This window comes from Ehrlichia ruminantium (assembly GCF_009728835.1).
In the GTDB taxonomy this organism is placed as follows: Bacteria; Pseudomonadota; Alphaproteobacteria; order Rickettsiales; family Anaplasmataceae; genus Ehrlichia; species Ehrlichia ruminantium_B.
In genome coordinates this window covers 1305891-1363561 of the sequence record NZ_CP033455.1, presented here as the reverse complement: position 1 = coordinate 1363561, position 57671 = coordinate 1305891, and the positions used below count along the sequence as shown (strand labels likewise).

General features: G+C 29.4%; 39 protein-coding genes (1 of these 39 only partly in view). 20 read left to right on the top strand and 19 right to left on the bottom strand.

Translation table 11 applies throughout. The annotated features are described in order from the left end of the window. Nucleotides 1–881: 881 nt before the first annotated feature. The 6 genes from EDL80_RS04655 to rseP form a co-directional block, all read right to left on the bottom strand. Nucleotides 882–1133, bottom strand: coding sequence for a hypothetical protein (locus EDL80_RS04655; protein WP_269144138.1), 252 nt, complete (start codon nt 1131–1133; stop codon nt 882–884). Nucleotides 1134–1254: 121 nt separating this feature from the next. Next, nucleotides 1255–2769, bottom strand: coding sequence for a bifunctional phosphoribosylaminoimidazolecarboxamide formyltransferase/IMP cyclohydrolase (gene purH, locus EDL80_RS04650; RefSeq protein ID WP_158407010.1), 1515 nt, complete (start codon nt 2767–2769; stop codon nt 1255–1257). Nucleotides 2770–2809: 40 nt separating this feature from the next. Continuing rightward, nucleotides 2810–3247, bottom strand: coding sequence for a 3-hydroxyacyl-ACP dehydratase FabZ (gene fabZ, locus EDL80_RS04645; RefSeq protein WP_158407009.1), 438 nt, complete (start codon nt 3245–3247; stop codon nt 2810–2812). A gap of 9 nt (nt 3248–3256) precedes the next feature. After that, a complete protein-coding gene (locus EDL80_RS04640) occupies nt 3257–3805 on the bottom strand; it encodes an OmpH family outer membrane protein (protein ID WP_158407008.1) in 549 nt (182 codons plus the stop codon). An 11-nt stretch (nt 3806–3816) separates the two neighbouring features. Further along, nucleotides 3817–6132, bottom strand: coding sequence for an outer membrane protein assembly factor BamA (gene bamA / locus EDL80_RS04635; RefSeq protein WP_158407007.1), 2316 nt, complete (start codon nt 6130–6132; stop codon nt 3817–3819). 4 nt (nt 6133–6136) lie between these two features. Then, nucleotides 6137–7279, bottom strand: coding sequence for an RIP metalloprotease RseP (gene rseP / locus EDL80_RS04630; protein ID WP_158407006.1), 1143 nt, complete (start codon nt 7277–7279; stop codon nt 6137–6139). A 119-nt stretch (nt 7280–7398) separates the two neighbouring features. Between rseP and EDL80_RS04625 the strand changes: the two genes are divergently transcribed. Together EDL80_RS04625 and EDL80_RS04620 are read left to right on the top strand one after the other, a co-directional pair. Then, entirely contained in the window at nt 7399–7680 is a 282-nt protein-coding gene (locus EDL80_RS04625; protein WP_158407005.1) for a succinate dehydrogenase assembly factor 2, read from the top strand. Nucleotides 7681–8258: 578 nt separating this feature from the next. Next, a complete protein-coding gene (locus tag EDL80_RS04620) occupies nt 8259–9482 on the top strand; it encodes a protein-disulfide reductase DsbD family protein (RefSeq protein ID WP_230957203.1) in 1224 nt (407 codons plus the stop codon). A 497-nt stretch (nt 9483–9979) separates the two neighbouring features. Here the strand turns inward: EDL80_RS04620 and EDL80_RS04615 are convergent, their stop codons facing one another. Continuing rightward, complete coding sequence (locus EDL80_RS04615) at nt 9980–11116, bottom strand: D-alanyl-D-alanine carboxypeptidase family protein (protein WP_196492735.1); 1137 nt, start codon at nt 11114–11116, stop codon at nt 9980–9982. A gap of 968 nt (nt 11117–12084) precedes the next feature. Here EDL80_RS04615 and EDL80_RS04610 point away from each other — a divergent pair. From EDL80_RS04610 to EDL80_RS04600, 3 genes are all read left to right on the top strand, one after another. Further along, on the top strand, nt 12085–12600 hold the full coding sequence (locus EDL80_RS04610; protein ID WP_158407003.1) for a gamma carbonic anhydrase family protein: 516 nt from the start codon (nt 12085–12087) through the stop codon (nt 12598–12600). A gap of 688 nt (nt 12601–13288) precedes the next feature. After that, complete coding sequence (gene odhB / locus EDL80_RS04605) at nt 13289–14494, top strand: 2-oxoglutarate dehydrogenase complex dihydrolipoyllysine-residue succinyltransferase (RefSeq protein WP_158407002.1); 1206 nt, start codon at nt 13289–13291, stop codon at nt 14492–14494. A gap of 1409 nt (nt 14495–15903) precedes the next feature. Further along, nucleotides 15904–17547, top strand: coding sequence for a hypothetical protein (locus EDL80_RS04600; protein WP_158407001.1), 1644 nt, complete (start codon nt 15904–15906; stop codon nt 17545–17547). Nucleotides 17548–19176: 1629 nt separating this feature from the next. Here the strand turns inward: EDL80_RS04600 and EDL80_RS04595 are convergent. Next, nucleotides 19177–19413: a hypothetical protein gene (locus EDL80_RS04595; RefSeq protein ID WP_158407000.1), complete on the bottom strand. Its 237-nt coding sequence runs from the start codon at nt 19411–19413 to the stop codon at nt 19177–19179. A gap of 284 nt (nt 19414–19697) precedes the next feature. Here EDL80_RS04595 and EDL80_RS04590 point away from each other — a divergent pair, with 284 nt between their 5' ends. The 4 genes from EDL80_RS04590 (at nt 19698) to prmC (ending at nt 25203) form a co-directional block, all read left to right on the top strand. Then, the gene (locus EDL80_RS04590) at nt 19698–21302 is read left to right on the top strand and encodes a hypothetical protein (RefSeq protein WP_158406999.1); all 1605 of its coding nucleotides are present in this window, start codon (nt 19698–19700) and stop codon (nt 21300–21302) included. A 1008-nt stretch (nt 21303–22310) separates the two neighbouring features. Next, the gene (locus EDL80_RS04585; protein WP_158406998.1) at nt 22311–22532 is read left to right on the top strand and encodes a hypothetical protein; all 222 of its coding nucleotides are present in this window, start codon (nt 22311–22313) and stop codon (nt 22530–22532) included. A 1021-nt stretch (nt 22533–23553) separates the two neighbouring features. Then, the gene (map, locus tag EDL80_RS04580; protein WP_158406997.1) at nt 23554–24354 is read left to right on the top strand and encodes a type I methionyl aminopeptidase; all 801 of its coding nucleotides are present in this window, start codon (nt 23554–23556) and stop codon (nt 24352–24354) included. 6 nt (nt 24355–24360) lie between these two features. Further along, nucleotides 24361–25203 (top strand): peptide chain release factor N(5)-glutamine methyltransferase, encoded by an 843-nt coding sequence (gene prmC, locus EDL80_RS04575; RefSeq protein ID WP_158406996.1) that lies wholly within the window; start codon nt 24361–24363, stop codon nt 25201–25203. A gap of 687 nt (nt 25204–25890) precedes the next feature. On the opposite strand, the gene grxC is transcribed toward prmC, so the two are convergent. Next, nucleotides 25891–26145: a glutaredoxin 3 gene (gene grxC, locus EDL80_RS04570; RefSeq protein WP_196492755.1), complete on the bottom strand. Its 255-nt coding sequence runs from the start codon at nt 26143–26145 to the stop codon at nt 25891–25893. A gap of 73 nt (nt 26146–26218) precedes the next feature. Here grxC and EDL80_RS04565 point away from each other — a divergent pair, with 73 nt between their 5' ends. Continuing rightward, nucleotides 26219–27139, top strand: a complete 921-nt coding sequence (locus EDL80_RS04565; protein ID WP_158406994.1) for a bifunctional riboflavin kinase/FAD synthetase — start codon at nt 26219–26221, stop codon at nt 27137–27139. Next, a complete protein-coding gene (gene lspA / locus EDL80_RS04560) occupies nt 27136–27591 on the top strand; it encodes a signal peptidase II (protein WP_158406993.1) in 456 nt (151 codons plus the stop codon). Before EDL80_RS04565 ends, lspA begins: the two co-directional genes overlap by 4 nt. Nucleotides 27592–27863: 272 nt before the next feature. Here lspA and EDL80_RS04555 read toward each other — a convergent pair whose 3' ends face one another. From EDL80_RS04555 to hflK, 9 genes are all read right to left on the bottom strand, one after another. Then, nucleotides 27864–28520 carry a hypothetical protein gene (locus EDL80_RS04555; protein WP_158406992.1) on the bottom strand — a complete coding sequence of 219 codons (657 nt, stop codon included), beginning with the start codon at nt 28518–28520 and terminating at the stop codon, nt 27864–27866. Nucleotides 28521–29965: 1445 nt separating this feature from the next. Next, nucleotides 29966–31333 (bottom strand): M16 family metallopeptidase, encoded by a 1368-nt coding sequence (locus EDL80_RS04550; RefSeq protein WP_158406991.1) that lies wholly within the window; start codon nt 31331–31333, stop codon nt 29966–29968. Nucleotides 31334–31335: 2 nt separating this feature from the next. Further along, nucleotides 31336–32652 (bottom strand): M16 family metallopeptidase, encoded by a 1317-nt coding sequence (locus EDL80_RS04545; protein WP_158406990.1) that lies wholly within the window; start codon nt 32650–32652, stop codon nt 31336–31338. Nucleotides 32653–33192: 540 nt separating this feature from the next. Beyond that, on the bottom strand, nt 33193–33726 hold the full coding sequence (locus EDL80_RS04540; protein WP_158406989.1) for a cytochrome c oxidase assembly protein: 534 nt from the start codon (nt 33724–33726) through the stop codon (nt 33193–33195). After that, the gene (rnc, locus tag EDL80_RS04535) at nt 33723–34409 is read right to left on the bottom strand and encodes a ribonuclease III (protein ID WP_158406988.1); all 687 of its coding nucleotides are present in this window, start codon (nt 34407–34409) and stop codon (nt 33723–33725) included. Before rnc ends, EDL80_RS04540 begins: the two co-directional genes overlap by 4 nt. Then, nucleotides 34410–35018: a LolA family protein gene (locus EDL80_RS04530; RefSeq protein ID WP_158406987.1), complete on the bottom strand. Its 609-nt coding sequence runs from the start codon at nt 35016–35018 to the stop codon at nt 34410–34412. Nucleotides 35019–35020: 2 nt separating this feature from the next. Continuing rightward, a complete protein-coding gene (locus EDL80_RS04525) occupies nt 35021–36451 on the bottom strand; it encodes a Do family serine endopeptidase (protein ID WP_158406986.1) in 1431 nt (476 codons plus the stop codon). Next, nucleotides 36451–37323, bottom strand: a complete 873-nt coding sequence (hflC, locus tag EDL80_RS04520; protein ID WP_158406985.1) for a protease modulator HflC — start codon at nt 37321–37323, stop codon at nt 36451–36453. Before hflC ends, EDL80_RS04525 begins: the two co-directional genes overlap by 1 nt. A 4-nt stretch (nt 37324–37327) precedes the next feature. Next, a complete protein-coding gene (gene hflK, locus EDL80_RS04515) occupies nt 37328–38404 on the bottom strand; it encodes an FtsH protease activity modulator HflK (RefSeq protein WP_158406984.1) in 1077 nt (358 codons plus the stop codon). An 855-nt stretch (nt 38405–39259) separates the two neighbouring features. Between hflK and EDL80_RS04510 the strand changes: the two genes are divergently transcribed. After that, entirely contained in the window at nt 39260–39625 is a 366-nt protein-coding gene (locus EDL80_RS04510) for a TrbC/VirB2 family protein (protein WP_158406983.1), read from the top strand. A 295-nt stretch (nt 39626–39920) separates the two neighbouring features. Here the strand turns inward: EDL80_RS04510 and EDL80_RS04505 are convergent, their stop codons facing one another. Beyond that, on the bottom strand, nt 39921–40307 hold the full coding sequence (locus tag EDL80_RS04505; RefSeq protein WP_158406982.1) for a TrbC/VirB2 family protein: 387 nt from the start codon (nt 40305–40307) through the stop codon (nt 39921–39923). Nucleotides 40308–41489: 1182 nt separating this feature from the next. Between EDL80_RS04505 and EDL80_RS04500 the strand changes: the two genes are divergently transcribed. From EDL80_RS04500 to EDL80_RS04465, 8 genes are all read left to right on the top strand, one after another. After that, a complete protein-coding gene (locus tag EDL80_RS04500; RefSeq protein WP_158406981.1) occupies nt 41490–41867 on the top strand; it encodes a TrbC/VirB2 family protein in 378 nt (125 codons plus the stop codon). 163 nt (nt 41868–42030) lie between these two features. Further along, nucleotides 42031–42411 carry a TrbC/VirB2 family protein gene (locus EDL80_RS04495; protein ID WP_158406980.1) on the top strand — a complete coding sequence of 127 codons (381 nt, stop codon included), beginning with the start codon at nt 42031–42033 and terminating at the stop codon, nt 42409–42411. A 311-nt stretch (nt 42412–42722) separates the two neighbouring features. Then, the gene (locus tag EDL80_RS04490) at nt 42723–43112 is read left to right on the top strand and encodes a TrbC/VirB2 family protein (protein ID WP_158406979.1); all 390 of its coding nucleotides are present in this window, start codon (nt 42723–42725) and stop codon (nt 43110–43112) included. Between the two features lie 241 nt (nt 43113–43353). After that, complete coding sequence (locus EDL80_RS04485; protein WP_410521732.1) at nt 43354–43773, top strand: TrbC/VirB2 family protein; 420 nt, start codon at nt 43354–43356, stop codon at nt 43771–43773. Nucleotides 43774–44070: 297 nt separating this feature from the next. Next, on the top strand, nt 44071–44385 hold the full coding sequence (locus EDL80_RS04480) for a TrbC/VirB2 family protein (protein ID WP_158406978.1): 315 nt from the start codon (nt 44071–44073) through the stop codon (nt 44383–44385). 1301 nt (nt 44386–45686) lie between these two features. Further along, entirely contained in the window at nt 45687–48059 is a 2373-nt protein-coding gene (locus tag EDL80_RS04475) for a hypothetical protein (protein WP_158406977.1), read from the top strand. Nucleotides 48060–49765: 1706 nt separating this feature from the next. Then, nucleotides 49766–54925, top strand: coding sequence for a hypothetical protein (locus tag EDL80_RS04470; protein ID WP_158406976.1), 5160 nt, complete (start codon nt 49766–49768; stop codon nt 54923–54925). A 2152-nt stretch (nt 54926–57077) separates the two neighbouring features. Next, nucleotides 57078–57671, top strand: partial view of a hypothetical protein gene (locus tag EDL80_RS04465; protein ID WP_158406975.1) — the beginning only. The gene runs 3243 nt beyond the window's last position; the window shows 594 of its 3837 coding nt (coding positions 1–594); it begins with the start codon at nt 57078–57080; its stop codon lies beyond the right edge, outside the window.

Here is a 57671-nt window from a genome sequence, read left to right as displayed (position 1 = left end):
CAAATTTTTGGTGTTAGTATGCCTGTAGTGTTTTTTTAAAGTGTCTTTGCTGTATGACTTGTTGATTTAATATGTAATGCCTTAACTTTGTGATATTTATCAATTTTATGTACAAATAAAGATGTTGTGTTTACTGCTATCTGATAAATTGGTGATTACTATAAATAATACTGGTTATTTATTATTAAAGAGTCAAAAAGGTTTTTTGTAACATATCCGAGTGTTTTGACTATCTTTGTACTATGTTACTTGTTAATTCAAATGTGATTGGTTTTGTTATATTTAATCAATTGTAGTTAGAAATAATGATATTGTATTTGCTAGGTGGATTGGTGATTACTATAAATAATACTGGTTATTTATTATTAAATAATCAAAAAGGTTTTTGTAACATATCCTGAGTGTTTTGACTATCTTTGTACTATGTTACTTGTTAATTCAAATGTGATTGGTTTTGTTATATTTAATCGATTGTAATTAGAAATAATGATATTGTGTTTGCTGGATGGATTAGTGATTACTGTAAATAATACTGATTATTTATCATTAAATAATCAAAGAGGTTTCTAATATTAATATATCCTGTAGGTATTTTTTACTGTCTTTATACTGTATTACTTGTTAATTTGAGTGTACTGAGTTTGGTTATATTTAATCAATCCTGAGTAAAAATAGCAATGTTGTGTTCGTCCTTTATCCACTTAGTAAATTAGTTGTTACTATAATGTATTTTTAATGATTTTATCTCTGTTATGCTAAAATGTACAATTCCTCACTAGAATACAAAGTAGTGTAAGTAGAGTTATGTATTTTTATAATGCTATAAATAAAACTTTTAGGGTAAAAAGTATGAGTATTTTGTGATTACTTTTATACTTAAGCTACCTGACATTGGTGGATATAACATCGATTTTACAAATTTTTGTTGAAAATAAGTAATAATATTCTGGGAAGTCATTAAACAATCTTTGTGCTAGTGTTATTGCGTCACGTGCTGAAGTTGTTTGGTTGTTGTGTCGTACTACTGTAACGTTAGTAAGGTGTGAAGCTGTGAGATGTAGTTTTGTTGCCATTTGGTTCATTTCTTTAACAAAATTTTCTTGGGAACCGGATATACCTTCTGCAAGGGTAATCGATTACTATATAATTTTCTTATCTAAATAAATTGTAGTACACAGAACTACATGACATAAATGCTTTAAAAGTATTGAAGAAGTAGTAATGTTATAGATCTACCTAATAAGCTTGTGATTATTAATGGTAGAAATTTCTAATATTAGTAAAGAACATTGCTATTTTTTGATTGTTTGCTTCTTCTATTACCTCTTGATCACGTAATGACCCTCCAGGTTGAATTATTGCACTTATTTTTGCAGATGCACTGAGTAGTATACTATCTGTAAATGGGAAAAATGCATCAGATGCTAAAACAGCCCCTGTGCAATCTTTGGATTTTTTTATTGCAATTTCCAAGCTATCTACACGACTCATTTGTCCAGCTCCAACTCCAATTGCACGATGGTCTCGTGCAATAACTATTGCATTAGACTTTACATGCTTACATATTTTCCATGCAAATAGCAAATTAGAAATTATATCAGGTGATACTGGGAAATTTGTAACTTGTATTAAATCTTTTTCTGATAATCTATTTGTGTTACTTTCCTGCAACAAAAATCCCCCACTAACATTCTTAATAGTATATTTTGGCAGATTGTATTCTGTAGATAAAATGATCCTTACATTTTTCTTCTTTTGTATTATTTCTATTGCTTTATCTGTAATAGATGGTCCTACTACTACTTCAATGAAAATTTGATTAATTTTTTCTGCTATCTCTTCATTTATTTCCCTATTAAGAGCAACAATACCACCAAAACTACTTTTTGGATCACATGCAAAAGCTTTATTATAAGCACTTGTGATATCATCAGCAGTTGCTGCTCCACAAGGATTACTATGCTTTATAATTACTGCAGCTGGTTCTGTAAATTCTGCTACTATGTTAATGGCAGCTTCTATATCAACTATGTTATTATAACTTAACTGTTTACCATGTAATTGTTTTAATGGATACTTATCTGTTAAAGTGCTGTAAAATGCACCTTTTTGATGAGGATTTTCTCCGCATCTGAGATCTTGTACTTTATTTCCATGAATAATAAATGTGTTTGGTAAAATATCTTGAGGATTATTGTTTAGCCAATTGTGTATAGCACTGTCATAAGTTGATGTAATAGCAAATGCCTTTGCTGCTAGATATTTTCTATATGATAATGTTGTTCCATTGTTATTATTGGTCATTTCTGTTTGTAATGTATTATAATCGTTTATATCTGAGATTACAGCTACATTATTAAAATTTTTTGCACCAGATCTAAGTAAAGTTATCCCACCTATATCTATTTGTTCTATTATTTGATCATCAGTTGAAGTTTTGATACTAGCGACCTGAGAAAAAGGGTATAGGTTTACTATGACTAAATCTATATTTTGTATGTCAAACTTTTTACTTTCTTCAGTATGACTATTACGGTTACTCAATATTCCACCGTGAACTTTTGGGTGTAATGTTTTAACCCTACCATCCATTATTTCTGGAAATTTAGTGTAGTCAGATATTTCTATAGCTTGTAATCCCGCATCTACTAAGGTTTTATAAGTACTGCTTGTTGCAATAATTTCAACCTTTTGTTCTACTAGGAATTTTGCAAGGTCAATAATGTTTGTCTTATTATATACTGATATAATTGCTCTGTTAATTTTCATAGTTTTTTATATAGATAATATATACGTTAAAATATTTATACTAATTTTTTTTAATCATTGCTAAGATCTGTGCTTCAGAAGCTAACGCTTCTTCTACACGTGCAAAGCATTGAAATCTGCAAGTGTCCTTCCTTTTGTGTATTACATTTGTTTCAATAGTCAATACATCACCTGGAATAACAGGCTTACGGAATTTTGCTAGTTCTATTGACATAAAATATACAGAATAATTTTCAAAGTTGCACTGAAAATTACTCATTATGCATACCAGACATGCTTGTGCCATAGCTTCCACAATAAGTACACCCGGCATAACAGGATTACTAGGGAAATGTCCAGTAAAAAAGGGTTCATTGAAAGTTACATTTTTTACTGCTATTGCAGATTCATTGGGAACACATGCAGTTACTTTATCAAGTAATAGAAATGGATAAGAATGTGGTAACATTCTAATAATGTCTTGAATATTAAACTGCATGTATATAACCTATTTCTTTATTTCTACATTTGGTAATTCCTTATTTAATCTTTCTAATACTTGATTAGAAAAATCTATGCCATCAGCTGCGTAGAATACCTGATTCTTTTTTACTAGAAAAAGTACTACACTGATGTTATTTTCTTTAGCTATTTTTGCTGATATGTTTTTTATTTTATTGTACACTATCTCCATAGCATTCATGTACATGTTTTCCAATTCTGATCCTTTACTTGAAATCTCTTGTTGTAAATCTGATACCTTTGCTTTAAAATCATTCACCTTTTTATCAAAAGCTTCAGGGCTTAAAAGCGATTTCTGTTTACTTAATTCTTCTTCCAATTTATGTAGTTCTTCTTCTCTTGCTGCAAAGTCTTTCTGTAGTTCTGTTCTTTTATCATCTAATTGTGTCCGAATACTTTTTACTGATAATGCATCGGATATGATGACATCACGATCAATAAAAGCTAGAGGAATAACCTGATCACTTTTTGCTACAGCTTGGAAATTAATTCCAAAAAGTACTAAAAGGGTGGTTAGAAATAATTTTAATTGCATAAAAACCTCTTTTATTGCATTGAAAACCTTATTATGTCTACAACATCATGGTCTTCCTTTAATATAGGGAAACCAAAGTCTAGTCTCATTGGCCCAAATGGGGACCGCCAAGAAAATCCAAACCCAGCTGAAAGTCTTAGAGCTTTACTTTCATAATACTCTTTATTAGTATAGTCAAGCCCAAATAAAGTTGCTGCGTCAATAAAAACAGAACCTTTAATTCCTAGGTCTTCTGGTAACCCTATTGGGAAATCTACTTGATTTATTATACTAAAGTAAAATTTTCCACCTAATGCATCTAAACTTTTTTTATCTCGTGGTCCTATACCTGATTGATGAAAACCTCTAATCTCGTTACTACCAATTATGAATCTTTGACTAATTTTTACATTTTCATCACTTTTATATGAAAACACATATCCCATTGATGCTTTAGCGGTAAAAAGTATATCATGGCTTAACTTTGATAGTAATTCTTTACTGTAATATACTGATCCTTCAGTTTTTATATAATGTAAAGTCCCACCAATACCGGAAAAGTTTTGGCGAAGCTTCAGTAAATATCCATCATGTATTTTAGATACATTGTCAAATTTACGGAATTGTAAAGAATAACCTAATGATGAATCTATGTTTTCACCTGCTTGTTCTTTTATTATTTCAGAAGCAGTAGGCTTGACGTTGAATATGTTTATATGCTTATAAGAATAATTTAACGAAAGTCCCAAGTCATCTGTAATGTTATGTGATGTATGCAGCATAAAACCAGCACTGCTACTACTGAATGCAGCATCTGAATTGTTTTTGATTATATCAATGAAGCTACTATTGATCTTTTCCATACTTGGTTTATTTTGATGTGAATAAAATAATCCAAAACCTACTGATGAATCAGTGTCTAGAAAGTTTGGTACTGCAAAGTCTATACTGCTGGATAATGAGGAAGATGATTTTTCTAGATGTAGAGATAAAATTTTACCAGTTCCAAATAAATTTCTTTCTTGTATGTTTACCTTACCTACAAGCCCAGTAATGGAAGAAAAACCTGCTGCTATATCAAATGATCCAGTACCTTTTTCTTTGACTTGAAAATTTAAGTCAACTAAGCTGTCATTTATTTTATGGTTTTGTACATTTACAGATTCAAAAAAACCTAAACCTAAAATATTTTTATAAGATCTGTTGATTACACTAGCATTATATATATCGCCTTCAGAAATATTAAGTTTTTGTCTAATTACTTTATCTATAGTGTTCTGGTTATTTGTAATATTGATATTATTTATGTAAACCTTATTACCTGTATAGATAATATAATCTACATCAACCATACCATCTCTTGTATGATATTCGTGCTTTACATCTGAAAAGAAATTACCATTATTACTTAAATGCCATGTTATTTTTTCAACAGAACTGTTTACAATTTCTGGGTTAAATGTATCTTCACTTTTTGACAGTATAAGTTTTGTGAGTTCGTCTTTTAAATGAGTATTGTCAGTTTGTTTGTCTATAACTATGTTGCTATTACCAAATTTGTATTGTATTCCTTCTTCAATAGAAAAAATTAGATTGATGTTTTTATCACTAGTTATTTCTGGAATTGCAGACTTGACTTTAAAATCTATAAAGCCTTTAGATGCATAAAAGTTGTACAATGCAGCTTGATCAAGCATTAGTCTTTCAGGTGCAAATTTTGTGTTACTGTTGAATATTTTATATGGATAATACTCTGTTGATAATATAGTTTTCTTTAATGTTGTGCTGGGGAAGAATTTATTTCCTACAAACTTGATATTTTTTATTCTTGATGTTGGTCCCTCATTTATTCTTAAAATGATATTAACTTTGTTATTATCTAATGCTTGTATCTCATGAGAAATTGTGACTCCTAGTTTACCTTTGGTCTGGTACAGCAGCACTAAATCTGAAATATCACGTTGTAACTTTGATTTTGTAAAAACAGCGAGTTTCTTTAATTTTAGTATGTCGTTTTGTAAAGTTTTGTTATTGAATTCTTTATTGCCGTAAAAAAATATATCATTAACTATAGGATTTTCTTTTACATTGATTATTAAGTAATTGTCCTTGTTAACATATACTTCAACATCTGAAAATAGTTGAGTGGAGTATAAATTTTTTATGATCTGATTTATAGTACTTTCTTTAATATTATCTTGTAAGTTAATTTTTGAGTAAAAATATATAGTTTTATAATCTAACCTGTGATTACCATTAATTTGAACTTGTTTTACCTTAGTGTCGGTAGCTTCTGCATAAACACAAGAAGAAAATAATAACATTAAAACAACGATAACATACTGCATAAAACTACTTAAAAATATTCCTTACATCATTAAACGTGACAAAAATCATCAAAGATAGCAACAGCATTAATCCAATAGTAGCTGCATATCTTTGATATTTAGGGTTAACTTCCTTACGTCGTAATATCGCCTGAATTAGATATTGAAAAATATGTCCTCCATCTAACATTGGAATAGGAAGTAAGTTCATTATACCTAAATTAATAGAGATCATAGCCATACATAGTAACACTTGGTTCTGTTTTACTGATTCACCTGAATATTGAGCTATACGTATGGGTCCACCTAATTCAGTAAGGCTGCGCTTTCCAGTTAATATCTGTCCCAATACTTGAAAAATTGATTTAGATAGTAAATAGGTATAATTTATTGATTGGACAAAAGATTTACCCAGGGCTAGCTTTTGTAATTTATAGTTACTAGGAAGATTGCTCATTACTACACCTAGGAAAGGTTTTGCTTTAATTTTACCTGCATTCCCTTCTGTCTCTCTTAATGTTGGTCTTACCTTAACAACATGTATACTTCCGTTGTGTGAATACTTGATAGTTAATTCTTGGTTATCTTTTGCATATTTTTCTATATATTCCTTAATTTGTTCGAACCATTTAATTTCATGATTGTTAATTTCAAGGATAATGTCTCCTGTTACTAGGCCAGCACGTGCTGCTGCACTGTTTTCTATAACATCACCTATTGTTGCATTATGGCGTAAAACACCCTGTACATTAAACAATACTGTAAGTAATACTAAACTAAATATTATGTTTGCAAATGGACCAGCAAATGCAATAAGAGATTTCTGTAACAAAGATTTCTCACAAAATGCATATTGTTTTTTATCTTCTGATAAACTACTAGAATTTCCAGTAGTGCTTGATGGATCATCGTCTCCCAGCATTTTGACATATCCACCTAATGGTATTAAACTGAATTTCCACCTGGTTCCTGATTTATCATTAATGCCAAATAGCTCAGGACCAAACCCTATAGAAAAGACTTCAATTTTAACACTACACAACTTTGCTACAATATAATGGCCGTACTCATGTACAAAGACTATTACAGACATTATCGCAAGAAATGACAGTAAATAAAAAGAACTACTGTTTAATATGTTATATAAACCATTAATACTACTTATCATAGTAAAATTACTAGCATGTAATAAAAGAAGCTATTGGGATGATATAGTATATTTATATAATTGACAATATAATATGTAATAATTTTAATGAGGTCAATATAGTGTATGAGATGAGAGGTATGGATACTTTATTGGAAAAGCGTAAGCGATTACTATATAGGAGTTTACATAGGGGATGTAAGGAAATGGATATAATTCTAGGTAATTTTGCTTTGCATCATATTTATTTGTTATCTAATGAAGATGTTGATGAATATGAAAAGGTTGTTAATACCAGTGACTACCAGCTTTATAAGTATATCACAGGAGAAGAATTAATTCCGGAATGTTTGGATCGTAATCTCGTAAGAAATATTGTGGATTTTAATGAATCTATTGTGAAATTAAAGTTTTCAAAATAAAATCTATATTCTAATAATATTCTAATAAGTTAAGACTTATAGTAAGAAATCTTTTATATTTTTATTATACCAAGCTATATAGTATTCAATAAATTGAAGAACTTATATTATCTAGTTATCCTATGTTAATTTTTGTGAGATATGAAATTTTTTAGTCTAGTATATATGTTAATGTGTTTATGTATTGTTTTATACATTTAGGTTGTAAATTATCGGATATAAGGTTTATCTATGGTTTATTGAATATTCATAACATAGTGTTTGTCAGTTAGAGTAGTGTTTTGAATTTGCATAGTTACTTTCTTGATATTAAAAGGTTTAAGTTATTGCTAAATATATGGCTTTTAATAAGGTTTGTTAATTATTAACTTTGATGTATAATGGTAAGAAATATAGTTTAATGGGTTTAGCTCTTACCTCTATAGTTCTAGATAAATTTATTGAGTTTATACTTATTTATTTAAAGATCAATTTTTAAATTTCTAGTATTAATGGTTTATTAAGTATACAAACTTATAGTTGTTAAAATTGGAAGATTGATAAAGTGTGATATAGTTACTTTTAACTTTAGTATAGTAATGTTTTTTTTAAATATGGATTTAGTGTACGTTTTAGCATGTTCTTTAATTGGGGGGATAATCCTCAATTGTATGCCATGCGTATTTCCTGTGTTGTCATTAAAAATAATGTCAATAGTTAAAAATGTGCAACATTCAAAAAAGTCATTAATAAGAGTTGATGGTATAGCATATACATGTGGAGTCATGGTGAGTATGCTTGCGTTGTCTGTGATATTACTAATATTTCGTTATTTTGGATATGTAATAGGATGGGGATATCATATGCAATCTCCAATATTGATTACAGGGTTAATGTATATTATGTTCCTTATGGGATTATCATTTTCAGGTTTCTATCATTTACCGTTTATTTTTCCCAATATTACTAGTAGTAACGCTGAAAAGGAAGGAATAATAGGTAGTTTTATTGTGGGGATGATATCTACATTGGTTGCAACTCCATGTACTGCTCCATTTATGGTATCTGCTATAGTATATGCTTTAAATCAACCATGGTTATATTCATTGTTGATTTTTCAAGCTCTTGGTTTTGGGATAGCATTGCCTTATCTGGTGTTATCATTTTTTCCGCAGTTATTAAGTGTACTTCCTAAGCCAGGTGAGTGGATGAAAATTTTACAACAATTTTTAGCATTTCCTCTTTACTTTTCAGCAACTTGGTTACTTTGTGTATTAATTAAGCAGAAGGGCATAGAATTACTCTTCCCTGTTTTGTCTAGTGTTATATTATTTGTAATGGGGATATGGGTTATGAAATTAATTAATAATAGAAAACTTATAAGTAAGATTCTAATTTGTTTAGTTATAGTCACACTTGCAATTTCTCCTTTGTATTTTCATAAGGTGAAAGAATTGATTACTCAGGGTAAAACTACTGATATGGAGGTATTAGAATTTTCTCAGGCGACACTAACTAAACTTCTTGAGGAGAAGAAAACAATATTATTGTCTTTAGGTGCTGACTGGTGCTTAACATGTAGAGTTAATGAAAGAATTTTTCAATTGGATACTATAAAAGCACTGTTTGCGAAAAAAGGAGTTATTTATATGAAAGGTGATCTAACTAGTGAAAATTCTGAGATTACCTCGTATATTAATAAACTTGATAAAGAAGGTGTTCCACTTTATGTATTGTATGTAAATGGAGAGAAGGTTAAAACTTTGCCACAAATGTTAACTGAGAAGATAGTGATTGATACAGTAAATAAGTATGTGAAGTGATGTGATGTTTGTATTGTATAAACCTTGCTGTTTTATTACATGTAATGGTGTTGTGTTTAGATTATTGTACTTTAATTCCTGATATGTCTATAGTGATAAGCTTATCATTAAAGAACTGAGCTTATTTTTTAGTTTAGTCAAGCTCGTGTTGTAAGTTTGATGTCTTTTTTAGAAATTCCTAATAAGTTTAATATAAAAGTTATGTTAAATGTGAATTTTTCAAAAGGTATGTTAATCTTGTGATGTATTGACTTTACAAAGAATTGCAAGTGTAAATTGCTTTAAATATGCTGTGGTAACTAGAGAACATTCATTATGTAAACCTAGTTACTTCATTTGTAGATAATCTTGAAGTTTACAGTAATATATAGGTTATTTTGAAATAGATGCATTTTCAAAACTAGAAGCTACTTGTTTGATTTTAAAACATGAGCTGCCTTTATGAATGTAACTATTAGTTTTAGTGAACCTAATCATTATATGTGTGTATACAGTTTTTAATTCTCTTTATTTTTAAAAGGAAGCATATCTAGCATTTTCACAAAAAAATTGGTGTTAGATATGCATTCCATTGCATATACAGGAATAGTTTTTTCTGTAAGACCTGGTATTTGAATATGCAGTTTACCTACTTCCTGTCCTTTTTTTACTGGAATAGATACTGCTTCATTATTGTGTGAAACAAAAATCTTAATGTTGTGATATGAGTCTTTAGGATATGAAATAGTGACATTGTCTTTTACAGTTACCCCTATAGTTTTTCCACCGTTAACCATTATTTCTTCAATTTTATTTCCTTTTTCAAATATAGTCTTTGTACTAAAATTATCATAAACATGATTAACTAACATTTGTGCTTCTGATAAAAGTTCTTCTTGGCTTTTTAGTCCATTAACTAATATGAAAACTCTTTTACCGTGTTTTTGTATTGATATGATAGCTCCATAATTACCTTTTTCAATACTTCCTACTATCATACCATCAATATTCATATTGCTGTCTAGTAATGTATTGGTACTTTGCTGATATATATTATTGAATTTTAAATTTTTTGTTGAGAATAAGTAATAATATTCTGGGAAATCATTAAACAATCTTTGTGCTAGTGTTATTGCGTCACGTGCTGAAGTTGTTTGGTTGTTGTGTGGTAGTCCTGTAACGTTAGTAAAGTGTGAAGCTGTAAGATGTAGTTTTGTTGCCATTTGGTTCATTTCTTTAACAAAATTTTCTTGGGAACCGGATATACCTTCTGCGAGGGTAATCGATGCATCATTTGCAGATAGTGCAATAATTCCGTCAAGTAAGTCACGTACCACTACTGGTTGTCCTGCTCTTAGGAAAATAGAAGCACCACCTTTCTGCCATGCTTCCTTACTTGCTATGTATTTGTCTTCCATTCTTACAAAACCTGGTTTCATGTATGAAAATGCAATATATAGCTCCATAAGGTTATTCATAAGAGATAGGTTGATTTTTTTATCTATGTTATGCTCAAATAACATTATATGTGAAGAAAGGTCAAATATTGCTACCTCGGATGCTTTAGTTTGTATGTCTGTTGCATAACTATTGCTTATAGGTGATAAAATGAAAGTAAAAATATATAAAAATACAATAACAAAATTGCGTAACATTATAAATATCTTGATAGAGAAATATTTATAGTATATGTCATGACGCTACTTATATCAATTTATTTATTAATACATCTGAATAATAAAAGTATATATTACCTTATAAACTATTAAAGTTTGTATCTTTAGTTTTAGTAAGATAAATGTGTTTTTTAATTCTATGTCTTAATTGTTTTGTTATGTAATGGATATTTTGAAAAATCAAAAGACTTCTTCTCTGTTATACATATGATGAAATTCTTAATGGAAATACTAGGTGGTAGTTTTATCTATAAAAATACTATAATAGTAGCTTATATATTTTAGAGTTGTTTAAAATTCCGATAAGATAGTGTTTTTATATTTAGTAATAATGAACATTCTATACTTTCTATACTTTTTGTAAGTCTTGTATAATTAAGTATATATTGTTTATGTTTATGATACTGTGAAAAGGTATATTTAGATTATGTGATAGTAATTATTGGCTAGAATAATACAACATTATAAGTTGTAGTGTATATAATATTATGGGGGATATTATTATGTTATAAATAAGGTTTTTGTAGTAGTTATTTGCAACTGCATTCTGAAAATAACAAACACGAACTTTATGGGTCATAAGGAATATATACTTTTATTATTCAGATGTATTAATAAATAAATAAATTGATATAAGTAGCGTCATGACATATGCTGCAAATATTTTATATCAAGCTTAATATTGAAATGGGAACTTTGGGATATATAGTATCTATTAGCTTTAAATATCCTACCATACCGTACAATTTGAATATTTTACTGTGATAAATTTATTTGATAATTAATCTTAAGATTAATGTGTTACTTTAAAGAACAAAAATGTTACATAATAGGAAGTGTCTTTTGATTTGTAACAAGATTATGTAGATTAGTATTTTTAACTAGATTGATAATAAGTGTTGTATCAAATGTATTATGTATCGTTAATCAAATGAAATGAGTTAGCTATGAATATATTCAATTATAAATGTATAGTTCCTAATATAAGTAGTGAAGTATTTGTTGCATCTACTGCTGTAATTATAGGTGATGTTCATATAAGTATGAGGTGTAGTATATGGTATAACTCAGTATTACGTGGAGATGTGGGTAGAATTGTTATTGGTATGGGTACTAATATACAAGATAATACGGTAATACATGTCGATAGAAATCATGGTGATACAAACATTGGCAGTATGGTAACAGTTGGACATGGCTGTATATTGCATGCTTGCGAAATTCATGATTATGTATTTGTTGGAATGGGATCTATTATTATGGATAATGTTGTAATTGAAAAGAATGCAATGATAGCTGCAGGATCGTTAGTTACAAAAGGTAAAATTGTGAAAACTGGTGAATTATGGGCTGGTAGACCTGCAAAATTTTTCAGGATGTTATCTAATGAAGAAATTGAAGAAATTAGTAAATCTGCTGATAACTATATCGAACTCGCTCGTGATTATCTAGTTTGTAAGTAAATTAAAATTAAACATATTTATCTTTGACTGTTAAATGATATATAGTGCAATAAGAGTCCATAACAATATTGTTGTGTTTTTTATGAGTAGGATGAGATCTGTATTTTCAATTGATGTTTAATAACTATATGAAGTAATGCATGATTGTTTGTGTGATAAGTAAGTGAATTAAAACGTATTTATTTTTTGTGAATATGTCAGTTTAGTTAAAGTCTGTAAGTAGTATTGTTGTATCTAATGTAAGTTAAACAAGATTTATGTTTTCAATTTACATTATATGATTATTTGTAATAGAGGAAATGATATTTGGCTATAATTATTTTCAATCTATTTGCAAAATAAATTATGAAGCCATATGTAATGTGCTAAAATATATTACTTCAAGTGTGTGAAGTGTTAACTAGAGTTTTTTGTCAATTTTCCTAGATATTTTAATTAGTCTGTTAGTTTGATGTGTATTGTTATAGTGATAGTTATTACTGATTTATTGTATTTAGTTAAATTAATGATATGTAATTGTAAGTCAAATAATGTGCTAATTTATTGACAATGGGAATTTCTATGATTTATGCTATGGGGTGTACATCATCTTTTGATGCTGGATTTATATGTACTATGGGTATAATTAAATAGTACATAGGTGGTTTTTTGTATTAAGTATAATCTTGGAATTTTTTGTGGTACAGTTATGAGTGAAATACAGGTAAGGGCTGAGAATCTTGGTGGTGAGTCAATATTAGAAGCTCCGATTCGAGTGTTAGTTAATATTGGTGATGATGTTAAGCAAGGTAATGTATTGTTTATCATTGAAACTGATAAAACTTCTCTTGAAATTATATCTCCTGTAGATGGCATTGTTAATCAAGTGTTTGTAGTAGATGAAGATGTTATAGGACGTGATCACCTTCTATGTACAATCAATACTGCTAAATTGTCAGGTGTAATTCAACCTCAAGCTCAGGGTTCTAAGCCAGATAGTAGTAATGTTGTTAATGATGATATCCAAGCATTTATACAGAAAAAAGATGCTCCTTCTGCAGTAAAAATGATGGCAGAAAATTCAATTGATCGCAGTCAAATCAGTGGTTCTAGTGTCGGAGGGAGAATTACAAAGTCTGATGTTTTAGATCATATTAATGTAACTTCGCAGGGTAATACTCTTTCTAGTCAATCTTCTGTTATTTCTCAGGAGAAAAGGGAAGAACGTGTCAAGATGAGTAAAATTAGACAAGTGATTGCTGCAAGGCTTAAGGAATCTCAAAATACTGCTGCAATATTAACTACATTTAATGAAGTGGATATGAAGAATGTTATGGATCTTCGTGTGCAATATAGAGAAACCTTTGAAAAGAAATATGGGATCAAACTTGGATTTATGTCTTTTTTCATAAGGGCTGTAGTATTGGCATTAAAAGAGTTACCAGTAATTAACGCGGAAATCTCTGGTAATGAGATTATATATAAACATTATTATGATATAGGTATTGCTGTAGGAACAGATAAAGGTTTAGTTGTTCCAGTAATACGTGATGCTGATAAAATGTCTTTTGCTGAGCTTGAATTAACTTTAGCTTCTTTAGGGAAAAAAGCTAGGGAAGGGAAATTAGAGGTTTCAGATATGGCTGGTGCTACTTTTACTATTACTAATGGTGGGGTATATGGGTCCTTATTATCTACTCCTATAATTAATCCTCCTCAGTCCGGTATTTTAGGAATGCATTCGATACAAAAACGTCCAGTTGTAGTTAATGACAATTCTATAGAAATTAGGCCTATGATGTATATTGCTCTGTCTTATGATCATAGAATTGTTGATGGACAGGGTGCTGTGACATTTTTAGTAAGAGTTAAGCAATATATAGAAGATCCAAGTAGAATGTTTTTAGAAGTGTAGAAAATATCAGTGTTTTATTAATTATACTAGTTGTATGATATTTTTGAAAATTTATATATGTTCATACAATAGTTTTAATAGGTAAATTCTAGATAATATAAGGGTCACCCTTTTCCTGATTACTAAAATAAATGCTTTATTGTACTTATATTATTACTGGTTTTTTTATCTATATAATTATGACTTAAATGTTTGTATTGTATCAAGGATATATAAAGAAGTTATGTACGTTGTATAAAAGAAGTAATTAGTTATTATTTTTGATACTAAAATTATATTAAAATCTTTATGTAAGTGTTTTCATGTCATGTTATTGATTTATGTTAAGTTACAAGCTATGTTGTGAAAAATATAAGCCACGTGTTTTTTGTTACAATGTTAGATAGAGATAATATTAATCACGTGTTATACAGGTGTATTTTATAGGTATCTAGGGAGTACTAACTATTTTGCTTTCTTATACTTAATAATGTGGAAATATAAGATAAGTTTTTTATTGAAAGCTATAATTAGGCTAAGGTTAGTGTAATTTGTTAAACTTGTGTATTGTACCACTATTAAAGTTGCTCAAATTTTTCGTTGACTAGTGTGTTGATTTCTAAATATTGACAAGGTCTATGAACTATGAATACTGTGATGTAATGGGTGATTTCTAATTAAATAACAAATAAATGTGATGTAAATCAAAATTACTAGAATTATATTCATTTCCTCGTATTTCAGATGTAAACTTCTATATAATGATGGCTTACGCTTTTCTAATAAAGTCTCTATATTACTAATCTTATAAACTGTATTGACCTCATTAAAATTATTACTATTGTATAAATATACTTAAATCATTCCAGTCACTTCTTTTATTACATGCTAGTAAATTTTGCTATTGATTGATGATATGTTGTTTTGTTATTAAGTAAGTAGTAAAAATTATGTATTTTGTGGTTTTCAACACATGTCAACTATTGTTGTATAGTGGATAATGTGAGTATGGTATACAGAAATCTTTATCATTGATTAAAGAGATTTAAATTAAATATTTTAAATTCTATACACCATAGTGTTTGTAACAGTTTTAATAGATAGCTATGTTTGTGATATCGTATAGATCTACTAATGTGATGTAATGATTTGAATTCTTCACTGTTCGAAAAGATAAAATTCACATCTTATTTTGATTCAGAGATTTAGGATAAACTTCTGGATTTTTTTATACCTTGTTATACAAGCATTATTGCTAAATTACCGTTCTTTCCTATTCCTAAAATGGAAAGTGTACATTTTTTTTGTTTAAATAATACTAGATGTTTTATTATTTTTAACCTGGTGAAATTTTATACAATTTAAAAAAATTTAAAAGTTATTAATCTTATATTACACTTATTGGTACAGTGTGTTAATAGGTTTCTTATATGTTATTTAGTGAAGATAAAGAAAAAGATAAAAAAAATAATAATGATCAGGAAAATGGTGATTTACAAGGTGATAAAAAACAGGGGGCATGTAATACTGATGATGAGTCTGACAGCAAAAATCAGACAGTAGGTACAGGTGTAGGAGAAGAAGAAGAAGGTGTACCTGCAAGCAGTGTAACTGGTGCTGAAGGAGGTGCTGAGGAAGGTACTGAAATCAGCGGTGTTGCTGTACCAGTAAGTCAGCCAAGTGGTGTAGTTGAGAATGTATATGTAATGCAAGGTGCTAGACCAAAAACTAAAGTAAAAACTAGAGGTACAAAGCCAGTAACAGTAACTCAACCAAGTAGTGCAGTTGAGGACGTATATATAACGCAGGGAGCTAAACCAAAAGCTAAAATAAAAGCTAAAGGTGCAAAATCAGGTAAGAAAGGTGTAGATCGTTATGTTAGCAAGGGTGAGGAAAGATTGTCTATTGAATCTTCTGTAGTCCAAGATCAAGCTGTATCTGTAGATCATGTAACTTCTGAGATTGAAAAGTTGGATATTACTGACCCTGTTAGTAGTCGACGTGGTCCTAGTATTGTTGTTGAAGATGCTTTTATTCCTGAGGATATTGATATAATTGATGCTAGCCTCTTGGATCCTATAAATCGTGATATTTCTGGATATTTTAGTAGAAGAAAAAGTAACTCTGCTGAACTAAGATACCTACAATGTAATTTTGTATGTAATATGTTACTGTCATTGTATCATATTAGTACTGCAGGACATCTTGCTTTAAGAAGTAAAGTGATTAGTGTGTTGGGATCGTATACTTCATGTCCTGGAATTATAGAACCTTTGATGAATATGATTATTATGTCAATGTTTTTTAATGCGTTTGGTTATGGTAATCCAGGTCAGTATATTGTATATTATCGTATGAATTCACTTGATTTTAAAGCAGTACAGGATATGTTGCGTTGCATTTTTAATATGCTATGTAAGCGTACACATACTACTCATCGTGTTATAGATTCACTTTTGTGTAATTATCCGGATTCTATACAGGGCACATGTTTTCCTTATTCTGCAAATTATTATAAAGCAATACTGCAATTGTTTCGTAATTTAGTACGCGAACTCAGGAAATGTAGAGAGTTTAAATATAGCGAAAAACAAATGGTAAATCTTTTGCTAGTTTACATATGTATACAATTTTATGGATTATCTCAATATGTGAAACCTATAGTTAATCCTGGAGGATGTGTTTTTATGCAAATGTTGAGTCACATTAATTATGTAATGATGAGGATGTATTATAAGAGGCTACATGACCCAGTAGTAATTGGTCATCTTACCTTGACAGAATCCATATTAGCATTTTGTTCTCCTAGAACTATACAAATGTTGCCTAAACTTGTTGAGAGTAGACAGTTTACATTTGATACCATAGTTCATGAGATAGTACAAGTTATCATGATGTATGCTACAGATGAAGCTATTGGTATACTTGAAGATTTGGTGGAGAGGTATGGGATATTTGAAGCTTGTGATTTCAGTATACTTACTGAGGGTGGATACCAAGCAACAATACCAGAAGAAGATGATGATGACTATGAAGAACATGGTCATCATCATGATGGAGGATATAGTAGATAATTTGTTGTGTCGTTGATACACAATAAGTGATATTTGGGCATGATATTGAGTATGATTATGAAAGCTATGTGTAATGGTATATTAGAGATAAAAAGTAATCATAACATACTGTTAATTATAGTTTTATCTATAACTTAACTAGTATTTGTAGGTATAATTTTTGCTATTTTATAATATTATGATCTCTATTAACTGAATATTATAAAGAGTACAATAGTTTAAAGTGTTAGTACAATATAAAATGGGTTATGGGAAAGAAACGATAGTAGTGACTGTATTTAGAGTGAATTAAATACGTGATATGTAACTTTATTTGAGAATTTTACTTTAAATAGTAGATTAACAACTCAATCTACTAATGTTTCGATACTAACCATCTAAATGTGATAGTAACATATATGTTTAAAATATCACTGTCTTTAGAAAGTGAATCATCTGATATTTTGTAAATATATGACAGAAATTCTTCAAAGTGCAAGTAGGTTTTAGGTATCTTATACACCCTAATGAGCAGGAATTGCTCCAACATTGGTGATGCAGTTGTGATATAGATTATTTAATCTTTTAAAGGTAGGTCATATGAGATTCCAAACATGTGAAATTCTGTGGCATACAACTAATTCTTCAAAATACAAATAGAATTTGATTCTCTATGGTCAAATGGAGTAGGAATTGTTACGGTATTGATGGTGGAATTGTAGTACAGATCATTCAATCTTTTAAAGATAAATTATGTGCAATTCTATGGTATACAGCATAATTCTTTTACGTACAAATAGAGTTTTGTTCTCTATAATCAAATGGAATAGGAATTATTCTGCTATTAATGATGGAATTGTAGCACAGATCATTTAATCTTTTAATAGGTAGGTCATGTGAAATTCCAGACATGTGAAATTCTATGGCATACAACAAAATTCTTTGAAATACAAATAGGTTTCAGATGTCTTATACGCCCTGATGAGCAGGAATTGCTCCAACATTGGTAATGCGGTTGTGACATAGATCATTTAATCTTTTAAAGATAAATTATGTGAAATTCTATGGCATACAACAAAATTCTTTGAAATACAAATAGGTTTCAGATGTCTTATACGCCCTGATGAGCAAGAATTGCTCCAACATTGGTAATGCGGTTGTGACATAGATCATTCAATCTTTTAAAGATAAGTCATGTGAAATTCTGTGGCATACAACTAATTGGTCAAATGGAATAGGAATTATTCTGCTATTAATGATGGAATTGTAGCACAGATCATTTAATCTTTTAAAGATAAATTATGTGAAATTCTATGGTATACAACAAAATTCTTCGAAGTACAAATAGATTTCAGATGTCTTATACGCCCTGATGAGCAGTAATTGCTCCAACATTGATAATGCGGTTGTGATGTAGATCATTTAGTCTTTTAAAGATAAATTATGTGAAATTCTATAGCATACAACAAAACTCTTTGAAGTACAAATAGGTTTTAGGTGTCTTATACACCCTAATGAGCAAGAATTGCTCCAACATTGGTGATGCGGTTGTGACGTAGATCATTTAATCTTTTGAAGGTAGGTCATATGAGATTCCAGACGTGTAAAATTCTATGGCATACAACGTAATTCTTCGAAATATGATAGATTTCAGATGTTTGCTGTTGAAAATAAGTCATGTGGAGTTTCATGACACATAACAGAATTTTTTGCAATACAAATAGAATTTGATCCTCTATAGCTGTATGGAATTAAAGTTACTATGGTATTGATAGTAAAATTGTGATGTACGTAATTCAGTTTATTAGTGAAATTCCAAACTGTAAGTATAGTAATCAAAATTTTCAGCTTTTCTTTTTCATTATGTAAAGATAATAAGCATTTCATTTTGGATGTATTAGTACAAGGATAGAATTTTTTATCAGAGGGTAGGTATATTGAAGATGAATGTTTGCAGTTGCTGGATTTTTTATATCTTAATTGTACGAGTTTTATTAGTAAATTACCGTTCTTTCCTATTTCTAAAGTAGAAAGTGTACATTTCTTATTTAAATAATACTGGATACTTTATCCTTTTAATCTATTAAAAATTTATACATATTTAAAAAAGAATTTAGAAATTATTATGTTTATGTTACACTTATTAGTATAGTGTGTTAATGGGTTTATATATGTTATTTAGTGCAGATAAAGAAAAAAAGAAGCAAAATAATAATAATGAAGGAAATGGTGATCAACGAGATGTGCAGGAGAGAGGAGCCTGTGGTGCTAGTGATGAGTCTGATAATAAGGATCAAACGGGCAATACGGGTATAGAAGACAGTACACCTACAAGTGATGTAACTGGTGCTGAAGGAGGTACTGAAGTCAGTAATGTTGATGTAGCAGCAATTCAACCAGGTGGTGCAGTTGAGGATGTATATATAAGGCAAGGTGCTAGACCAAAAACTAAACGAAAAACTAGAAGTGTAAAGCAAGTATCAAAAAGTAAAACAAGTCCTGTAGTTGGAGGTGTACATATAACGCAAGGTGCTAGGCCAAAAACTAAACAAAGAGCTGAAGGTAAGGAATATGTCATCCTTCGTATTAGCAAGGATGAGACAAGATTACCTATTGAATGTCCTATAACCCAAGATCAAGATTTACCTGTAGGTAAGATGACTTCTGAGCTTGAAAAGTTGGATATTGCTGGTTCTATCAGTAGTACTAAACGTAGTCCTAGTATTGTTGTTCAAGATGCTTTTATTCCTCAAGATCCAAGTAGGGTTAACCCGGAATTCTTACCTTCTATTACACATGATATTTCTGGATATTTTTTTAAGAAAAAACATGTACTAGCTGGCTTGATGCGTATGCAACGTAAATATGTGTGTCGTATTCTAAAGGAATTATTTATTGTTCAAGATGGCAAATTGTGTTTAAAAAATGAGGCTTATTGTGTTTTATCATTGTGTACTTCTTGTCCTGGAATGATACAACCTTTTGTGAATAATATAATAATGTCAATGTTACTGAACTCATTTAATTATGCTAACGCAGCTAGATGTGTAATCTTATATCGTATGAGTTCAATTGATTTTAAAGCAGTTGAGGATATATTACGTCAATCTCATGCTATTGTAAGCAGTTCCTTATTGTCTTGTTCTCTAGATTTAGAGACGATGTTTTGTCATTTTCCAGGGCATATTTCTGGTGAAATGCGTATTCCTTATGGTGTGAATTATTATAAGGCAATACTAGAATTACTATGTAATTTGATTCGTGTAAAATTGGGTGATCAATCCTTAAATATAAATACAAAAGTAAAAACATTAGTAGAGAGTATGATCTTAGGCATAGTTATGCAATTTAGTGAGTTGGCTCGACATGTACGACTTCCTCATAGTACTTATCATCAGCGGAGGCTGATTGCACAAACAAATCTGGTTAAGTATGCACTTGCATATATGAGTTACCTAAAAATACATGAAGTGGTAAGGATAGGAAATATAAAACTTACGCGTGCTTTGATGCAATGTTGCTCTCCTGAGTTTATTTTAAAAGTAGCTAATTTGTCTGTGGTAGAGACAGTAACATTTGATATGTTCGTCGAGAACATGGTGGACGAGCTATTAATGTGTACTTCTAATGATGCTATAAATGTTTTTAGTTTCATGGTAGAGGAATATGAGAAGCTTCTAGCAACACAATCAGAGTTGTTTGTTGAGGGTGGAGATATTGAAGAATCAGAAGCAGTGCCAGAACAAAGAGGAGATGGTCAAGGATATCATAGATAGATTGTTATTTAGTTGGAGTATGATAAGTGATATTTTGAACATGATATTAATCCTATATATAGGGTTGTATGTGCAATTTACAATTATATACTTAGACAAAAAGTTAATATATTGTATGATGTCATTAATGTTTATAGGTACAAATTTTTTTATTTTTACTATTTTATGATGTTATTGTGTTCTGATTGGTCAACTATATTGTAAAGAGATACGGTAGGTAGTTCAATGTATTAATACGAAGATAAAGTGTTTATAGAAAGGAAGTTGTATTTCGTGTTGATTAGATACATGATGTGTAGTGTTATTTGAGAATTTTACTTTAAATAATAGATTAACAACTCAATCTACTAGTATTTCGATACTAACCATCTAAACATGGTAGTAACATATATGTTTAAAATATCACTGTCTTTGGAAAGTGAATCATTTGATATTTTGTAAATATATGACAGAAATTCTTCAAAGTGCAAGTGGGTTTTCAGATGTCTTCTACATGCTGATAGGTAAGCATTGTTTAAGCATTTATTGTAGAATTATGCTATAGATCATTCAATCTTTTAAAGGTAGGTCATATGAGATTCCAGACGTGTGAAATTCTGTGGTATACAACAAAATTCTTTGAAATACAAATAGGTTTCAGATGTCTTATACGCCCTGATGAGCAGTAATTGCTCCAACATTGGTAATGCGGTTGTGATGTAGATCATTTAGTCTTTTAAAGATAAGTCATGTGAAATTCTATGGCATGCAGCATAATTCTTTTACGTGCAAACAGAGTTTTGTTATCTATAGTTAAAGGGGGTAGGAATTATTCTGGTATTGATGATGGAGTTGTAGCACAAATCATTTAATCTTTTAAAGATAAATTATGTGAAATTCTGTGGCATGCAGCATAATTCTTTTACGTGCAAACAGAGTTTTGTTATCTATAGTTAAAGGGGGTAGGAATTATTCTGGTATTGATGATGGAGTTGTAGCACAAATCATTTAATCTTTTAAAGATAAATTATGTGCAATTCTATGGCATACAACATAATTCTTTTACGTATAAATAGAATTTGGTTCTCTATAGTCAAATGGAGTAGGAATTGTTACGGTATTGATGGTGGAATTGTAGTACAGATCATTCAATCTTTTAAAGATAAATTGTGTGCAATTCTATGGCATGCAACAAAATTCTTCGAAGTACAAATAGATTTCAGATGTCTTATACGCCGTGATGAGCAGTAATTGCTCCAACATTGGTAATGCGGTTGTGACGTAAATCATTTAATCTTTTAATAGGTAGGTCATATGAGATTCCAGACGTGTGAAATTCTGTGGTATACAACAAAATTCTTTGAAGTACAAATAGGTTTTAGGTGTCTTATACACCCTAATGAGCAAGAATTGCTCCAACATTGGTAATGCGGTTGTGATGTAGATCATTTAGTCTTTTAAAGATAAATTATGTGAAATTCTATGGCATACAACATAATTCTTTTACGTACAAATAGAGTTTTGTTCTCTATAGTCAAATGGAATAGGAATTATTCTGCTATTGATGGTGAAGTTGTAGCACAGATCATTTAATCTTTTAAAGATAAATTGTGTGCAATTCTATGGTATACAGCATAATTCTTTTACGTACAAATAGAATTTGGTTCTCTATGGTCAAATGGAATGAGAATTGTTCTAGCATTGATCATGAAGTTATGACATAGATAATTCAGTTTATTAGTAAAAACCTCAAGCTGTAAGTAGAGTAATAGGAGCTTTTTTAGCTTTATTTATTATGTAGAAATGGTCAACACTTTGTTTTAAGTAGATTAGTACAAGAATATAGGTATTTTGATTGAAAGATAAATATGTTAAGTAATTAGTATTTATTTTAGCTTAGAGATTATATGATAATGTAAACAGGTTGAATGAGTTGAAAAGTTAGTGTAAGCATAATTCTATGCGAAATCATTTAGTACATATATCTTAAACAAGCTTATTAAAAAAACAGTTATAGTATTGAATAAAATTCTAATTTGAAGATATACAAGTACTATAAACATCTTCGTTGTGAAGAATAAAAATATATATTTTGCATGTTAAACAACTGATGATTATGATTTCTATGTATGAATTCATTGTAGGATTAATCTTGGGTGATAGTATAATATCATAAATGGATTATGTCTTTTTAGAAAATGATTATTTTGATGAAGTAAATGGTTATGTTATTTAGTATGATGGTATTAGTAGACAAAAATTGTAGAATATTATGAATGATTTTAATGTTGGTATCACTATTCATAGCAAAGAAGATTTCCAGTATATGCGTAATGCTGGAAGACTTGCAGCGGAAGTTTTAGATTTTATTACACCATATGTGCAACCTGGAATTTCTACTAATAAATTAAATGATTTATGCCATGATTTCATTATCAATGCTGGGGCAATTCCTGCTCCATTAGGTTATAAAGGATATCCGAAATCTATTTGTACTTCGAAGAATTCTGTTGTATGTCATGGAATCCCAGATGATTTACCTTTGAAAGATGGTGATATTTTAAACATAGATGTTACTGTTATATTAGATGGTTGGTATGGAGATACTAGTAGAATGTATTGGGTTGGTGAACCATCAATTAAAGCAAAACGTCTATGTGAAGCTACATATAATGCACTTAATGTAGCAATTGCTCAAGTATTTCCTGGACAAAAGCTTAATCAGATTGGATTAGCTATAGAAAAGGAAATAAAAAAATATGGGTATTCTATAGTCAGAGATTATTGTGGTCATGGATTAGGTCGTGTGTTTCATGCTAAGCCGAGTATAGTACACTATTATGATGAAGATGATCCTATTGTTATTAGAGAGGGAATGTTTTTTACTATAGAACCAATGATCAATAGTGGTAAATACCATACTGTACTTAGTAAAGAAGATGGTTGGACTGTTAGAACGAGAGATTTTTCTTTATCTGCTCAGTTTGAACATTCTTTGGGTGTTACTGAAAATGGAGTTGAGATATTCACATTATCTCCAAAAAATTTACATCATCCTCCCTATATATACTAGCTTATAATGAATACTATTATCTCTTTATTTAATAGTGCTGTTGATTTTCTAACTAATCATAGTATAAAAGATCCAAAACGTGATGTAGAAGTCATTATACAACATCTCATGAATACTGATAGTTTAGTGACAGTATTAGATCCATATATTTCTGTCAGTGAAACTGATACGGAAATATTTTGGAGTATGATAAAAAAACGTGCTTCAAATGTACCTGTATCACACATTGTAGGTAAACGAGAATTCTGGAGTACAGATTTTATTGTGAATCCTCATGTGTTAGATCCTAGACCGGATAGCGAGAGTATTATTTCTTATGTACTTGCAATGTATCCTTGTAGGAATCGTAGGTTAATAATAGGGGATTTTGGTACAGGAAGTGGATGTTTACTAACAGTATTGCTTTCTTATTATAGATTTGCAGTAGGGGTGGCTATAGAGAAAAGTGTAAAAGCTTATAGAGTTGCATACCAGAATTTTAAGAATCATAAAGTGTATAATAGAATTGATATGAGATTATCTTCTTGGAATACTTGTTATCAAATGTTTGATTTGATAGTTAGTAATCCTCCTTATATTAGAAGAAGTAAAATTGTTACACTGCAACCGGAAGTGAAGTTGTATGAGCCATATATTGCTTTAGATGGTGGTCCAATAGGATTGGAAACTTATTTTAGTATTTTTGTAGTAATAAAAAGATGCTTAAAAAAGAATGGTATTGCCATTTTAGAAATAGGAGAAGATCAGACTAAGATTCATAGTATAGTGTATAAATATGGATTAAAATTTCATTCATATTGTTATGATTTATCTGGAAGAAAGCGTTGTATAGTAGTTACACAGGCCTGAAATAACTTGTTATTATGGTTTGAAGATCATATTTTTTATCTAGTGTTAGTTAAAATTTTGAAAAATATTTCTTTCTCGATTTAGTAGTATATTTTGTAGTGAGTTATTAACAAGGTGATATGTCGATTTATCTTAAGTAATTTTTGATTAAAGATGGAAATTTATAGGACATATTCGATATGTAGTATTTATAGTGGGATTAATACTACATATGTAAGATTAATAAATGAATTATTTGGAGATATAAATTTTTTTATATTATTTAATATATTATACTGATAAAATGAATTCATCTTTAAGTATTTGTATAGTTCCTACGTATCTCCATTTTATAATATTATCTAGTTATCTTATGTTAGTTTTGATGAGATATGAAATTTTTTTTAGTCTAGTATATATGTTAATGTGTTTATGTATTATTAAGTTATATATTTTAGTGATCTTGATATCATTATATGTATTCAATGAATTGGAGAAAATAGATAATCATAGAGAAATGAAACGCTTATGTTAAAGTTTTATATGACTGTTATTAGTATAGTATTTAAAATATACATTACTTTTAAATGTGATATTACCTATAATTGAGTAATATAGTTTTTTAAATATTAATTTTATTAATATTGAGTATTTGGTGTTATATCATTTGTATAAAATTAAAAATGTTTATGAATTGTAATAGTTGTATTATAACTCTAGCTTGCCGGATTCATATAATTTGTATAGATCGTCGCATCCACCTATATGTACATCGTTAATAAATATCTGTGGTACAGTTTTCATTCCACTAGATTTTTGTATCATTTCCTCCTGTAGAGTACTATTATTTGTGATGTTGATTTCTTTAAATGGAATGTTTTTTCTATTGAATAAAGCTTTTGCTTTAGTACAATAAAAGCAAAAGTCTTTAGTGTATATTATAATTGTCACTGCGTGTCCCATGATATCTAATGGCATATTTGTGGATATCATAGTAATTAAAGAAAGTAAATAGAGAAATTTTATAAATGTTATTATGAAAATAATATATGGTTATTCCAAGTATGAAAGTAAAGTTAATACTGCAATTGCTTTTGGAAATTTTGATGGAGTACATCTAGGACATAGAGCTATAATTGATACTATACAAAGTATTGCAACTAAAGAAAATTTAGCATCTGCTGTTGTTACTTTTGAGCCACACCCATTGATGTATTTACAAAATAAGTGTGGTTTCCTACTTTTGGATTTTGAGCAAAAGATAAAACTATTAGAGTGTTGTGGAATAGATTATTTGTATGTAATTAGTTTTAATAAGAGATTTTCAGAACTTTCTCCAGAAGCTTTTATTAAAGATGTGTTAGTAGATAGCTATGGCATGAAACGTATTGTTACAGGACATAATTGTTCTTTTGGATATGCATGTTCAGGAAATATAGATTTATTATATTATTATTCAATAGTATATGGTTATAAGGTTAAGACATTAGATCCTTTGTTTGTAGATAATATTTTGTGTTCTTCTTCAATAGTTAGGGAGTATTTATCTGCTGGGAAAGTGAAATTAGCAAATAGAATTTTAGGAAGGCCTTATCAGATTAATGGTAAAGTTATGCGAGGACTAGCTAGGGGACGTATTATTGGTTTTCCTACAGTCAATATTAATATTGAACATATACTGGTACCAAAATTTGGTGTGTATGCTGCTTCTATAGAAGTTAATAATAACGGTCTATGGTTGTATGGAATTGTGAATATAGGTTTAAGACCTACATTTAATGATATTGTGTTTCCTATTCTGGAAATGCATGTTTTTGATTTTGATGATGACATATATGATCAGTCAGTGGCTATTAGGTTATTAGAATTTATACGTCCTGAATGTAAATTTAATGATATTGATAAATTAAAGCAGCAAATTAGTAATGATATTATTCAAGTAAAACAAATCTTATGAAAAAGTACATATTAATAATCTGTGTATTAGTATTTATAGACCAAATTAGTAAGTGGTACATTATGTTTCTATTGCAAAATGTTGATGTAATAGAAATCTGTGGTTTTTTACGACTTGCTCAAGTGTGGAATACTGGGATAAGTTTTGGTATAATGAATGGTTTTATGTACAGTAATCTTGTTTTCTGTGGTATATCTATTGTTATTACTGTTATCTTATTTTGTTTTTTGATATCATGCTTGGTTGATAGATTATCACTAGCTATGATTATTGGGGGATCTATAGGAAATATAGTAGACAGAATAGTATATGGTGCTGTGTATGATTTTATTGATGTTTACGTTCAAAGCTGGCACTGGCCTGCCTTTAATTTTGCAGATTTTTTTATAGTGTTGGGGATAAGTATAATATTTACAAAAAGCGTATTAGCGGATAAAAAAAATGACGCTTAGTTATTGTACTGTTATGAATGTAAATATGACATTCATTAAGGCCAAACTATGCGAGTAGTATTGTTGTACCTAAGATAACAGAATTAATGCAATAAGCTAACGGGTCTCATAACGTTTCTTCTTAAATTATAACAGTATGCTATAAAAACCTAGATTAAAGTACATTAGACTACATCTTAAAATAAGAATAAAAAACACACGTGAAATAAACAGTAAGCAACTTAAACATAACCACATACAATAACTCAGCTTCCGTAATACGGTCTTCACTCTTATTGATGACCTGCTTGTGCTTGTTGTGATTGGTGATTAACAGAAATGAACTGTATTATGTATGGCTCTTCCACAAAACTATCACAAACTTTTTCTATACCTTTTTCAGTGAGCGGTTTATCGCTATGAATGAATATATAATTATATTGAGTGTCTTGTGCTATTACACTTTTTATAGCTAGTGCCATTATTGAACACGCTAATATTGCTAAAGAGACAAACAACCCTATACATAATGGATTGGTAGTACTAGCTAAAGCACCTATAATACCATTTTCAGCACCTTGTAGTATTGACCCAAACAGTGCTGATGACATTACAAGAGATACAGCGGCAGATGCGGCTAGTACTACAGTTGACATGTTATGCGCATGACCATAATATTGCGCAAAACGATTTTCTGGTTTTTCTTTTTCTTTCTTAATATAGGAATTGTTAAAATGAGATATTATACCTACTGCTATTAAGGATGCGATAAAAGCTGCAGCAGCGACTATTAATGCAATAAAATGAGGGTTTTTCAGTAATCCGGGAGCACTAAATTGTTTCATCAAGGATGTTGTACAGTATATTGCTATAGCAAAACTTAATAATGCTAACAACAAGGCAGCTGCTTTAGCCTGTTCATGTTGTTTAGATTTAGTGAAAGCTAACATTTTGATCATACCATAAATTAAGTAAACACACATAACATTCTAAGTAACTAATGTTATTTTGTCAAGCATGCTAAAGTGCGTTAAAGTTGTATTCCTGCTAATATTGGTATCTTTGTTTTGCAGTGAGTATTATGAACTATTCTAGATTTAAGAAGTGGTAATGTTACCTTTTGGTTGATAATAGGTTGTAAAAAAGTATGGAAATAGTTATGACCTTTATACATACTAGTTGTGTAAAAAATATTGGTACAATTTTTCTTACTGGAAAGATTATTTTTCAAAACTAATAATAAATTAATATGTTTTTTTTCTTCTTAATTAAACTTTTTTATGCTGAGATACTTTTATTATTATTTAGTTACTTAAATATAATGCAATTTATAATCTGTTAGAAATTATCACTTAATATAATGAGTATCTCTTGCTTTTTTAAAGCAAAAGGATATGATTTAACTGTCAACTGTCAACTGTCAACTGTCAACTGTCAACTGTCAACTGTCAACTGTCAACTGTCAACTGTGGTTATATAGGTGTTAGCAGTCTGTCTGTATGTTATAAGTACTGTAGCTAATTTATGTATAAAATATAATAATTAGAACATGGTGGTTAAAGTTAGTTAATATCAGGTTAGATGTTAAAAATGTAGCTTTATGGCATTTAAATATATATGCTGTGTTCATAATTTAAAAGAGTTTTAGCAATAATGAATAAATCACGAGTTTTTAATTATTTTAGCCTTGTATTAACATGTCTAAGTTATATCCGATAATACAATATACTGGATAACATGTTGCTATACTAACTACGATGCAGGTTAAGGTACTTGGTGATTTGTACAAAGATATAGGTATCTAGCTTAATTTAGTAAATATTAATTTTTAATCTAAGTAGAACATATGAACCAAGTTTATTATATAAGTAGTATAATTAGGCTATTGTTATAATGAAGATGAAAATGTTATATGAACGTTGTATGTGCTGGTGAGTATATTTTTAGTATTAGAAGAAGTTATGATTATGTAGTTTGTTATATAAATGTTACTGTAAAACTAGTGAATAGGATCTTATTTAATTGAGTATTATCCATAATATAATTTTAAATGTTAAGTAGATTTTATTATGACCTGTTTTAAAGTATGGTTAATTTTTTTCCAATACATGATTTGCAACATTATATATTGTAAATATATGTCTTATATTTTATTGATGTGTATATATATGTAAGGAATTGTTATAACAATAGAATCTATTACAAAGTTGTGTATAATGAATATGAGTTATAAGTAAATAGTGCTTATCTTATATTCTATGTTAAATACTATAGTTATAATGCACTACATGAATGTGTAATTGCAAAATAAATATTTTTGATAAGTGATAACCAAAAATATTTATTTAGCTATAATTACACAAATGTTATGTATTAAGACACTACCTAATAGGTATTAACTTAGCATATTTTGTTTAACATTAATTTCCTGACCATTCATGTTATTGTTTTTTCCAACTTCAATTATCACAAGATCATTGGATAAGATTTTCTTTGCTACTTTGTTTACTTCGTCTAATGTAATAGCTTCATAATGGGAATTATGATTGTTTATGTAGTTAGTGTCTAAGTTATGTAGTTGCATACTTAACAATGTATTTGCAACATTATCATTATTTAGTAGTGAAAGTACGAAAGAATTAATAATACTGGACTTGCCAAGTGAAAATACTACTTCATCAATACCATTTTTTGTAATATTTTCTATAGTTTCTTTAAAAACTGACATAGATTTTGTTACTGTGGTATTGTCAGTATATAATACTCCTTTTAGTATACTACTGTGATCCATGTTCTTTAATCTACTACTAGTGTGGTATGTTAATCCTAACTTATCACGTAATTCTATCATTAATATTGAATTTAGACTTAATCCACCTAAGATAGTGTTGAATAGATCTGCTGCATAATAATCTTTGCTATTATAAGGTATCCCGTCTGTTGCAAACATTATTACACTTTGTGGTATGTCTCTAGCAACATATAATAAGTTATGTTTTTTGTTAATAGTGGTATCTGGTATGTTATTATTATTATTACCAGATGGTAATTTAGATAGCAGGTATTTGTCTAATAAATTTGATAACTCGTTTGGGTTGATATCTCCTGCTGCACTAATAACTATTTGGTTCTTATCAAAACTACTCTTAACGTATGACTGTACATCTTCCTCATTGATATTATTTACGGTGCTTAATGTTCCATTGCCTCTATTGGAATATGGATGTCCTTCAAATATAGTATTAAATAATTCAGTTGTTGCTATGAAGTCAGGGGCGCTATATAAGGATTTAATCTGTGCAATGTGTTCATCTTTTACCCTATCGAATATTTCCTCGTTGTTTGTTGGATTTAACAAACAATCACTTAATAGTGATAGTGCATATTCAAAGTTTTCGGATAGGGTTTTTATAGTGGCGTAGAAATTGTCTTGATCTACATCGAATGTTAATGTAATGCCTTTACTTTCGAGTTGCTTGATAAAATCAAGACCACTGCTATTCTGTGAACCTTGCTTTAGTATTTGTGATGTAAAATATGCAAGTCCTTGCTTGTCTGGTTTATCGTATGCATATCCTGCTTTTTTAAATGCAAGTGTAAATGAAATGGTTGGTAAGTTGTGGTGTTCAACATATAAATAACTGACATTATTTTTTGTTGTTGCCTTTTGTACATTGATATTTACATTACTGTCTGCATAAGTACTGTAAGACGTGCTTATAAAGAAAATAAATGTTGCTATATAATATAATACGTTTCTCATAATTATGCCCCTAATTTAGGTAATAGATATCCAGCAAATTTTGCATTATTTTGAAAAATGTTCTTTAAAGTGGAATTTACATCGTCAATAGTTATGTTATCAATTAGGTTAAACATGTTATTGATTTCTGATAGTGGTATTCCAAGAATTAAACTGATTCCATAAAATTGTGATATAAAATCTAATCCATCAAAAGCATAGGTTATCTGTGCTTTTGTTCTATATTTTGCAGCTTCTAAGTATTCTTCTGGTATACCATTTTCTATGTAATTGTTTATACATTTATAGATTTCTTCTTCTACTGTTTGTAGAGTAATACCATCTTTAGGTACAGCATGGATTTGAAGAAAAGTGTCGCTGTATACTAAGTGACTATAATCTGTGTTTATGGATGTTACAATTGGATTATTGAGTACTAAATCATTATACAGCATACTAAATCTACCGTTGCCAAGTATTTCTGCTATGATCATGTTTGTTATGTAGTTTTTTGTAAGATTACTTGGTATTTGATTCATTAAGAATAATTCTGGTACTTCTACTGACTCATCTTCTAATGTAACGGTCATATTTACCTTGTGCTTAGGTTCTAGCCTTGGGACACGTGGGAATTCTTGATTACGAGGTTCTATTGTACCGTAGTATTGTTTTGCAAGTTTAATAACTTCTTTCGAATCTACGTCTCCTGCTACAACCAATATTGCATTGTTTGGGCTATAATGTGACTTGTAAAAAGCTTCTGCTATTTCTTTATTGTATTGACTAATTTCATGTTCCCATCCTACTACAGGCCTAGCATACCCATTGTAATAAAATGCATTCTGCATCTCTTCTAATAGAATATTTCTTGCTTGGCTTTCAGTACGCATTTTTCTTTCTTCCAAAACTACCTTTTGTTCTCTGTTAAATGCAGTGTCGGTAATTTTTAGATTTTGCATTCTATCTGACTCGATATCCATTACAAGAGGCAAGTGTTGTTTTGGTACTAATTCATGATACATAGTGAAAGATTCAGAAGTCCCTGCATTAAAGTTTGCGCCTATACTGCTTAAAGTTGTAATGAGGTTTGGAAATTTTTCTGTTCCACTAAACATTAAGTGTTCAAAGAAATGGGCTAACCCAGAATATCCTACCGGATCATCAGATCCACCTACCTTGTATAGTACCATATGCATGACTGCTGGACTGCGATGATTAGGTAAGATGTATATTTCTAGCCCATTATCTAACTTTTCATGAATTACTTCGACATTTAATGATAGGGCGTTACTGGTTGTCGTACAGAGGATTATTAAGAATAAGACAAAAAATCTAACCATGATTTTAACCTTTGTAATTATCTAATTTTAATAAAAACTTATGGTGTAGTTTATAAATGTTAATGTGCTAATAAGCTTATTACTTTTTTATTGTAAAACTATTAATCTGATTACATCAACTTACCTCATAATATATTGTTTGAACTATAAATGTTAAGTTGTTTACTTATGCTGTAATAGGCAAAATCAGGTTATTTATAATGCAAAATATCAAATTGTAAATACAAAAAGAAAAAAATTATGTACATGTTGCATAAGATCAATATTAGACTGTGTATTCCTCATCGACGTAAATGGTACAGTAGGAAATTAAACTACTAGTTTGTATGAGATAATCTGTTAGTTTGTTAGTGCTTGTTCTATTATGGTGTTTTAGTTTGATGTTTATCCTATAGTGAGTAACTAAATATTGAAGTACTAGTGATAAATATACTACAGGTTTTTTAAGAATATTATTTTTATTAGTTTCTAAGTAATTGTGATCTTGTCTATATTTGTGTGTAATGTATTTGAAGGAAAGAATATCTATTAAAGAGTTGATTATTTACTATTTTCTTTATATTTAAAGAAAGTATATGAAAGAGTTATTAACTTTACATCAGATGTTTCAGGGTCAGTTTCTATGTCTGGGTCTATAAAAAATGATACTGGCATGATGGTATTTTGATAAGGAGATAACGTTTGTTGGGTGAAACAAAAGCAAGCAACCTTATTAAAATATTTACCTGCTTTATAAGGGGTAACGTTGTATACAGCCATACCTGAAACGTATTCATTAGTTAAGTTTTCTGCTCTATAAAAAATTAATTTCTGCTCTCCGGGTTTTACAATGGTGTAAGGTATTTCAGGATAGAATTTCCATGGAAGTTCTTGGTTTATGTCTGCGTTGAACCTTACTTTAATAGTAGTTTTACCTAGTTTAGATTGCTTGGTTGTTTTTATTCTTACTGTTCCTCCATATCCTGTAACTTTACAAAATATACTGTATAATGGTACTGAAGCATATGCTAGGCACAACATAGATAATGTTAATGATATTAATAAATAGATAGTGTTTTTTATTTTCTTTGTCATTTTGTTTTGTAGTTAATTTTTTCTAGCATTAAGCTTGCTGCTTTTTGTTCAGCTATTTTTTTATTATTGCCAGTTGCTTGTAGTGTTTCATATGAATGCATTCTTACTTCTACGGTAAAGATGGGGTTGTGATCTGGACCAGATTTATTGACAATATGATAACTTGGAGCAAGTAGTCCTTTACTCTGTGCCCATTCTTGTAATATAGTTTTTGCGTCTTGTGGTGGTACTTTCATGTGTTTTGCAGAATTTTTCCAAAATAAGAAAATAAAATTTTTTGCTGCTTTTAGTCCTCCATCGAGATATATAGCACCTATCAATGCTTCTAATGCATTTTCTAAATTACTAGAATTATTTGCTCCACCACAAGTTCTTTCACCATCGGACATAATGATAAATGTTCCTAAATTTATGGATTGTGCAACTTCTACTAGCTTTGTACCGCAAACTAATGCCGTTTTCTTTTTTGCTAAGTTACCTTCTGTATCTTTAGGGAAGATATTGAATAGCATCTCAGAGATAACTAGGTTTAATACAGCATCTCCTAAGAATTCAAGCCTCTCATAGTTGAAATTCATACTATCTTTAGAAGAAGAAACACTTGGATGAGTTAGAGCTTCATTAAGTAATTGAGTATTTTTAAAGCTATATCCTATAATTTCTGATATGTTGTTTGTTGTCATTTATTCTGAATAATAGTGGGATATATCATGCTTAAATTCTGCCTTATCTATAGGGATGTTACTACTAATGTTGTAAAATTGAATACTGGTTGTAGAATCTGGATTTGATATATTTAATCCTACGATAGTAATTGGATTGATATTAAAAATAACTTCTGCCTGTGATTCTGACTTTTTATCATATAGAGTCACTATTTTTTGATTGTTGACTGTATCTATATTTACAAAATCTATAGTTGATATATTTTTCATGTCGGAACTTAATAAGTTAATAATAGGACTGTTAATAGTTGTGTAAGAGTACTCTTCAAGTTCTCTATCATAATAAGAAATAGTTTTACCTTTAATGATAATAGATACTGGGGTAGGTGGGTAATAATTCCATTTCAGAAGTCCTGGCTTTCTCATAAGCACTTGTCCATAGCGTGGAATATTATCAGTAGAAGAAATCTGTATAAACTCTGCCTTAAAAGAACGTACAGCGTCAAAATATGTAAGAGCGTTTTTAATAGTATCTACTCTTATGTCAGCAGAGTATGTATTACAACTGTAATATAGACTCAGAGAGAATACTAAACAGAACGCACATAATAACTTTCTTACCCTCATATTCATTTCTTCTTCATCTTAATAGGAATAAATAATGGTGGAAAGCCATCCCTGTGTACCAGTAATGCTATGGATTTGTTCTTGCTTGCTTTTCTTATTGCATGCTTAAAGTCTGAAATACTGGTAATTGTTAATTGATTAATTTGAGAGATAATATCACCTTTTCTTAAGTTTTTACTTGGTGCATCGTTACTGTTTTCTGTTTTTAAGACTATTACCCCTGTAGGTATTTCAGTACATTTAGGTATCATGTTAGATTCTATATTACCTACTGTTAATCCTAACTCAGGTGATTGAAAAATATTTTTTACGTCCTGATTAATTTGATTATCTTGGTTATGAAGATTATGGTCTTCTAGTTTTCCTATTTTTACAGTTAAGTTCATTAATTTCCCATTACGTGATATTAGGATATTAACATCACTTTCTGGTTTGGATCGTAGGACAGATTGATATAACTGTGATCCTGCGGTAATTTTGTTACTATTAAATTCGAGTATTACATCTCCTGGTAGTAAAGCTGCTTTACTTGCTGGACTATCTTTTATTACAGTTGTTACTAAAACTCCTGCTGCTTCTTTTAGCTTAAATGGCTCTATTAATTCTTCTGTTATAGGTTGCATTACTATGCCAAGCCAACCGTGTTCTACTTTTTTACCTTGAGAAAGCACTTCAATGATAGGAACAGCACTATTAGATGGGATTGCAAAACCGACCCCTATACTGCCTCCTCCACGCTGTGTTGATATTATTGCTGTATTGATACCAATTACTTCACCATGTATATTAAATAATGGACCACCAGAATTGCCGCTGTTTATAGCTGCATCAGTTTGTAAAAATTCTGTTGCTCCAATATTTAAATCTCTTGCCCGTGCAGATATAATACCAATACTTGCAGATCCTCCAAGGCCGAATGGGTTGCCTATTGCTACTACCCAGTCTCCTACCTTAGCAGAATTAGAATCGCCAAAACTTAAACATGGGAGTTTTTGTTTTACATCAACTTTTAATACTGCAAGATCAGTCTGTGGGTCTGTGCCTAAAAGTTTTGCTGATACAGATTTATTATCACTAAATGTTACGAAAATTTCTTTTGCATTTTGTACAACATGGTAGTTAGTTACTATTATACCTGATTTATCTATTACAAAACCCGAACCTGCACTTAATATTTCGTGTGGTATTTCTTTTTTTGTTAATTTTCCTTCAATTAGGTTCTTTAATAGTTCTTCAAAGTTTAATAACAGAGGGAATTGTTCAGATGTTAAGTCTTGAATTATACTGATGTTTACTATTGCTGGACTTGAATCTTGAATGAGCTTAGAAAATCCTGACCTTGGGTCATATTGTTCTATGTTTTCAGAAGATAAACTAACTAAGGGTGTAATTGTTAGTAGTAATGCTGATATAACTAATAAAAATTTCCTCATTAATTACCTCTCTGCTTATTAAAAAAATTAATAAAATCATTGTTAGGTGATAAAATGATTTTTGTATTTTTTCCATTAAAAGCTTGTTTATACGCTTGCATAGTTCTATAAAAGCTAAAGAAGTCTGGATCATTTTTTAGAGCATCATTGTAAATTTTTGATGCTTTAGCTTCTCCGGTTCCTCGAATTATTTGTGCGTCTTTTATTGCATCTGCAATGATCATACGAGTTTGTAAATCTGCATCAGATTTTATTCTTTGGGAGGCTTCTTCTCCTTCTGCTCTAATTTCTTTTGCTTCTTTTTCTCGATCTGTTTGCATTCTTCTGAATATGGCTACACTATTTTCTTCTGGTAAATCTGCACGTCTGATTCTTACATCTACCATTTCTATTCCAAATTTTTCGGATTCTTTGCTGACACCATCTTTTATTATTGCCATAACTTCTGATCTTGCTCCATTCAGGAAGTTAATTAATGATACAGTGCCTATTTTTTCACGAATGTTAGATTCAATTATGGAACTCAACCTATTCTGTAATCCTATTTCATTTCTAACTGTTTGATAAAATTTTACAGGATCTACTATTCTGTATTTTGCATAGGAATCAACTATGAATCTTTTTTGATCTGCGGCTATAACTTCTCTTGAATCAGGGCTAATATCAATGATTCTTTTATCAAAATAAACAACTTTTTGTATTACAGGTATTTTGAAATATAAACCGCTAGTCTTTATTTGTTTTGCAACACGTCCAAATTGTAAAACTATTGACTGATGTGATTCGTCTACGATAAATACAGAATTTGATAATACGATTATCATTACGGCAGCCAAAATGCCTAATACCAATTTGGTTGGTGATTTATTCATGAACTTACCTATTGTTTTTAGGATCTATTAATGGGAAATGAGAAAGCATGCCTTTAAGATCATCAGTAAAAACAACTTTATCATTTTTGTTAAGAATTTCTTCCATTGTTTCTAGATATAACCGATTGCGTACTGCTATAGGTTGTTGTGCATATTCCTTATATATTGCAAGGAATCTTTTAGCATTACCTTCAGCTGCATTTACTACTTCGCTTTCGTATGCTTCTGCATCTAGTTTGATCTTTATTGCTTGACCTTTAGCTCTTGGTAGAACTTGATTACGATATGCATATGCTTCATTAATGAGTTTTTCTTTGTCAGCTCGTGCACTCTGTACGTCTCTAAAAGAGTTAATTACTTTTTCTGGGGGATCTACTTTTTTAAGTTGAATTGATAAAACTTCTACTCCCATATTATAATGATCAAGAATACTTTGTAATAAAGATTTAGTTTCTTGGGATATCATTGCTCTTCCTTTTCCTTCAATTGCGAAAGAAATTGAACTTTTTCCAATGATTTCTCTCATTGCACTTTCTGCTGCATTTTTTACTGTATCTCCAGCTTGATTATCTCTTACTTTGAACAAGTAATTGTATGCATTGTTAATCCGCCAGTGTACGTCAAAATTAATATGGACTATGTTTTCATCTCCAGTTAGCATAACACCTTCACCATGCTCTAATGTGTTATCCATATGAAAACGGGAACCAATTTCTTCTCTATTAACTGTCTTTACTTTTAACTTAGTTATTTCTCCAATAGGTGATGGGAGATGATAGCGTAACCCAGGTCCTACGGTATTATAATATTTACCAAATATTAGTTGTACAGCTTCTTCTTCTGGTTCTACAACATAGAACCCAGATGCCATGTATAATAGTATGAAAGTTAAGACTGCGATTGTAATCTGTAACTTTCCATTGTTATTGGATTGGGTATTGCGTTTATTCTTCATAAATGAATTAAACGTGTTACTAAATCTTTCTATGAACTTATTAATATCATTAGAGTTCTTGTAGTTTTTAGGTTTATTATTTTCTGTTGTATTATTATTGTTCCAAGGATCATAATCATCAAACATAAATTACCTTAAACCTAGCTTAAAAATATGCCTAATACCAGCTTAAGCATCTGACCAATTTATACAATAAAATTTAATATCTATCAATAGAGATTGTGACCTTGATGATTAAACTTAAAGAAATGGTTGATTATGTACATATAGGATTCATTGTTTGACTTTGAATGAGTATGTTGTAGATTATTAAAAATTATAATAAAATTAAAGTTTATGCCTAACACTATTTAATAAATATGTGTTAATTTATATGGCTAATCAAGTTAATCCTAATGCAACTATTTATAGTAATTAATACAAATAATTGAAATATGTAATATTTCATATTTGTTCATTTAATATCTTTTAATGTTTTAAGAATATAAATATTGTTATTTATATTTGTTAGTTTACTTTATAAATTGGATTTGTTATATACTATTGAAGGTTAAACTTGTGTTTGCTCAATTTATAAGCTAATTTAAAAAGTATTAGTTGTATTGTTTTAAAAGACTTAGTTAATTTGTAGTTACTTATGATATTAAGTATGTGTTATTAATTCATTAATAATGGTTGACTTTTTAACATTTTAGTATATAGGAATTGGTATTACAAATTTAGAACATGTGGTTAATTTAGTGATATTTTTTGGTAATAATTTTTTTTCTAAAGGAATGAGTTTGACCATTTTATATATAAAAATAATTGATGTATTAAAGTTTGTAAGGCTGGTTAATTTGAGTTATGAAATAACAAACAATGCGCTATGCTATAAACTAATTTTTAGGAAAAATCTTTTATTTGTTATGGTGTAGATAAGATTAATAAGAGTTTTTTATCTCTTAATATGTGTTATTCATAGATTTATGGGGGGTTTTAATGGTAGATTGTATAGGTAGATGTTTTATAGGAAAAGCTTTCCTATTTTTGATACTATGTATGTTAGTATTACCAAACATTAGTAGTGCTAGTAAAGATCAACAACAAAATGATGATGCTGTTACTAAAGTAATATGTAATGTTGTTGTGTTTGTGCAAAGGTTGGGGTTACCAATCATGACTGGGGTAATATTAGGTTCAAGTATAATGGCAATATTTGGAAGACTCCCATGGCCAGCAATAGTAATGCTTGTTGTATTTACAGCAATATTTTTTGGAGCTGGTAAATTAATTGCTAAATTTGCCGGTGGGGTTCAAGGTATATCAAATGCAAAATTTGACTGTGCAGATATTGCAGAAAAATAAATTATTGTATTACCACTACACTTGTAAAAGTGCAACATAGTTTATTATGTAGAAAAGAGTTTATAGTATTGTTTTGTCTAATCACTAATGGTTATGAAGTTATAAACGAATAATAATACTCTAAATATTTTAAGGTCAGCTATATTCTACTTTACTAAGTTCTTCTGATAGTCATATGTTTTAAGTAGCTAGAATATACTGGCCGTTGCCTAAAAGGTTATAATTGTTTCAAGAATTGCTATTACTGTTGCAATTAAGATATCTTCATCACTTCAAGTAGGCTTTTTTGTGTTTATTATATAATAGCAATATTTACTGTTGCTCCACTAGCACTTCCATTAGTATACTTTTTACAAACATCTTCTTCACTGTTGCTCACTACTCCAACTCCATTAGCAAACTTATGCATTAACTTACCAGCTCCAAAAAATATTGCTGTAAATACAACAAGCATTACTATTGCTGGCCATGGGAGTCTTCCAAATATTGCCATTATACTTGAACCTAATATTACCCCAGTCATGATTGGCAAACCTAGTTTTTGAACAAAACCTATAACATTACATATAACTCTGGTAACAGTATCATCATTAGTACCTGGAGACGATGCTGTGGCCTGAGCATTAACTATATTAGCTGTAAAACTCACAAAGATAAAAAATACTAACAAGCACTTAATCATACACTACCATAGCTATAAACACAACATGTGTACAACTAACTACTATATATTGTTTAAAATACTATAAACTATTTCATTACACTAAATGTTCTAAGTAAACATCTGTATATACTGAAACAAAAAAACGCGTGATTAGTACCTAAATATCCATAACTAACTTACATTTAAGTAATACCTTGGCTAGTTACAAGGCGGTGCATTTAGTACTATAACCACAGAATCATTACATAAAAAGTTTAATAAAAACATTATATTGTATAATCAACACATATACTTACGGGCACAAACCAAAATTGTCTTATATTAATTTGACATATCTTGATTATAATTTTAAAAATTTATGTTTAGTTATTAATTATATAGAATATTAAATAGTAGCTACTTCATTATTTTGCGTGTGTTGTATTGATTATTGTTCATATAGGGAATATATACAAAATATCAATTAGGTAACATTGATTTTGTTCATTTTATAAATAGTGTAGTTTTTTGACACATATTTTATGTGCATTTTCTTAATAAAAAAATCGGATCATGTTTTTTGTTGGTTCTGTTAAGGAATTTGTAACTTAAAGTGTAGAGTTGTCTTAGTTTTAAATGATCTGATATGTTGTGTATGTGTTAGATTTACTGTTCTTTATATGTAAAGTCTTGAAATTATAGGCATTTCTTATCCTTTTAATAGTGGTTGTAATTGTATTTGTTTGGTTTTTAGTTACATATTTATTCTATAATAAGTCGTTTATTGTATTAGTATACAATTATCAATAATATCAAATGGTATTATTAGTTTATTATAAATTTACTATTTTAGGTGTACTACATCGGTTTGGTGCAGTTATGAAAACATAGTACTGTTATGGTGACCATTAAAAATAGTACTTAGTATATATTAGGTGGGATTTAATGTTATGGTAATTTATAATTAAAAGTGTATAATACGTTACTTGTGATATGTATTGTGATATATACTGGTAATAGATATGATGTAATGACTATTAATATTTAATGTGAAGAGTATATTACGAAAAACAAAGTGAATATGTGGCTTTATTAGTTGATGTATTTTCTTCAGTTTAGGAAAATGTGTGTTATTTAAAATAGTAAGTAATCAGGATTTATTTGTGTAGTAGTGTTATAGCTGGTGAAAGCTTACTATTTAGTTGTATATGGGGTGTGTGTATGGTTAAGGTTTTTTTAGTATTTTTAATGGTTTTGGGGTTTGTATATAATGTATCTGTAGCTGGTACTCAATCTTCAACAACGCAAAGTGGAGCTGAAGATACTGTGACTAAAGTAATATGTAATGTTATAAATTTTGTGCAAGGAATAGGTTTGCCAATTATGACAGGAGTAATATTAGGGTCAAGTATAATGGCAATATTCGGTAAATTACCATGGCCAGCAATAGTAATGCTTGTTGTGTTTACAGCAATATTTTTTGGAGCTGGTAAGTTAATGCATAAGTTTGCTAATGGAGTGGGGGGGAATAATGGTACGGGAGATGTCTGTCAAACATCTGCTGCCAGCGGTGCTGTTGTTCGTATTTTTGTTTGGTAATGTATATGAGTTTATTTTACATGAATATTACTTGAAAAGGAATGTGTAAGTTTTGGTATCTTAGTGTTTAAATAGTGAATCAAAGTCTGTTAAGTAATGGTGTTCTAGTAGCTGTGTGAATTTGTGTGAATTATTAGTGGGTTTATTTTTTTAGGTGTGTATTATGAAGATGTTTTTAATATTTTTTATGTTGATTAGGTTTATGTATGATATGTCGTGTATAGCTAATGTACAACTTGCTGATGTTGCTAGTAATGATGATACTGTTACTAGAGTTATATGTAATGTTATAGGTTTTGTTCAAAAACTAGGTTTGCCAATCATGACTGGGGTGATATTGGGGTCAAGTATAATGGCAATATTTGGTAAACTGCCATGGCCAGCAATAGTAATGCTTGTTGTATTTACAGCAATATTTTTTGGTGCTGGTAAGTTAATGCATAAGTTTGCTAGTGGGGTTGGAGTAGCTAATAATGGTAATAATAGCGATGATGTGTGTAAGAGCTATACTACAAATGCAGTAAGTACAAATATTACTGTGTAAATAAGTTTAGGAAAATCTACTATGAAGTAATTTTATGACTTTTAGTGTGTATGTTGATTATATAAATATGGTGTTTCTAATCAGGCTTTTTATGTAATGATTTTATGATTATGGTGTTAGTATACTTTTCTGTAGTTAGTTAAGGCATTACTTGAATATAAGTTAGTTATGAATATTCAATAGCATGTTTTTTGTTTAAGTAGTTACAGTTTTATTTAGAATATTTAGTGTAATCAGATAGTTTATAGTATTTTAAACAATGTGTGATAATTAATTGTACGCATGTTGTGAATTTGTAATTGTGGTAGTGTATGATTAAATTTTTGTTAATGTTTTTTATCTTTGTGAGGTTTATGGCTAATATAGTTGATGCTCAGGCCACAACATCGTCTACAGGTACTAATGATGATACCGTCACTAGAGTTATATGTAATGTTATAGGTTTTGTTCAAAAACTAGGTTTGCCAATTATGACGGGAGTAATATTAGGCTCAAGTATAATGGCAATATTTGGTAAACTGCCATGGCCAGCAATAGTAATGCTTGTTGTATTTACAGCGATATTTTTTGGTGCTGGTAAGTTAATGAGTAAGTTTGCCAATGGGGTTGGAGTAGATAGTGCTAATGAGAACAAGGATGTGTGTGAGGCTTATAAAGCAACTGCAGCAGGTGCTGTGATAAATGTTGTTACAGTGAATTAATAGGTATCATCATACATATGTATAATAAAGCTATAAGGCAATTTTATCTATTCTTAATAATATTACTATGCAGAAAATGTTAGCGTAATGAAGTTTTTCAACTAGGGTATAAATGCAAATTAATATATATGCATACCCTTGATAAGATGTGATTCCTATATCAGATATTTAGTGCAACTAAATATTCAGAGTTTATTAGTCAATAGGTGATAATAATTAATAAGTTGTTTCAATTTATATGATGGTAGAGTGTGTGGTAAAAATTTTTTCAATGTTTTTTATAGTTGTGATAGGGTTTGTAAGTAATGTATCTATAGCTAATCCTCAGGTGGTAACGGTAGTTGTAACTCAGCAAGCTAATGGAGATGACCCTGTCACTAAAGTTATATGTAATGTTATAAAGTTTGTACAAGGAATAGGTTTGCCAATTATGACGGGAGTAATATTAGGCTCAAGTATAATGGCAATATTTGGTAAACTGCCATGGCCAGCAATAGTAATGCTTGTTGTATTTACAGCAATATTTTTTGGTGCTGGTAAACTAATGCATAAATTTGCTAGTGGAGTTAATAGTGTTAGTAGTGGTAGTCAACAAGATGTATGTAATGGGGGGGGGGGAGCAGCGGCAGTAAGTAGCAATAGTTTGATACTGGTATTTTGAATAAATGTTACTGTTAATTATATAGATTATACATGTTTAAAAAATTTGTTAAGTGGCTTATTGCATTTTACTAATGTATTAGGCATAGACTATTAGTACAGAAAGTTTTTTTCTCTATTAAAAAATGTGATTTTGTATAGAGTGTTGGATGTAATTAAATACTCAAGGTTTATTAATCAATAATGATAGTGAATGTCAAGGGTTGTATATATGGAGTGTTATGATGAGAATTTTATTAACGTTTTTGATAGTTATTATAGGGCTTGTGGGTAGTGTGTCTATAGCTAGTCCTCAGTAATAGTGGTAGGTGCAGTTTCAACTGCAGGTGCATCTTCAACAACTAGTAATGATGAACCTGTAACTAAAGTGATATGTAATGTTATAGATTTTGTACAAAAGCTAGGTTTACCAATAATGACAGGGGTAATATTAGGTTCAAGTATAATGGCAATATTTGGTAAACTACCATGGCCAGCAATAGTAATGCTTGTTGTGTTTACAGCAATATTTTTTGGTGCTGGTAAAATAATGACTAAATTTGCTGCAGGGTCTGGAGTTAGTGGTGGTGGGTGCAATGGTGCTCAAGCTGCAAATGCTGCTGCTGTTAACTAATACGTATTATACTTGACATAAAGAATATAAATTTTATATGGATGGAATAACAAAACATTAACTTAACCTATGTTGTTGTATTGATCATTTCTGATAGTAGCTTATATTATCAACATATTATTTATAATGAGTTGCTTATTGATATATGTGAATATTTTATCAATAGTGTAACAAATAAAATATTTATCATCTAAAGTAATCATCTGGCTATTAATAATGTTTAGTTTATATTACTGGTATGTTTGTATGGTTAGTAGTCTTTTTAGTGTGACAATCTAAATATGTTAGTGAGTAATTATGAGATATTATTATAAATAATTGGGTTAATTTATCTCAAGTATAGTCTTACTATTATTTAGTATATTGATGCTTACTGATGGTTTAATAATATAATAGTGGATTTTCTAATAATGTACTAATTACACAAATGTTAGAAACTTGTATACTATTTAACTGATTGTAGTTAGGTTATTGTTGATATACATGTTGTTAAAATGTATTATGTTAATTTATGCCTGTACATAAATAAGCTATATTTATGTCGGGATTAATGACCGATTTAAACTTTGTTGATAATAAGTGACACTTTGTGTATTCTACATTAATATTATGATGTCAAACCTTTCGTATATAAGTATAATGAATTTCTTGAGAGTAATAGTAGTTCGTAATACCTTAAAAGGTTATAGTGGTATTTATTGGATGGGTATATCGATTCTCAATATTTATTTAATCTTAGTTTATAGTTAAAAAATATTTAACTTGTATTAATCAGCAGATTGTTAAATTTTTTAAAACGATATGATTATTGTAAAGAGTAAATTTATTATACTAAGCTTTTATGAGTAATGTTTTTTATGTTGATAATAAAATAAACATGTGTTTGTAGATACAAAATTCTGATTTATAATAGTTATTATGTAACGTAAATTTTCAGTGATTATAATATTCATTCTTTCCGGTATACTTATTATGTTATTGTTTGTATTAAATTATGTGTTGATATAAATTACTCTAATGGAGTTATACAATTTTATCTTATCACGTCTTTGAAAATCAATTGTACTTAATATAACTTTTTAGTGTAATATAAAGTTGATATTAGCTTACTAGTGGTAAGCTTATATTTATTTATAGTCTGGTTGTATGTTATTGTTATCCGTTTATTTTTATTTTGGAATAAATAGAATATTAATTTTATGTCTAGATAATGGGTAAGTGTATGTTATTTGTATATATGTGTTAATCAATAATGAACACTTTTTTTTGATATTATTGTAGGTTAAAAATGGGGTTCCTTTATGTCTTTTATTAAGGAAATGATAGGTTGTTCTAATATAGATAATTCTACTGTAAAAGAACATGATAATACCTATAATAAAGGAAATTTTGTTCCTGCAGCTTGTCATTATGATGAGAACACAATATTAAATAAAAATGGGGAACTTTTACAAATTATAAAAATAGAAGATTATGTACTTAATACACAGGATACAGACTTAAGAACAATTGTACGTAATAGTATTACCAGTAGTATTACAGTACCTGAAGTCTCTTTTTGGATATATACAATCAGGAAATTACATAAGTTTGATCTTTCACGTGAAAGTATAGATGATGTGTCTGATGTGCTCCACGATACTCATATGCAATATGTTAATCAGCAAGTTACATACATTAATGAACTCTATATTGCCGTAGTGACCCATAATTTACCAGAAAGTATAAAGGGTATTTTAGGGGCGTTGTCATTTCCTTATGTTAAAAACAAACATAAAGAGTTCTTAAAAAATAAAGTTATTAGATTAAATAAAATTACTTCGAGTATTTTAGAAAATTTAAAAGAATTTGAGGCAAGAAAATTAGGATTATTGCCTAATAGTAAAGGTAAAATTAGATCAGAACTTATAGAATTTTTTTTCTATCTAACTACAATGAGATATAAGGAATGTTTACTTGATATGACTGATATCGCTGGTGTATGTGCACATTATGATATCCATATGGGATTTAATACGTTTAAAATATCCGATCGTGATACTCATAAATTTGGTGCAATATTAGCAATTAAGGATTATCATGAGTCCCCACTGGATTCTGTGGATCAATGTTTACAGCAAGATTGTGAATTTATGATTGTAGAAATCATGAAATTTACCAAAGGTAAAAATGTAGTCAAGTTTTTTCAAAAGCAAGCTAAGCTTTTAGAAGTAAGTAACGATGTGCATTTAAGGCAGATAACTAACATAGATGAATTTGTGTCAACTGATGTAAATTCATGCTTAGATTTCTGTGAACGTAAAATTGATTTTGTTATTACATCTGATACATTGAAACAACTTCATAATAATATAGATAAGTTTATTGTTTCGTTGTCATCACTTGGGATCTTGTGTGTAAGATGTGATTTAACAATAGAAGATGATTTTTGGGCACATTTGCCTGGAAATTTTTCTCATGTGTTAAATATTAGATATACCTTGACTAAGTATGCGTGTACATTTGCTTTATTGCATTATTTCCCTTCAGGAGCATTGCAAGGAAATAAGTGGGGACAAGCAGTTACTATCTTTTTTTCAAATAAAGGAAGGCCTTATTTTTTCAGTTTTCATGTGAAAGGTAATGGACATACCTTAGTGGTTGGTAGCCCTCAGTCTTCTGTTACTATGTTATTGAATTTCTTGTTATTGGAGTCAAGAAAATTTAATACAAGAATTATCCTATTAGACTATAGAGGTAAGTCTATTATCTTTACTAAAGCGATTAATGGAGAGTATTATAGAGCAGATCATAGACCTGATCATCATGAACTTTCATTTGATCTTTTCAGACTTGAAGATAATAGTATGAACCGTAAGATAATCAGCGGCATTCTACAAAGGATGTCATGTGTAAATATAGAAGAAATGTCTGAGGAGATGAAGAATACTATTGATGAGGTAGTAGAGTATATCTTTAATTTACCTATGGAGGATAGAAATATAAGTAGTATTACTGATTATATAAATAAATTAGGTAAAAATGCTCATCGGTGGATAAATAATGGAGAATTTGCTCATATATTGAATGATGGAACTAATATTGATTGGAATGCAAAAATTTTAGGTCTAAATGTTGGGATAGTTTTATCTAAACCACAATGTGCTTCTGTTTTAATTTATTACTTCTTGCATGTGTTGGTAAATTACTTGGATGGAACTCCCACAATTTTAGTGGTGGATGAGGCATGGATTTTAGATTACGTATTTAGAAGTGATCAAGAGCTTGATGACTGGGTTGAAATGATGTCTCAATTAAATGTTGTAATTGTGTTTTCTGGTGAAAATATTCCAGCAGTTGTGTCAAGTCATGTTATTTGTAGTTTTAATAAACATGTTGAAACACAGATTTTTATGCCAAATTCTGTATCAACTAATAAATTATATATGAAAGCTTTTAATCTCTCAAAGACAGAGTGTAATACTATGTTTCAAATGCCATCTCAAGAGGGGTACTTTTTCGTCAAGCAGTGTAATGTTTCGATAGTATTATCATTTCAACTACCTGATATACCAGAGGTTAATGTGTTAACTGCTACTCAAGAGACAATTCGATATATGTATGAGTCTATTAATAGTTATGGTAGTGATGTTAAAAAGTGGCTACCTGCATTCTATAATAAATGTAGTAAGTAATTTCATTATATACATTCTTTATTTTTATCAGCTGTATTATTAGTATGCAATGTGGTACTGAATAATATAGGATGAAGTATAATCATTATGTTTTCAATATTGTGAATGTGTTGTTCTTTTATAGGATGCTTGTTAATTCCATTCAACACATCTTGCTTAATTTAACACTAAACTAAAGTATAATAACATTAGGTATCACCACACATATCGGCGACACAAAAGCTATTACTATAGGAAACAATACTCAACATTACTATACATAAGCAAGATCTTACTTTAATTACACAAAATTAAAAAATGACATGCTGTTTACATTTACTATAGTAACTATCGTAAAACTATCCTACTAAAAACCATTGTTATCAGGTGTAAAAGTGTGTATTAACCTATATTATTTTACTAAAGGAATACTAATTTAAATGTAGATTTAAATACTTTCATTTTTTATACATCAGATAATCATATAAATAGATAAACTCTACAAAACACATGTACAAGCTGATCAACACATAACCTTATGAATACTCTTAAATTATGTTATAAAACAAAGTCTTCTATACGCAATTATATTATGTATTTTGTAAGTTTATCACTATTCTAATTGTAACATCAGTTGTGAGGTAAATATATATAATGACGTGCTGTGTATTATTTAAATTATATTAATACATTTATTTAGTGCACTATAAAGTTACAAATTAGTGTGGTTGTGTACAGTTTATTTAATGTGTATTTGGTGGTATGAATAAATAATCGCTTATGATTAAGTATTGTGTGAAAATGTTCAAATATATGTAATGCATCCTATAAAACTATATGCTTGATCCGATTATAATAGCTAAAATGATAATTTATGTTTTGTGATGTCAATGTATTGTAAAGTTGTAGTTGTGCTTTTATTAACTAATAGTTTTAAAAATGTTGTTGTATATAAACTATATAAATGAGAACCGTGTTGACTATTGCATATTGTAGTATTTTGTTTTTCTATTGATGGAAAAATAACATTATTTATTGTTGCTTTTATCAATAATATGTTCTTTAAAGTTCTAAATAATATAAGTAATGATTAGTATCATTTTTTAATCATGTATGTTAATTGACGTATTTTAATGTTTTTATATAAATTATAGAAAGTACATATTATTTAATATAGAACATTCTATTATAGGTTCTATGGGAACTTACTAGTAATATAAGGTATAATTTGATATTTTCGGATGTGTATCTAGCATCCAACGATTTGTCACTTATTCAAATGAGGTATAGTTAACTATTTTCTTATTTTCAGATATAGTAGTTATATCATTAAGATAGTTTATTATTTTTCAGAAAGTACTATGATAATAAGGTATATTATATTATTTAGTGTATTATATAACCTAATAGATAATACAATATAATTGTCTAGTATTTCAAAAGTAAATTGTTTGTACTCCTGCTTATTCATAAATAAGTAGTATTTATCCGACAACATTAATGAATTTATTACGTTTAACGTGATATATATAATGTATTTTAAAAGTGATAGGTGACTATCCATAATGTTAAATCTGTCAAGATAGATTATGTTTTATAAGAAAAATTTTGGTTGACATATGTTATGATATATCCTCTTATATGAAGGAATTTTCATATAATCTATTGCGTCTTGTGTAATAAAGGTTGCGTGAATAACTTTTTAGTCAGTAATTAATAAAAGTCTTATGAGAATACAGCATTATAGCAGTGTAATTTTATTATTGATTATTCTGATAAAACCATTGTTATTATATGCTGAGTTAAAGAATGGTAATGGATTTGTTGATGGATTTGATGTAGGATTTAATATAGATGCAAAGAATGGAAAAATATTGTTTGGAGACAAAATTTTCCCTCTATCTACTTCAGACTTTATAGGTTTGTTTGCTTTTAATGGTTACTATGGATTACACTTTCTTAATTATTATGCGCCACTAGATTATACTGAGGTTCAGGGTCAAGAGCTTGTTACTATAAGGTTTGCTTCATATAATGCGGACAACCGTAACATTTATTTTAGGCGATATTTACGAGGTCGGTACGTCAATTGTGAAAATGACTTAATTGATACTTTAAATATTACTCGTGATAGATCCAAACGTACCTTTTTAGAACATGACATTATGTATATGGCATTATCTTCGTATCCTAAGTGGGGGGAAAACTACGTTAAATTGCATACTATACCTATAGGCAGTTGTAAAACTGTGTATGAAGGTAGTAATGTTCATAATCCTATTAGTGTTATAACTTTTAATGCAGACATGTATGGGAAAAGTTATGTTTGTATATGTTTTGTCAGTGCTTGTGATGCTAAGCCTGTAGTGGAATCATGTGATTTGAAAAGTTTACGTTGTACTCGTAAAAAATTGCGTGTCGATCCTCCACCGTTTTGTGAAATGTTTGATATAAAAAATATAGTAACAATTGTACCTTTAGCGTTTTCCAAGCAAACTTTCTTTAAACCTGGAGCTAAGTTATATATTCGTTCAGGGTCTGAAGAGCCTTATGTTATGGATTTGTATGTGAAATCTCATAAAATAGGTGAGAAGAGTACTTATAATGTTGAATATAAAGGGATACCATATGTATTCCAAGTTTATAAAAAAGGGCGTGATACAGTGTGTGTTGACTATACAGATAATAATGTGCCTGAAGACACTGTTTGTGTCCCTTCTCCAAGTTTGATGCGTCCTAAAATCAGCTCTAATGGTGATGGTATTAAGATTAAATATCAAGATTGTCAGGATTCTCCTGATTGTGATATCAATTTACCAGTAGGTACGCATGATAAAAATCTATTATTTTCTGTAATAAAACCTAAGATTAATAAGGATGATTATACACTGTTGAATGAATATAAGTGTGCAGATGGTCAATTAGTACATGATCCAAATAAATGTACAGATCCTGATTCAGCTCACATGCTTGGATATGCTAATGATGATAATGGAAATGTCACATGTGTTGTTGATATGCCATTTGTTCCTACTGAATACTCTTTGAAAAAAGGCAATAGAAATTTATGGCTACGTGAAAATAAAAAAATGTTACAGGGTTATGGTATAGTTGTAGAAAATACTGCAGATGGTAAGAGGAGTGAAAAATATGTTCAGTGTGATTATAAGTATACAATAGATATTGCTAGTCTTACACAAGCTCAGCTTGCTAAAGTCAGAACAATGAGAAGCATATTTTTTAATATTCCGGGTCACTATAATCCTAAGGATAGAGCGTGTCAGGGTAGTGTAGTATATAAATATGATAGTAATAGACTTTATGAAAAGGTTAATGGAATATCATGTAAAGATGTAACTACTTGGAATGATGGACCAAGTACTTTTCAAGGATGTAGCTCATTGTATATAAACGATGATGATTTTACAAATTTCTTCCATGAAAATAGCAATGTAAAAAATATAAAACCTCTGAATCCAATATTGCAAGGTATGTGTGTTAGTAATTTCCCTTCTAGTACTTATGGAATTAGAGAGAATAGAAAGGTATTACCTACAAGTTATGCATTGCGTATTAATAAGAAAAAAACATCATGTGATTTTATCAAGATAGAAGCATGGGGCGGTGGAGAGTCTGGATCAGTTGGATCAGCTAAATCTGGTAAAGCCGGTAACTATGTTATGGGAATATTAAAATTAGATAAAGATATGATGGATAAGAGATTCATAATTGATGTAGGTGCTGGTGGTAAAGGAGATCGTCATTTGAGTAATGCTGGTAATGATACTAGTGTCAAATTGTGTACTAGTGATAATGGCAGTGATTGTGTGATGAGTTTAATAGCTCAAGGTGGAAGTAAAGGAGATGATTATTTACAAGATAAATCTTCTGGAACTAACTTACTTGCTCATTATAGATTATTTTCTGGGCATCGTAATGTGAAAGAAGATGAAATACTAATACCATATCAAAATCCTGATTTATTTGAGGGCAAAATATTAAAACAAGCAGAAGAATGTATGTATCGTAATCTAGAATTAGAAAAGAATTCTAATAAATATCCTGGAGCTGGTGGTTGCTCTGATGTGCATGCAAATGGACAAGAAGGTGCTAATGGTATTGTGAAATTGACTTGTGAAAAATGGTCAGGTACTCCAGGTACAATAGAATTTGAGGATGAAAATGCATGCAATGCTGCGCTAGTGACGTTTATAGAGGAAATTAATCACTCAAAAGACTATCTTCCTGAGAAAGTAAAAGAATTTTTGAAAAAAATCAGTCAAATAAGTGTTTGTAGAGAATTGAAGAGTTTACCAAAGTTAGTATCAAGCCTTTCTGAATACTTTGTGTCAGTAAAAGCTTTATTAACTGGGACAGCTAATTATCCAGCATTAATAAAGTCCCGTAAAAGCTTATTAGCAGAGTTAGATAATAATAAAGTTAAAGAAGCCTTAAAAAAGGTAGGTATTGACTATGCACCTGACATGACACTCTTATACATTGATGCACTTGTTTTTAATTTTGGCTCTAATGTTTTGAATAAACCTGGTCAATATTTATTAAATTACTATGTTGCAGCTAATGATGATTCTTCAGTAGATGTTGATAGTAAAGTGGTACCAGATGAATTAGCATTTGCAATGAATGCGACTAATAATCTGTCAAAATCACGTGATTTTAGTGTTAAAATAAGTGATCAACAGTTTATAAAAAAATATAGATCATTTATTGAAGCAATGGAAATGTATACTAGAGATAAAAAACCTGGTCATAATAAAGAAAACAACAATGTTGTGATGTCCTGGATGTATAGTTTCTTTAAGGCTGATAAACATCTTTTTGATATGTATGCTCATCTTTTTGTTGAATTAATGTTAGGTATGAACTTAACTGAATTTATAGAATGGTATCATTGTTCCGAGAATATACTGCAGTTATTTAAAGAGATAAATCAATATAAGAAAAAGTTACCTTTAAGAGTACAAAACTTTATTACAAAAATTAGTGGAGAAGATAAATTTTGTAGTGAGATGTCTCGATATGTAGAAGTTAATCAATTGTTGTATAACTATATAGGTAATATGAAACATTTTGTGAACAGTATTCTTCAAGATAATGTTAATAATTTTTCATTGATGGAAAATGATATGAAGTCATTAGTTGATCAATGGAGGAACTTTTTAGGTAACTCAGACATACGAAACGTTTTTGCTAGAGTAGGTGTAACAGAAAATAATGATGAAATAAGGTTGTTGTTTGATGCGGCTGTACTTAATAGTATATTATCAGAATCTAATGCTTCTGAAGGCTCTATACTTGATCAGTTAAGAAACTCTAGGGTAGGAAAGCGTGTGTTTAGTTTAGTAGATTTTCCTGCACGTTATCTTTCTATGTTACAAGATGATTGTAATATGATGGAGTGTGGTGACAATGGTATTTATAGATTTGACATCGTATCATTGTGGACCTTTGTAGCATTTCATATGGATAATAAGTTTAACGATAAACATTTTGAGTATTTTATTAAATTAATGTTAGATCAGGATCTACAAAAGCTTAGTACTACTAGTGAAAAGTCTACAGAACAAATACTTGCTGAGCTTATTGATAACATTAAGAAATATAGGAATAAATTGCCTGAGGTGACAAATGATTTTATCGATAAAATTAGTACTCATAGATTTTCTGGTGAACTTGTACAATTGCCGGAGTTAGTAGATTTATTACACAAATATGAAATGTCTATACGCGACTTTATAAAGGGATTAGTTGATGTATCTAATGATGATATAATAAATAGTTTAGGTAATATATCAACAGTATATAAAGAGTTAGGTAATACATTAAATAAAGAGAGTGTAAAAAAGGCTTTTGCTAATGCAGGTATAACAAATTCTGTTAATGAAATAAGATTGTTATTTGATGCAGTAATAATTAATTATCTACTTTCAGATTTGACTCCATTTAAGAAATTGCTTATTGATGTTAAGACAACATCCAGTATAGATAGAAAAATGCTAATAATGCAAAGCATGGGTAATGTTGATTTATCAGTTTTTAAACAAGATGTTATGGATAATGCATACGGGGAATATAGTAGCCACAGGTTTAATATACTGGTACTTTGGTGTTATATGATAAATAATCAGCATTATTATCGTAATTTTACTGAAAGGTATTTCAATCCTTTTGTAAAGTTAGTATTAGGAGAAAATATAAAAGAGTCTACTAGTGAGAAAAGGCAGTTTACTGGTTTTATTAATAAAATTAGTAAATACAAGGAGATGTTGCCTGATGGCATAAATGATTTTATCGCTAAAATTAGTACTAAGGAATTTTATAATGAACTTATACAATCACCAGAATTGATAGGATTATTAAACAAGGAAGAAACATTAATGCGTGATTTTATAAAGGAATTAGTCAATTTATCTAATAATGGTGTAATAAATGCTATGGATAATATATCACAAATGACTCAAGAATTTAATGATATATTAAAGACAGCAAAAGTAAAAAAGATTTTTGCTAATATAGGTTTGACAAAATATCGGGAAGTTAGGTTATTGTTTGATGCAGTAATAATCAATTATCTCCTTGCAGAGTTATCTCCATTTAAAAAACTAGTGATTGATGTTGATAAGACTCCCTATTTGCAGAGGATGGTAATTGGCTCAATGATGGAGGTTTATCAGGTTGATTTATCGGTTTTGAAACAAGATATATTAAACAAATATGGGAAGTATAGTAGCCATAGGTTTGATATGATTGTACTTTGGTCCTATATGTTTTATATGGCATATTATTATTATGATTTTGCTGATGACTACTTTAATCCTTTTGTAAAGTTTGTATTGGGAGATCGTTTACCTAGTCTTCGTAAATAGTTTAATAGGGGTATAAGATCGCGATAAAAAAATCCGGTTAAGGAGTATTTTGTGAATTTATTGTTTGCATTAATCAATGTAGAATAGCTTGTCTAAAATTTATAGGGTTTTGTGAGTAATATTAATATACAAAGATTGTAATAAGGGGAATGGTATTCTAAACTTTGTAAGCAGCTTAACAAAATATCAAGAGTTATTTGTATGATTTGATAGAATAATGGAATACATAGAGTGATGTTTTTTTGTATCTTCAGGTACATTTTTTGATGTGAACGAGTTTACTGTCGACGGTTATAAAGGGTATTAGATAATATGAATGTTTTTGATAATGTCAAAAATATATAGATATATGAAAAGTAACAAGTCATGTACAATCATGTTGTATATTGGACAAATTACGCTAAATAATTTTGTAAAGTCCATTGTTTAATTAGATAAAAGGTCGGTTTTATAAGCATAGTAGTGATTTTGCTGTTAAGAATCAGCATGTATTGGTAACTACAATTAAACTGCAAATGCGAAACATACGAGTTATTAAATTGGTATTGTAAAACTGTAGGCATAGTTTACTTCCATAAAGGATGTACAATGTATGAACTAAGCTTTGAAGGTGTTGTGAGTCAGTTGTGAGGTAGGTAGATTGATCATTATGGTAAAAGACTACTTTGATAGATATATTTTTCATTAAGTAAGTTTCATCGAGTTAGTATTGTAAAACTGTATATGTCATTTACTTCCATAAAGGATGTTACATATATGAACTATACTTTAAAGGCGTTGTGAGTCAGTTGTGAGGTAGGTAGATTGATCATTATGGTAAAAGACTACTTTGATAGATATATTTTTCATTAAGTAAGTTTCATCGAGTTGGTATTGTAAAACTGTAGGCATAGTTTACTTCCATAAAGGGTGTTACAATATATGAACTACGTGTTGAAAGTGTCGTGAATTTAATTCTGAGATGGGATAGATTAATTATTATGTATAAAGATTGCCTTGATAGATATATTTTTCATTTGATAAATTTCATTATATATTAAAGTAGCCACAATTTTAACATTATGTTATGTGTAGATATATAAAATTGCTAAGGGTTCCTACTTTTAATTAAGATTGGATATAAGTTTTATGAGTTAATTGCTTGAAAATTGGATTTGTAAGGTAAACGGTAAGATACATTTTTTAATAATTGTAGATTTACCATAAGTTCACATATAGATATTAATTATTATTCAATTCTGGGCCCAAAACTTTGTTAACTAAGTTTTGTACGTATTTTTTATATGTAGGTACATGAAGTATGTCTATCACTTTTTGAGGGTTTTACATAGATAATTTTTTTAAGAAGTAAGCTAAATTTAGTATGGTAAAGAAATTTATATTCCGTGTTGGTATGTGATAATGTGTAATAAACCTCAGTAAATTGATTAAAGAACTATTAGGTTAAATAGTGAATATTGTGAGTATTACAAATTGTGCAACTTTGATCTTATTTTAGAACAAAGCTACTTGTATTCCAGCTAAACATTATTCTATACTTACAAATAGTTGTTCATTATATATGTTTACTTGTTAATGGATAGTTAATTTTAGGTTGTAAGTTTGTATTTATATGCTAGCAACTGTTGCTTGATTTGTTGTTATAATGTAAATTTCTCTTTTAAGTGGTATAAGTTGCATTATCTATATGGTAGGCTAATTAGGTATAATAATAATTGAGTGTAGTGAAGATCACCATCAAGAGTATGTTGTTATACAGTCTTTTATAGTTAAAGGTTTACGTGATGTATTGTTGTTATGGTTACATAGTAATTTAACTTGGGTTTCAGCTTGATTGTGAACTGCTTATTGATTTAGGATTGGTTAAGAAATGTTTGCCTACTTTAGATAAGTAGTTTGGAGGAGTGTGTGTATTACTAGAGTTGACATATAATATATTAGTGTAGTTTTGGTCTTCATATAATAAATCAGGGTAATATGTAATTTTATATGAACTGGTTTTACTATTGTGATGTAGTATTGCGGAAGGTATTTCTTGGTTTTTCTAATATGTATAGTCATTTATATGTGATCTGGTTGTTAGAAATATACTTTTTTGTTGAGAGTAAAGGATAGATATCTTTGTAAAGTCTTGTATAGGCAGTAGAAGTTTATGAATAGGTGTGTGTTGTTAAAAATTAATCAATATCTTATCATATTCTTTCTATGTATAGTTCTGCCATATTCTAGTTTCTCTAAATGTGTAGTAGATAGTCAAGTAAGTGGTAGTAATTTTCACAGTGTTGATGAAGTTGATAACTTTGTCTGTGATTTTTGTGAAAATATTTTTAGGCAATTTAAGCTTTTGAATTTTCGGATGCTTCCATTTTATATGCATTCATTTTTTTATCCAAAGGCATTTTTAATGCACCCTACTCACGGTGTTATACCAGTGCCAAAAGGGGATGAATTACTAAATGCGGATTTTGAATCTATGATGAAAAAATATAGAGAGAATCAACAAGATACTCTTTTATTATCGAAGTATGGTGTTACTTATTATGGAATTCATCGACACAACATGGATTCTATGTGTATTTATTATGAACAGATGGGTAATTGTATAAAGCAGTGTTTTCCTATTCCATCGTTAAAATATCCTGTCCTTGAGCAAAAAGATGGAAAACTGATTACTAAATTTCATGTTAAAAAAACGGTTGACGAGAGTATTAGTAATCCTGTTGGACATAAATATGTTGATACGTTA

Bases quoted from the DNA above. Each gene is read 5' to 3' on its own strand.
- purH (WP_158407010.1), bottom strand. From the start codon at position 2,769: ATGAAAATTAACAGAGCAATTATATCAGTATATAATAAGACAAACATT.
- fabZ (WP_158407009.1), bottom strand. From the start codon at position 3,247: ATGCAGTTTAATATTCAAGACATTATTAGAATGTTACCACATTCTTAT.
- EDL80_RS04640 (WP_158407008.1), bottom strand. From the start codon at position 3,805: ATGCAATTAAAATTATTTCTAACCACCCTTTTAGTACTTTTTGGAATT.
- bamA (WP_158407007.1), bottom strand. From the start codon at position 6,132: ATGCAGTATGTTATCGTTGTTTTAATGTTATTATTTTCTTCTTGTGTT.
- rseP (WP_158407006.1), bottom strand. From the start codon at position 7,279: ATGATAAGTAGTATTAATGGTTTATATAACATATTAAACAGTAGTTCT.
- EDL80_RS04625 (WP_158407005.1), top strand. From the start codon at position 7,399: ATGGATACTTTATTGGAAAAGCGTAAGCGATTACTATATAGGAGTTTA.
- EDL80_RS04620 (WP_230957203.1), top strand. From the start codon at position 8,259: ATGTTTTTTTTAAATATGGATTTAGTGTACGTTTTAGCATGTTCTTTA.
- EDL80_RS04615 (WP_196492735.1), bottom strand. From the start codon at position 11,116: ATGTTACGCAATTTTGTTATTGTATTTTTATATATTTTTACTTTCATT.
- EDL80_RS04610 (WP_158407003.1), top strand. From the start codon at position 12,085: ATGAATATATTCAATTATAAATGTATAGTTCCTAATATAAGTAGTGAA.
- odhB (WP_158407002.1), top strand. From the start codon at position 13,289: ATGAGTGAAATACAGGTAAGGGCTGAGAATCTTGGTGGTGAGTCAATA.
- EDL80_RS04600 (WP_158407001.1), top strand. From the start codon at position 15,904: ATGTTATTTAGTGAAGATAAAGAAAAAGATAAAAAAAATAATAATGAT.
- EDL80_RS04595 (WP_158407000.1), bottom strand. From the start codon at position 19,413: ATGAAATGCTTATTATCTTTACATAATGAAAAAGAAAAGCTGAAAATT.
- EDL80_RS04590 (WP_158406999.1), top strand. From the start codon at position 19,698: ATGTTATTTAGTGCAGATAAAGAAAAAAAGAAGCAAAATAATAATAAT.
- EDL80_RS04585 (WP_158406998.1), top strand. From the start codon at position 22,311: ATGTGCAATTCTATGGCATACAACATAATTCTTTTACGTATAAATAGA.
- map (WP_158406997.1), top strand. From the start codon at position 23,554: ATGAATGATTTTAATGTTGGTATCACTATTCATAGCAAAGAAGATTTC.
- prmC (WP_158406996.1), top strand. From the start codon at position 24,361: ATGAATACTATTATCTCTTTATTTAATAGTGCTGTTGATTTTCTAACT.
- grxC (WP_196492755.1), bottom strand. From the start codon at position 26,145: ATGGGACACGCAGTGACAATTATAATATACACTAAAGACTTTTGCTTT.
- EDL80_RS04565 (WP_158406994.1), top strand. From the start codon at position 26,219: ATGAAAATAATATATGGTTATTCCAAGTATGAAAGTAAAGTTAATACT.
- lspA (WP_158406993.1), top strand. From the start codon at position 27,136: ATGAAAAAGTACATATTAATAATCTGTGTATTAGTATTTATAGACCAA.
- EDL80_RS04555 (WP_158406992.1), bottom strand. From the start codon at position 28,520: ATGTTAGCTTTCACTAAATCTAAACAACATGAACAGGCTAAAGCAGCT.
- EDL80_RS04550 (WP_158406991.1), bottom strand. From the start codon at position 31,333: ATGAGAAACGTATTATATTATATAGCAACATTTATTTTCTTTATAAGC.
- EDL80_RS04545 (WP_158406990.1), bottom strand. From the start codon at position 32,652: ATGGTTAGATTTTTTGTCTTATTCTTAATAATCCTCTGTACGACAACC.
- EDL80_RS04540 (WP_158406989.1), bottom strand. From the start codon at position 33,726: ATGACAAAGAAAATAAAAAACACTATCTATTTATTAATATCATTAACA.
- rnc (WP_158406988.1), bottom strand. From the start codon at position 34,409: ATGACAACAAACAACATATCAGAAATTATAGGATATAGCTTTAAAAAT.
- EDL80_RS04530 (WP_158406987.1), bottom strand. From the start codon at position 35,018: ATGAGGGTAAGAAAGTTATTATGTGCGTTCTGTTTAGTATTCTCTCTG.
- EDL80_RS04525 (WP_158406986.1), bottom strand. From the start codon at position 36,451: ATGAGGAAATTTTTATTAGTTATATCAGCATTACTACTAACAATTACA.
- hflC (WP_158406985.1), bottom strand. From the start codon at position 37,323: ATGAATAAATCACCAACCAAATTGGTATTAGGCATTTTGGCTGCCGTA.
- hflK (WP_158406984.1), bottom strand. From the start codon at position 38,404: ATGTTTGATGATTATGATCCTTGGAACAATAATAATACAACAGAAAAT.
- EDL80_RS04510 (WP_158406983.1), top strand. From the start codon at position 39,260: ATGGTAGATTGTATAGGTAGATGTTTTATAGGAAAAGCTTTCCTATTT.
- EDL80_RS04505 (WP_158406982.1), bottom strand. From the start codon at position 40,307: ATGATTAAGTGCTTGTTAGTATTTTTTATCTTTGTGAGTTTTACAGCT.
- EDL80_RS04500 (WP_158406981.1), top strand. From the start codon at position 41,490: ATGGTTAAGGTTTTTTTAGTATTTTTAATGGTTTTGGGGTTTGTATAT.
- EDL80_RS04495 (WP_158406980.1), top strand. From the start codon at position 42,031: ATGAAGATGTTTTTAATATTTTTTATGTTGATTAGGTTTATGTATGAT.
- EDL80_RS04490 (WP_158406979.1), top strand. From the start codon at position 42,723: ATGATTAAATTTTTGTTAATGTTTTTTATCTTTGTGAGGTTTATGGCT.
- EDL80_RS04485 (WP_410521732.1), top strand. From the start codon at position 43,354: ATGGTAGAGTGTGTGGTAAAAATTTTTTCAATGTTTTTTATAGTTGTG.
- EDL80_RS04475 (WP_158406977.1), top strand. From the start codon at position 45,687: ATGTCTTTTATTAAGGAAATGATAGGTTGTTCTAATATAGATAATTCT.
- EDL80_RS04470 (WP_158406976.1), top strand. From the start codon at position 49,766: ATGAGAATACAGCATTATAGCAGTGTAATTTTATTATTGATTATTCTG.